The 57,293-nt window shown below is 53.1% G+C and carries 56 protein-coding genes (1 of these 56 cut by a window edge); 37 read left to right on the plus strand and 19 right to left on the minus strand.

All coding sequences use genetic code 11. From position 1 onward, the window contains the following. From FHW71_RS21525 to FHW71_RS21545, 5 genes are all read left to right on the plus strand, one after another. On the plus strand, positions 1-274 hold the 3' end of the coding sequence (locus FHW71_RS21525; protein ID WP_154157037.1) for a SulP family inorganic anion transporter. It extends 1,214 nt beyond the left edge of the window; only the last 274 of its 1,488 coding nucleotides appear in the window; its start codon lies beyond the left edge, outside the window; it ends in the stop codon at positions 272-274. Between the two features lie 398 nt (positions 275-672). After that, the gene (locus FHW71_RS21530; RefSeq protein WP_179453004.1) at positions 673-2,190 is read left to right on the plus strand and encodes a transcription antiterminator; all 1,518 of its coding nucleotides are present in this window, start codon (positions 673-675) and stop codon (positions 2,188-2,190) included. Next, the gene (locus FHW71_RS21535; protein WP_061719231.1) at positions 2,180-2,653 is read left to right on the plus strand and encodes a PTS sugar transporter subunit IIA; all 474 of its coding nucleotides are present in this window, start codon (positions 2,180-2,182) and stop codon (positions 2,651-2,653) included. The genes FHW71_RS21530 and FHW71_RS21535 overlap by 11 nt, the downstream gene beginning before the upstream one ends. Positions 2,654-2,674: 21 nt before the next feature. Continuing rightward, positions 2,675-4,126 (plus strand): fructose-specific PTS transporter subunit EIIC, encoded by a 1,452-nt coding sequence (locus FHW71_RS21540; RefSeq protein WP_179453005.1) that lies wholly within the window; start codon positions 2,675-2,677, stop codon positions 4,124-4,126. Beyond that, a complete protein-coding gene (locus FHW71_RS21545; protein WP_061719233.1) occupies positions 4,089-4,949 on the plus strand; it encodes a ketose-bisphosphate aldolase in 861 nt (286 codons plus the stop codon). Before FHW71_RS21540 ends, FHW71_RS21545 begins: the two co-directional genes overlap by 38 nt. A 45-nt stretch (positions 4,950-4,994) precedes the next feature. Here the strand turns inward: FHW71_RS21545 and FHW71_RS21550 are convergent, their stop codons facing one another. After that, a complete protein-coding gene (locus tag FHW71_RS21550) occupies positions 4,995-5,384 on the minus strand; it encodes a thioesterase family protein (RefSeq protein ID WP_179453006.1) in 390 nt (129 codons plus the stop codon). Positions 5,385-5,615: 231 nt separating this feature from the next. On the opposite strand from FHW71_RS21550, the gene FHW71_RS21555 reads away from it, so the two are divergent. From FHW71_RS21555 to FHW71_RS21590, 8 genes are all read left to right on the plus strand, one after another. Continuing rightward, the gene (locus FHW71_RS21555; protein ID WP_008106850.1) at positions 5,616-6,041 is read left to right on the plus strand and encodes a RidA family protein; all 426 of its coding nucleotides are present in this window, start codon (positions 5,616-5,618) and stop codon (positions 6,039-6,041) included. A gap of 13 nt (positions 6,042-6,054) precedes the next feature. Next, on the plus strand, positions 6,055-6,729 hold the full coding sequence (locus tag FHW71_RS21560; protein ID WP_179453007.1) for a DUF1028 domain-containing protein: 675 nt from the start codon (positions 6,055-6,057) through the stop codon (positions 6,727-6,729). 8 nt (positions 6,730-6,737) lie between these two features. Further along, complete coding sequence (gene argE / locus FHW71_RS21565) at positions 6,738-7,880, plus strand: acetylornithine deacetylase (protein WP_179453008.1); 1,143 nt, start codon at positions 6,738-6,740, stop codon at positions 7,878-7,880. 43 nt (positions 7,881-7,923) lie between these two features. Then, on the plus strand, positions 7,924-9,072 hold the full coding sequence (locus FHW71_RS21570; RefSeq protein WP_179453009.1) for an ABC transporter ATP-binding protein: 1,149 nt from the start codon (positions 7,924-7,926) through the stop codon (positions 9,070-9,072). 6 nt (positions 9,073-9,078) lie between these two features. Then, the gene (locus tag FHW71_RS21575) at positions 9,079-10,089 is read left to right on the plus strand and encodes an NAD(P)H-quinone oxidoreductase (protein WP_179453010.1); all 1,011 of its coding nucleotides are present in this window, start codon (positions 9,079-9,081) and stop codon (positions 10,087-10,089) included. Further along, entirely contained in the window at positions 10,086-10,697 is a 612-nt protein-coding gene (locus tag FHW71_RS21580) for a glutathione S-transferase N-terminal domain-containing protein (RefSeq protein ID WP_179453011.1), read from the plus strand. The genes FHW71_RS21575 and FHW71_RS21580 overlap by 4 nt, the downstream gene beginning before the upstream one ends. Positions 10,698-10,806: 109 nt before the next feature. Beyond that, positions 10,807-11,256 (plus strand): type II 3-dehydroquinate dehydratase, encoded by a 450-nt coding sequence (locus FHW71_RS21585; protein ID WP_179453012.1) that lies wholly within the window; start codon positions 10,807-10,809, stop codon positions 11,254-11,256. Continuing rightward, a complete protein-coding gene (locus tag FHW71_RS21590; protein WP_179453013.1) occupies positions 11,253-12,182 on the plus strand; it encodes a glyoxylate/hydroxypyruvate reductase A in 930 nt (309 codons plus the stop codon). The genes FHW71_RS21585 and FHW71_RS21590 overlap by 4 nt, the downstream gene beginning before the upstream one ends. Before the next feature lie 32 nt (positions 12,183-12,214). Here the strand turns inward: FHW71_RS21590 and FHW71_RS21595 are convergent, their stop codons facing one another. After that, positions 12,215-13,177 (minus strand): LysR family transcriptional regulator, encoded by a 963-nt coding sequence (locus tag FHW71_RS21595; RefSeq protein ID WP_008106834.1) that lies wholly within the window; start codon positions 13,175-13,177, stop codon positions 12,215-12,217. A 79-nt stretch (positions 13,178-13,256) separates the two neighbouring features. Between FHW71_RS21595 and FHW71_RS21600 the strand changes: the two genes are divergently transcribed. The 6 genes from FHW71_RS21600 (at position 13,257) to FHW71_RS24100 (ending at position 18,049) form a co-directional block, all read left to right on the plus strand. Beyond that, on the plus strand, positions 13,257-13,556 hold the full coding sequence (locus FHW71_RS21600) for a hypothetical protein (protein ID WP_179453014.1): 300 nt from the start codon (positions 13,257-13,259) through the stop codon (positions 13,554-13,556). Then, positions 13,546-14,577: a polyamine ABC transporter substrate-binding protein gene (locus FHW71_RS21605; RefSeq protein WP_008106832.1), complete on the plus strand. Its 1,032-nt coding sequence runs from the start codon at positions 13,546-13,548 to the stop codon at positions 14,575-14,577. The genes FHW71_RS21600 and FHW71_RS21605 overlap by 11 nt, the downstream gene beginning before the upstream one ends. Positions 14,578-14,640: 63 nt before the next feature. After that, positions 14,641-15,495, plus strand: a complete 855-nt coding sequence (locus FHW71_RS21610; protein WP_179453015.1) for an ABC transporter permease — start codon at positions 14,641-14,643, stop codon at positions 15,493-15,495. Position 15,496: 1 nt separating this feature from the next. Then, a complete protein-coding gene (locus FHW71_RS21615) occupies positions 15,497-16,315 on the plus strand; it encodes an ABC transporter permease (RefSeq protein WP_179453016.1) in 819 nt (272 codons plus the stop codon). A 125-nt stretch (positions 16,316-16,440) separates the two neighbouring features. After that, positions 16,441-17,691: an NAD(P)/FAD-dependent oxidoreductase gene (locus FHW71_RS21620; protein WP_179453017.1), complete on the plus strand. Its 1,251-nt coding sequence runs from the start codon at positions 16,441-16,443 to the stop codon at positions 17,689-17,691. Between the two features lie 58 nt (positions 17,692-17,749). Next, positions 17,750-18,049 carry a hypothetical protein gene (locus FHW71_RS24100; protein ID WP_286176394.1) on the plus strand — a complete coding sequence of 100 codons (300 nt, stop codon included), beginning with the start codon at positions 17,750-17,752 and terminating at the stop codon, positions 18,047-18,049. Between the two features lie 42 nt (positions 18,050-18,091). Here FHW71_RS24100 and mqo read toward each other — a convergent pair whose 3' ends face one another. Then, positions 18,092-19,738 (minus strand): malate dehydrogenase (quinone), encoded by a 1,647-nt coding sequence (mqo, locus tag FHW71_RS21630; RefSeq protein WP_008106821.1) that lies wholly within the window; start codon positions 19,736-19,738, stop codon positions 18,092-18,094. 361 nt (positions 19,739-20,099) lie between these two features. Here mqo and leuC point away from each other — a divergent pair, with 361 nt between their 5' ends. From leuC to FHW71_RS21650, 4 genes are read left to right on the plus strand one after another with little or no spacing between them, the layout of a single operon-like run. Continuing rightward, positions 20,100-21,521 (plus strand): 3-isopropylmalate dehydratase large subunit, encoded by a 1,422-nt coding sequence (gene leuC / locus FHW71_RS21635; protein WP_179453018.1) that lies wholly within the window; start codon positions 20,100-20,102, stop codon positions 21,519-21,521. 1 nt (position 21,522) lies between these two features. After that, positions 21,523-22,158 (plus strand): 3-isopropylmalate dehydratase small subunit, encoded by a 636-nt coding sequence (gene leuD, locus FHW71_RS21640; protein WP_179453019.1) that lies wholly within the window; start codon positions 21,523-21,525, stop codon positions 22,156-22,158. Further along, complete coding sequence (locus tag FHW71_RS21645; RefSeq protein WP_179453020.1) at positions 22,155-23,069, plus strand: alpha/beta hydrolase; 915 nt, start codon at positions 22,155-22,157, stop codon at positions 23,067-23,069. The genes leuD and FHW71_RS21645 overlap by 4 nt, the downstream gene beginning before the upstream one ends. Positions 23,070-23,100: 31 nt before the next feature. Then, a complete protein-coding gene (locus FHW71_RS21650) occupies positions 23,101-24,063 on the plus strand; it encodes a LysR family transcriptional regulator (protein WP_179453021.1) in 963 nt (320 codons plus the stop codon). A 24-nt stretch (positions 24,064-24,087) separates the two neighbouring features. Here the strand turns inward: FHW71_RS21650 and FHW71_RS21655 are convergent, their stop codons facing one another. From FHW71_RS21655 to FHW71_RS21675, 5 genes are all read right to left on the minus strand, one after another. Then, a complete protein-coding gene (locus FHW71_RS21655; protein ID WP_154157056.1) occupies positions 24,088-24,393 on the minus strand; it encodes a DUF1471 domain-containing protein in 306 nt (101 codons plus the stop codon). A 315-nt stretch (positions 24,394-24,708) separates the two neighbouring features. Next, positions 24,709-26,577, minus strand: a complete 1,869-nt coding sequence (kup, locus tag FHW71_RS21660; protein ID WP_008106811.1) for a low affinity potassium transporter Kup — start codon at positions 26,575-26,577, stop codon at positions 24,709-24,711. 297 nt (positions 26,578-26,874) lie between these two features. Then, the gene (locus tag FHW71_RS21665; RefSeq protein ID WP_179453022.1) at positions 26,875-27,675 is read right to left on the minus strand and encodes a MetQ/NlpA family lipoprotein; all 801 of its coding nucleotides are present in this window, start codon (positions 27,673-27,675) and stop codon (positions 26,875-26,877) included. A gap of 91 nt (positions 27,676-27,766) precedes the next feature. After that, entirely contained in the window at positions 27,767-28,561 is a 795-nt protein-coding gene (locus FHW71_RS21670; RefSeq protein WP_179453023.1) for an MBL fold metallo-hydrolase, read from the minus strand. 190 nt (positions 28,562-28,751) lie between these two features. Further along, positions 28,752-29,081, minus strand: a complete 330-nt coding sequence (locus FHW71_RS21675; protein ID WP_179453024.1) for a gamma-glutamylcyclotransferase family protein — start codon at positions 29,079-29,081, stop codon at positions 28,752-28,754. A gap of 242 nt (positions 29,082-29,323) precedes the next feature. Here FHW71_RS21675 and FHW71_RS21680 point away from each other — a divergent pair, with 242 nt between their 5' ends. Next, the gene (locus FHW71_RS21680; protein ID WP_286176395.1) at positions 29,324-30,235 is read left to right on the plus strand and encodes an MBL fold metallo-hydrolase; all 912 of its coding nucleotides are present in this window, start codon (positions 29,324-29,326) and stop codon (positions 30,233-30,235) included. A gap of 28 nt (positions 30,236-30,263) precedes the next feature. Here the strand turns inward: FHW71_RS21680 and FHW71_RS21685 are convergent, their stop codons facing one another. From FHW71_RS21685 to FHW71_RS21705, 5 genes are all read right to left on the minus strand, one after another. Then, complete coding sequence (locus FHW71_RS21685) at positions 30,264-30,809, minus strand: RNA polymerase sigma factor (RefSeq protein WP_179453026.1); 546 nt, start codon at positions 30,807-30,809, stop codon at positions 30,264-30,266. A 5-nt stretch (positions 30,810-30,814) separates the two neighbouring features. Beyond that, positions 30,815-31,258 (minus strand): hypothetical protein, encoded by a 444-nt coding sequence (locus FHW71_RS21690; RefSeq protein WP_061719254.1) that lies wholly within the window; start codon positions 31,256-31,258, stop codon positions 30,815-30,817. A 140-nt stretch (positions 31,259-31,398) separates the two neighbouring features. Further along, positions 31,399-32,109 carry an SDR family oxidoreductase gene (locus FHW71_RS21695; RefSeq protein ID WP_179453027.1) on the minus strand — a complete coding sequence of 237 codons (711 nt, stop codon included), beginning with the start codon at positions 32,107-32,109 and terminating at the stop codon, positions 31,399-31,401. Positions 32,110-32,275: 166 nt separating this feature from the next. Then, positions 32,276-33,646, minus strand: coding sequence for an amidohydrolase (locus FHW71_RS21700; RefSeq protein ID WP_179453028.1), 1,371 nt, complete (start codon positions 33,644-33,646; stop codon positions 32,276-32,278). Between the two features lie 106 nt (positions 33,647-33,752). Next, a complete protein-coding gene (locus FHW71_RS21705; protein ID WP_179453029.1) occupies positions 33,753-42,350 on the minus strand; it encodes a glucoamylase family protein in 8,598 nt (2,865 codons plus the stop codon). Between the two features lie 270 nt (positions 42,351-42,620). Here FHW71_RS21705 and FHW71_RS23950 point away from each other — a divergent pair, with 270 nt between their 5' ends. Further along, entirely contained in the window at positions 42,621-42,782 is a 162-nt protein-coding gene (locus FHW71_RS23950; protein WP_218889497.1) for a YnfU family zinc-binding protein, read from the plus strand. A 4-nt stretch (positions 42,783-42,786) separates the two neighbouring features. Then, positions 42,787-43,032: a hypothetical protein gene (locus tag FHW71_RS21710; RefSeq protein ID WP_008102024.1), complete on the plus strand. Its 246-nt coding sequence runs from the start codon at positions 42,787-42,789 to the stop codon at positions 43,030-43,032. Positions 43,033-43,048: 16 nt separating this feature from the next. On the opposite strand, the gene FHW71_RS21715 is transcribed toward FHW71_RS21710, so the two are convergent. Beyond that, a complete protein-coding gene (locus tag FHW71_RS21715; protein ID WP_154182848.1) occupies positions 43,049-43,321 on the minus strand; it encodes a hypothetical protein in 273 nt (90 codons plus the stop codon). A gap of 195 nt (positions 43,322-43,516) precedes the next feature. On the opposite strand from FHW71_RS21715, the gene FHW71_RS21720 reads away from it, so the two are divergent. Both FHW71_RS21720 and clcA read left to right on the plus strand, forming a co-directional pair. Then, complete coding sequence (locus FHW71_RS21720) at positions 43,517-43,993, plus strand: ferritin-like domain-containing protein (RefSeq protein WP_154157075.1); 477 nt, start codon at positions 43,517-43,519, stop codon at positions 43,991-43,993. 152 nt (positions 43,994-44,145) lie between these two features. After that, positions 44,146-45,534 carry a H(+)/Cl(-) exchange transporter ClcA gene (gene clcA, locus FHW71_RS21725; protein WP_179453030.1) on the plus strand — a complete coding sequence of 463 codons (1,389 nt, stop codon included), beginning with the start codon at positions 44,146-44,148 and terminating at the stop codon, positions 45,532-45,534. Between the two features lie 194 nt (positions 45,535-45,728). On the opposite strand, the gene ampR is transcribed toward clcA, so the two are convergent. Then, the gene (gene ampR, locus FHW71_RS21730; protein WP_179453031.1) at positions 45,729-46,601 is read right to left on the minus strand and encodes a LysR family transcriptional regulator AmpR; all 873 of its coding nucleotides are present in this window, start codon (positions 46,599-46,601) and stop codon (positions 45,729-45,731) included. Positions 46,602-46,717: 116 nt separating this feature from the next. On the opposite strand from ampR, the gene blaPSZ reads away from it, so the two are divergent. After that, positions 46,718-47,851: a PSZ family class C beta-lactamase gene (gene blaPSZ, locus FHW71_RS21735; RefSeq protein ID WP_179453066.1), complete on the plus strand. Its 1,134-nt coding sequence runs from the start codon at positions 46,718-46,720 to the stop codon at positions 47,849-47,851. Positions 47,852-47,922: 71 nt separating this feature from the next. Next, positions 47,923-48,063, plus strand: coding sequence for a hypothetical protein (locus tag FHW71_RS21740; RefSeq protein WP_179453032.1), 141 nt, complete (start codon positions 47,923-47,925; stop codon positions 48,061-48,063). Here FHW71_RS21740 and FHW71_RS21745 read toward each other — a convergent pair. From FHW71_RS21745 to FHW71_RS21755, 4 genes are read right to left on the minus strand one after another with little or no spacing between them, the layout of a single operon-like run. Continuing rightward, positions 48,050-49,162, minus strand: coding sequence for an MFS transporter (locus FHW71_RS21745; protein WP_179453033.1), 1,113 nt, complete (start codon positions 49,160-49,162; stop codon positions 48,050-48,052). The two genes, FHW71_RS21740 and FHW71_RS21745, sit on opposite strands and share 14 nt — an antisense overlap. After that, entirely contained in the window at positions 49,159-49,344 is a 186-nt protein-coding gene (locus FHW71_RS24180) for a hypothetical protein (protein WP_353621010.1), read from the minus strand. Before FHW71_RS24180 ends, FHW71_RS21745 begins: the two co-directional genes overlap by 4 nt. Positions 49,345-49,368: 24 nt before the next feature. Beyond that, entirely contained in the window at positions 49,369-49,701 is a 333-nt protein-coding gene (locus FHW71_RS24185) for a helix-turn-helix domain-containing protein (RefSeq protein ID WP_353621011.1), read from the minus strand. Between the two features lie 58 nt (positions 49,702-49,759). Then, positions 49,760-50,707, minus strand: coding sequence for a MurR/RpiR family transcriptional regulator (locus FHW71_RS21755; RefSeq protein WP_179453034.1), 948 nt, complete (start codon positions 50,705-50,707; stop codon positions 49,760-49,762). A gap of 288 nt (positions 50,708-50,995) precedes the next feature. On the opposite strand from FHW71_RS21755, the gene FHW71_RS21760 reads away from it, so the two are divergent. From FHW71_RS21760 to FHW71_RS21790, 7 genes are all read left to right on the plus strand, one after another. Then, positions 50,996-51,304: a PTS sugar transporter subunit IIB gene (locus tag FHW71_RS21760; RefSeq protein ID WP_179453067.1), complete on the plus strand. Its 309-nt coding sequence runs from the start codon at positions 50,996-50,998 to the stop codon at positions 51,302-51,304. Positions 51,305-51,363: 59 nt separating this feature from the next. Beyond that, positions 51,364-51,705 (plus strand): PTS lactose/cellobiose transporter subunit IIA, encoded by a 342-nt coding sequence (locus FHW71_RS21765; RefSeq protein WP_179453035.1) that lies wholly within the window; start codon positions 51,364-51,366, stop codon positions 51,703-51,705. Continuing rightward, a complete protein-coding gene (locus FHW71_RS21770) occupies positions 51,698-53,011 on the plus strand; it encodes a 6-phospho-beta-glucosidase (protein WP_179453036.1) in 1,314 nt (437 codons plus the stop codon). The genes FHW71_RS21765 and FHW71_RS21770 overlap by 8 nt, the downstream gene beginning before the upstream one ends. A gap of 31 nt (positions 53,012-53,042) precedes the next feature. Further along, a complete protein-coding gene (gene celB / locus FHW71_RS21775; RefSeq protein ID WP_179453037.1) occupies positions 53,043-54,392 on the plus strand; it encodes a PTS cellobiose transporter subunit IIC in 1,350 nt (449 codons plus the stop codon). Between the two features lie 440 nt (positions 54,393-54,832). Continuing rightward, positions 54,833-55,093, plus strand: a complete 261-nt coding sequence (locus FHW71_RS21780) for a biofilm/acid-resistance regulator YmgB/AriR (protein ID WP_179453038.1) — start codon at positions 54,833-54,835, stop codon at positions 55,091-55,093. Between the two features lie 160 nt (positions 55,094-55,253). Beyond that, entirely contained in the window at positions 55,254-55,586 is a 333-nt protein-coding gene (locus FHW71_RS21785; protein WP_179453039.1) for a hypothetical protein, read from the plus strand. 126 nt (positions 55,587-55,712) lie between these two features. Next, positions 55,713-57,140 (plus strand): L-fucose/L-arabinose isomerase family protein, encoded by a 1,428-nt coding sequence (locus FHW71_RS21790; protein ID WP_179453040.1) that lies wholly within the window; start codon positions 55,713-55,715, stop codon positions 57,138-57,140. Positions 57,141-57,293 lie beyond the last annotated feature (153 nt).

Here is a 57,293-nt window from a genome sequence, read left to right on the forward strand (position 1 = left end):
GCTATTAATTAGCGTCATGAAAGCCGAGAAAAATACTTTAACGCTCACACAGCACGGCAGCATTCATTTGCTGCGTATTCACCAGAACATTACCTTCATCAGCAAACCTGAACTCTGCCGCTTATTAGACAGTATCCCCAATGAAAGTACCGTCTATATTGAGGTGGCTGATGGCATTACGCTGGCACCCGATCTCCGTGAAGCGATACAAGCATTTGCATCGCAGGCAGAACAACGCAAGCTCACGCTGTTTTTGCCAACTATGATGCAGTGATTTTATCTTCAGACAACGCCTTGCAAGGTAGCTTGCAAGGCGTTGTCTATTATTTCTTTTGCAAAGCATTAAACTCATTAAACCCAGAATAAATTGGCAGCCGAAAATAGTCGCCATTGGCGATTAGCATGATGATGCCCATCACACTTTTCACATTCTCTGGCTCTTTTAATCGCGCTCATGTTGAAAATTGATAGCTGCGTCAAAATAACTCTACCTATAATAATAACGAATTAACCTCCTGTAGAGTTTAAATCCATGTTTCTGTATCAGTTGAATTTAAGTGTTCAACGATATGTCCATCTTCTGCCCATCATTTAGTATTTTCCTCGTTGCTTATCTCTCGTATAAACGTATCCATAGTGGGTAACGGTGAAAAACAACCAAGGGCGTCAAGAATGACAGCACTGAACCAACGACAAAACGGAATTATTGATTTTCTGATCGCAGAGAATGATTGGGTTCCGGCGAATCGGGTTGCCGAATCTCTCGACATTTCTGTCAGTACGCTGCGAAGAGATATTGAAGTTATCAATGAATTTTGTTCTGACAATCAACGTCGCATCATCAGCAAGCCGGGATTGGGTTTGCGCTTTGATGGCGGATCGGTTTTCTTGCGCGGCACATCTGCTGTCTCTGAACAGCACCATGAAATATTGAGTACTAAACGTTTAGTGGGTATTACCACTGATTTATTGACGCAATCACCCGCGCCATTATCGCTCAGCGCGCTGTCTGAGAAATTTTTTGTCAGCCGATCTTCAATTGTGGAAGATTTAAAAAAGGTCGAGACCTGGCTGGCTACATTCGGTTTAACGTTGATTCGCGACCAAACAGGCACGTATATCCAGGGTAACGATCTCGATATTCGCATGGCGCTAAAAGAAATCATCACCGTAAGCGTATTGAGTCAGTATCAAACGGCGGATAGCCGAATTGACCGTTTCTCCAGAACCAAATTAGTCGATCAATTTGGCAAGGTGAACGTGGATAATTGCATCTCGCTCATTGGTTTAATTGAAGATGAATTAACCTGTGCAATCAGTGAGCCTTATTACACCAATCTCTTTTCACATCTACTGGTGACGATTCGACGCGCGGCGGGTCTTACGGCGCAATCGGACGTACAAACCTATACGCGACATGAGGGCAAAGAGTGGACGATTGCCGAGAAAGCCGTTAGCTGGTTGCAGGATGAGTACCGAATTACCTTACCGGCGATTGAAGTGAGTTATATATATCAATATCTGATTTCATCGGGCCGCCATACGCTGACGCCAGGCGATAGCATTCCGTTACCACTCAACAGCGAAGCCGATCGCTACGCCGATGGGCTGATTCGTGAATCATCAGAAGATTTAGGCCTCGACCTTAGCCTGGATAAGAAACTGCGTCACGATTTAGCTCAGCATATTAAGCCAATGCTCAACCGACTTGCCTATGGCATCGCTATTCATAATCCATTGCTGGATGAAATTAAAAGTGAGCTGAGTAGCGCCTTTAATGCAGTGAAAAAGGCGGCTGAGCGTATTAATCAAAAATATGGCTATGCGGATATCTCTGATGATGAAGTGGCTTATCTGACGATTTATCTACAAACTGCGCTGGATAAATTCCGTGCCGCTAAGAAGATCATTATCGTTTGTTCCAGTGGCGTAGGAACATCGCAGCTGCTATCCAGTCGTATCAATCGTGCGTTTCCAGAATGGGAAATTATTGCCATCGTTCCCGGCAGTCAGCTCTCAAACACACTGGAAATGAAAGCGTGCGATTTAATTATCTCAACCATCAAGTTAGAGGATGTTGAGTTACCGGTTGCCTATGTCTCAGCAATTTTCTCTAAGAAAGATATTGCGAGAGTTTCAGAAAGACTTTTTTCTGATGAAAATATGAAGGAGAAACATCATGCTGGATAAAGTCATAGTGTCAGATATTTTAACCCGCTCATGCGTGGTTACTGATTTAGTGGCGAGTAATAAATTTGAGGTGATAGAGGCATTATCTTCGCTACTCTATGCCGAGAATATTATTAACGATAAAGCCTTATTTATTGAGGATGTGATTGCGCGAGAAGCGCTGGGGCCAACCGGTTTTGATAATCAGGTGGCGATACCACATGGTAAATCGGTGGCAGTGAATGAAACCCGTATGGCGGTAGCTAATTTACGCACGCCGGTTGACTGGGAAACCGAAGAGGACGTAGCGGTAAAGTTGGTGATTTTATTTGCGGTACGCAATGCCGATAGCGGCATTGGTCATATTAAAGTATTAGCCCGTGTGTCTGTGGCATTGGGTGATGATGAAATTGTTGAGCGATTAATTAATGCGAAAACTAACGAAGAGTTGTATCGGTTAATCGTCAATAATACCGGAGTATAAACTTTTTACCTGGAGTTTATAATGAAACTGATCGCTATTACCGCCTGTCCGACAGGCGTCGCCCACACTTACATTGCAGAAGCCAATCTGAAAAAAAGTGCAGCGAAGATGGGCATCGACATTGTAGTTGAAACCCACGGCGCGGTGGAGAGTGAATATCACTTCACTCAGGATGATATTAGCCAGGCGGATGCGGTATTGATCGCTGCCGATAAAGTCATCGACCTACGCCGATTTAAAGGAAAGCGCATCTTTAAAGTGCCGGTGGCGCGCGCTGCGAAAGATGCCAGCGGATTATTAAGCAATATCATGAGTGGCGCGCTAAAGCCGGAGATGAACAGCAATAGCGAAGCGCTAAACAGCGATGATAGCGAGACGCAGAGCGGAAAATCCACCTTGTCGCAGCTCTATATTCATCTCATTACCGGCGTGAATCTGATGATTCCATTTGTGATAGCCGGAGGCATATTAATTGCCCTCAGCTTTTCCTTTGGTATTACTGCAGCAACGCCGGGCGATGCGAATTTCAGTCCGATTGCGAAAATGCTGTCTGATATCGGTGGCGGTGCGGCCTTTGCGCTGATGTTACCGATTCTGTCGCTCGGCATCAGTAAATCAATCAGCGGCAACCTGGGTATTGTGTCTGGCGCGGTCGGCGGCATGCTCGCGGTGCACACCGGTGCGGGTTTTCTTGGGGCGTTATTTGCTGGCTTCCTCGCCGGATATATCACATTACTGGTGGTGAAATATATCCATCTGCCCAAGGCGATTGCGGGTTTAAAACCGATTCTGATTGTGCCACTGCTGACGGTGTTATTAACCGGCGCATTAATGATTTTAGTTATCGGTCAGCCAATCAGAATGTTGCTTGAAGCGCTGACCTCTTTCCTGCAAAGCATGGGCAATATGAATGCCGCCATTATGGGGTTGATGATTGGCGTAATGGTCGCATTTGATATGGGCGGCCCGTTAAATAAAACCGTGTGCATGTTTGCCATCGGATTAATGTCCACCGGCATTTATGAACCTATCGCCGCTTGTATGGCGGCAGGCATGGTTCCGCCATTAGGTATTGCGCTGGCTACCACGCTGTTTGGTCGCAAATTCACGGCACAAGAGCGTGAAACCGGCAAAGTCACCTATGTCTTAGGGCTGTCATTTATCACTGAAGGCGCAATTCCCTATGCGGTTTCCGATCCGCTACGCGTTATTCCCGCAATTTGTGCCGGTTCAGGTTTGGCGGGTGCGCTCTCCATGGCGTTAGGTTGCGCTTCTCGCGCACCGCACGGCGGCGTGTTCGTCCTGTTTATACCCAATGTGATTACGCATGTATTGGCCTATATGTTTGCCATCTCAGCGGGTGCGCTATTCACTGCGGTGATCCTGCGATTTATTAAGAAAGACGTAAATGAAACCCTTACCGAAGGAGTGAATGATGTTAATCAACATGAAGAATCTTTTGAGCGTGGCTAAGAATAATAAGTTTGGTGTCGGTGCTTTTAATATCGCCTCCGCTGAGTTTGCTCGTCTGGTAATTGAAGTGGCGGAAGAACTTAAATCACCGGTTATTCTGGAAGTACACCCGGTAGAACATGATTTCGTTGGTGATGCTTTTATTGTTTATCTGCGTGAGTTAGGCGCTAAAGCCAGCGTGCCGGTGGTGATTCATCAGGATCACGGTCAATCGCTGGAGCACAATATTAAAGCCATTCAAACCGGCTACACCTCAGTGATGATTGATGCGTCATTACTGCCGTTTGAAGAGAATATTGCGCTGACGCGTAAAATGACAGAAATCGCCCACGCTGCAGATGTGTCAGTGGAAGCGGAATTGGGCACCATTGGCGTTGCTGAAGGCAGTGCGGAAGGCGGGCACAGCGAAATCCTCTTTACCGATCCCGATCAGGCGGAACGATTTGTCAAAGAGACCGGCGTCGATACCTTAGCCGTTGCTATTGGCACATCGCACGGGCTTTATCCAGCTGGCAAACAACCGAAGCTGGATATTCCTCGTTTGAAAGAAATTGCCGCACGCGTGGATATTCCGCTGGTACTGCATGGCGGTTCCGGTAATAAAGACAGCGAAGTTGCCGAAGCCATTCAACATGGTGTCAGTAAAATCAATATATCCAGCGATATGAAGAAAGCCTTTTTTGTCATGCTGGAAGATGAGATTAAACGCGGTGGGCATGAGCCGAGTGAATTGTTCCTGAAACCGATTGCCGCCGCTAAAGAGGTGGTCGCGCACAAGATGCGGTTGTTCTCTTCAGTGGGTAAAGCCGAGCTCTATGCCTAAATGTACGTAGGGTCGCCATTCATGGCGACCCTTACCAAAACCGCATCACGCACCCGCTAACGCATTCATCACCGCATCAGGCATGGAAGGGCGTCCATTCTGCAGGCAGGTGGCAACAAAAGTCGCATCGGCATACACCACGCCATTGACCAGAATCTGTTGCACAAAATTGACGCGATTGCGTTTCTCATTCTTCGCCAGCACACAGGTCACTTCAACCTTGTCACCTTTCACCAGGCTCTTACGAAAGCGCAGGGAGTACTCCAGCACCATGTAAATTTTGCCCTGCTTAAACTCTTCTTCCATATCGATACCCAAGGCTTCACGCATGTAAGCATGGCGCGTCCACTCCATATAAAACGGATAATAGAGGCCATCGACCACGCCCTGAAAATCGATATGTTTTTCATCAACCTCATACTGCTTTGTAAACATTTTTTATCCTTATCTGAGAGTTAGGTGAAGAAGGAGGGTGGTATACCTCAGAACGCGCGTCCGGTAAACGCCGGTTAGGCGACGGGTGATGATGGTCACAATTTAATGCTAAAAAATCATCACCGTGAGCTCCTTCGGATTTTTTAAAGCAACACCTCGGTTAATGCTGTTTTCGCTGCCACGCGTGGGAAGGTATACCTTGCGCAAATCCTTTTCGCATAGCAGGCAAGCATGACCACACATACTCGCATCCGTAAATTCAACACCAAAGAAACCTACCCCAATCAGGCGCTGGATAACGATCTCTGTCAGGCGGTGCGCGCGGGCAACACCGTGTATGTCCGTGGGCAGATTGGCACCGACTTTGCGGGTAATTTGGTGGGTTTAGGCGATCCCGCCGCGCAAGCCGAGCAGGCGATGAAGAACGTTAAACAGCTACTGGAAGAGGCGGGCAGCGACTTGTCGCACATCGTCAAAACCACCACTTACATCATTGACCCACGTTATCGCGAGCCGGTGTATCAGGTGGTCGGCAAATGGCTGAAAGGCGTGTTTCCCATCTCCACCGGTTTGGTGATTTCCGGTTTAGGTCAGCCGCAATGGTTGATGGAAATCGATGTGATCGCGGTTATTCCAGACGACTGGCAAGCGGAATAAGAGGCAGGAGACGATGACGTTATCCATTGTGGGACGCTGCGATCAAACCGGACAAATCGGCATTGCCATTAGCTCATCCAGCATTGCGGTGGGCGCACGTTGCCCATGGCTACGCTCAGCGGTGGGTGCAGTATCAACCCAAAACATCACTTTACCGGCGTTAGGTCCGCGCATTCTTGATCGCCTGCAACAAGGCGACAGCGCAGAAGCCGCGCTCAAAGCCGGTTTGGCCAGCGACGAGTATGCCGATTATCGCCAGGTGACGGTGCTAGCCGCTAATGGCCAAACGGCCTGCTTTAGCGGCGATAAAACCCTCGGCATTAATAACGCGCAAACCGGTCATCACTGTGTTGCGGCGGGCAATCTGCTGGCTAGCCCTGAGGTGATTCCGGCGATGGTAAGCGCCTTCGATCAGCATTCCGGGCATTTAGCCGAGCGCTTAATCGCGGCGATGCAAGCGGGCATGCAAGCTGGCGGCGAAGCGGGGCCGGTGCACTCCTCGGCATTGTCGATCGTTGATGATCAGGTGTGGCCGATTGTCGATCTGCGCGTTGACTGGACGGACGGCGATCCGATTGGCGAACTCGAGCAGCTGTGGCTGGCCTATCAGCCACAAATGAACGATTACGTGACGCGCGCCATCGATCCAACGCAGGCACCTCGTTACGGCGTGCCGGGCGACGAGTAGGAGTTTCCATGTTTACCAGCCGACAACTGCTTGAAAAGCTAGTGGCGTTTGACACCACCAGCCGTGAATCCAACCTGGCATTGATCGATTTCGTCTGGCGCTACCTGAGTGATTTGGGTGTGAGCAGTGAGCTAATCCACAACGCGGAACGCAGTAAGGCCAATTTGTATGCCCGTCTTGGGCCCGCTGGCGATGGCGGTGTGATGCTCTCCGGCCATAGCGATGTGGTGCCGGTGGATGGACAAAACTGGAGCGTGCCGCCGTTTGCTCTCACCGAATGTGACGGCAAGTTATACGGGCGCGGCACCGCCGATATGAAAGGCTACATCGCCTGCATGCTGGCGGCCGTGCCCCATTTTCTGGCGCAACCGCTGACACAGCCGCTGCATCTGGCGATCTCCTACGACGAAGAAGTCGGCTGCCTTGGCGTGCGCACCTTGCTGGATGCGCTGGCGCAGCGCCCGGAAAAACCGGCTATCTGCCTGATTGGTGAACCTACCGAATTGCAACCGGTGCTGGGTCATAAGGGCAAATTGGGCATGCGCTGTGAAGTGAAGGGTGCGGCTTGCCATTCGGCCTATGCGCCGCAGGGCGTTAATGCCATCGAATATGCCGCGAGATTGATTCAGCAGTTAACGGCGATTGGCGAGCGGATGGCACAACATCCGGATGCTCGTTTTGATCCGCCGTTTACCACCGTACAAACTGGCATCATCAGCGGCGGCCGCGCATTGAACATTGTGCCCGCCGAATGCGCCTTTGATTTTGAAGTGCGTACCTTGCCGCAGGATGATGCGCAAGCCATCGCCGCTGAGCTGGATGCGTTCGCCCAAGCAGAACTGTTGCCGCGCATGCAGGCCATCGCAGCGGACAGCGCGATCCGTTTTTATCCGATTAGCGGCTATCCAGGATTATTGACCGATGCCAAAAGTGAGGCCGCGCGACTGATCGCCTATTTAACTCAATCCAGCGACTTCAGCACCGTGGCATTTGGCACCGAAGGCGGATTGTTCCATCAGGCCGGTATTCCCAGCGTAATTTGTGGGCCAGGCAGCATGGCGCAAGGTCACAAACCCGACGAATTCATCAGCATCGCGCAGTTGGAAGCCTGTGACGCCATGTTGCAGCGCTTAGCCGCATGGATGAGTTAATAATTTCTGTGACATTGTCACGCAAAACAGTTTTGGAGAGTCCATGGTCAGTGCAGAAGTTACCCGATTCCCGCAGCCCGACATGCCGCATCTGGCAGTGAAAGCCAGTAACGTCGCCGTGCAGTTAGATGGCGTGCTGAAAAAATTTGGCGACGCTATCGCGCTGCATAAAATTTCCCTGACCATTGAAGAAGGGGAATTTATTACGCTACTCGGCCCGTCGGGCTGCGGCAAAACCACGCTGCTAAACCTGATGGCCGGTTTTGCCGAGGCTGATGGCGGCGAGATTTTTATCGATGGCGATCTGGTGACCGAGATTCCACCTTACCAGCGTGAAATCGGCATCGTATTCCAAAACTACGCGCTGTTCCCGCACATGACGGTAGAGAAAAACGTCGGTTACGGCCTGCGTATGCGCGGCGTGTCAAAGGCCGAAATCGCCGAGCGCGTTGAGCAAGCATTAGCCTTGGTCAAATTGGCGGGTTACGGCCATCGCAAACCACGTGAACTCTCCGGTGGACAACAGCAGCGTGTGGCGCTGGCGCGTGCGCTGGTGATCCGGCCTAAAGTGTTGCTGCTGGATGAACCGTTTTCGGCGCTGGATAAAAATCTGCGTTTATCGATGCAGGTCGAACTGAAAGCGATCCAGCGCAAATTGGGCGTCACCACGGTGTTTGTCACCCACGATCAAGGTGAAGCGCTGAGCATGAGCGATCGCGTGGTGGTGATGTCAGCGGGACACGTGCGCCAAATCGGTACGCCGGATGAGATCTATCGCCAGCCGCGCGATCCGTTTGTGGCGGGCTTTGTCGGCGACGTCAATATTCTTCCGGGACGCTATGCCGGGCGCGATCACGCGGCGGTGCTTGAGCTGGGTGGCAACGCGCTGCGTCTGCCAGCAGAACGTGTGCAGGCGAGCGTTGGTGAGCGTCTGGAAGTGTATGTTCGCCCGGAAAACATTCAGTTGGGGCCGCTGTCTTCGCACTCCTTCCTGAGCGCCACGGTGATCACCCATGTGTTTCAGGGCGATCACGTGGATGTACATCTTGATGTGCCGGCGCTCGGCAGCGCATCGCTGTTTGCGCGCCAGTCTGGTCTCGATTCGCTGACGCGCTGGCCGGTTGGTAGCGTGGTGGGCATCACCTTTGATGATGAAGGCGTGTGCGCTTTTACCACCGCTAAGCAGGGATAAGATCTGATGTTGCCTGAAATGATGAAAGCGGTAATCGCCAGCCAACCGGGCGGCGCAGAGGTTTTAACGGTTGTTGAACGAGCCGTGCCGCAGCCCGCTGCGGGTGAAGTGCTGATTCGCGTCGCCAGCGCGGGCGTTAATCGTCCGGATATTATGCAGCGCAACGGCATGCCCATCCCGCCGGGCTGCTCAGATGTGTTAGGTCTGGAAGTGGCAGGTGAAGTGGTGGCGTTGGGTGCAGACGTTATTGGCTTCGCCATCGGTGATGCGGTGATGGCGCTGCTCAACGGTGGCGGTTATGCCGAGTATTGCGTGGCGCGCGCTGAGTTGTGTTTGCCGCTGCCCGGTAATCTGCCGTTGGCGCATGCCGCAGGCGTGCCCGAAGCGGCGTTTACCGTGTGGCACAACCTGTTTGAGCTGGGGCGCTTAGCACCCGGCGAAACCGTGCTGATTCACGGTGCCGCTAGCGGCGTTGGCACTTTTGCCATCCAATGCGCACAAGCCTGTGGTGCGCGGGTGATTGTCACCGCAGGCGGTGGCGACAAGATTGCGGCATTGCAACAGCTTGGCGTCTGGCGCGCCATTGATCGTCATAGAGAGGATTTTGTCGCGGTGATTGCAGCGGAAACCGCAGGTCGAGGCGTGGATGTGGTGCTGGATAACGTCGGCGGTGATTACGTGGCGCGTAATCTAAGCGTGTTAGCGCTGGGCGGACGTCATGTGAGTTTGTCATTTATGCAGGGCGCGAAGATCGAACTCGATCTGCAGTTGGTGATGCGTAAAGGGTTGAGTTTGACCTCTTCCACGCTGCGTCCCAAAAGCGCTGCTGAAAAGGCGCGCCTGGCTGAGTGCATCCGCAAGCATCTGCTGCCGCTCATCGCTGCAGGAAAAATCGTCCCCACGCTGCATCAAGTTTTGCCGCTGGCGCAGGCGGCGGATGCGCATCGCATCCTCGAAGCCAATGCCAACATTGGCAAAGTTCTGCTCAGCGTGGATCAGCCGGGAGCGCTGGCATGATGCAACTGTTTTACGCCACTACGTCCGCCTATGTGCGCAAAGTGATGGTCACCGCACATTGTCTTGGGCTGACGAATGAGATCGCGCTGTTAGATTCGGCGGCGCATCCGATTGAACGTGATGAGCGCATTGCCATCGTTAATCCGTTAGCCAAAGTGCCGGCGCTGCGCACCGAAGAAGGGTTATGCCTGTATGACAGTCGCGTGATTTGCGAATACCTGATTGCTCGCGCGCAGGGCGATTTGTTGCCATCGCACGGCGACGCGCGCTGGTTGAGTTTGTCGCGCCAGGCGTTGGGCGATGGATTGATCGATGCCGCCTTGCTGGCGCGCTACGAATTTAGCGCGCGGCCGGTGGAAAAACAGTGGCAAGGTTGGGCCGATGGACAACTGACGAAAGTCAGCGCCGCGTTGCGGGAAATTGAACGTCAGGTCGCCAGTTTTAGCTCGCAGCCGAATGACCTGGGTTTGATCGCCATTGGGTGCGCGCTGGGTTATCTCGATTTCCGCTTCGAAGTCCTTAACTGGCGTGCAGATCATCCGCAAACCGCTGCCTGGTTTGCCGTGTTCGATGCCCATCCAGCAATGGCCAGTACGCGCCCGCATTGATTGCCGTTAATCGTAATTCGGTCGCCATTTATGGTGACCAGAAAATCGCCCAGAACATTTGTAGGGTCGCCATTTATGGTGACCACCGCATAGCGACTCAGGAACTCACATGAATCAGCAAATCTATTTCCTCAACGGCCCGAACGCCAACCTGTATGGCATGGACAAAAGCGGCACCTACGGCTCAGAAAGCTTTGCCAGCATCGGTGAACGCTGCCAGCGCCGGGCGGCCTCGCACAACGTCACGCTGCAATTTCTTCAAAGCAATCACGAAGGCGTGTTGGTTGATTGGATTCAGGAAGCGCGTCAGCAGGCCGCCGGATTGATCATCAACGCCGCCGGTTTAACCTACAGTTCGGTGCCGATTCTCGATGCGTTGCTGATGTTTGATGGCCCGATCATCGAAGCGCACATGAGCAACATCTGGAAGCGCGAGCCGTTCCGCCATCACTCAATGGTATCGAAAGCCGCCACCGGCGTGATCGCCGGTTTGGGCGTGATCGGTTACGAACTGGCGATTGATGCGGTAGTCGAGTTGATCAAGGCGAATGCGGCATGAGTACCCTGGTGTTTTACAGCGAGTTCGACAGCTTTGAACAGTGGTCAGTGTTGCTCGCGCCGCATCTGCCAGGCGTGAATATCTGTCGCGCGGAAGAGGTGCAAAACGTCGACGAAGTACATTTCGCGTTGGTGTGGAAACCGCCGCACGGCTTTTTCGCTGCATACCGCAACCTGAAATTGTTGGTGAATCTGGGGGCGGGCGTTGACTCGCTGGTCGGACGCGATGATTTGCCGGATATCCCGATTGTTCGTTTGTCTGACCCGCATATGGCGCGCATGATGGCCGGATTCGTGCTGTTTGCCGTGCTGCGTTATGTGCGCGACATTCCGGCGTTTGAGCGGGCACAACGTGAACGGCGCTGGCATTACCTGCATCCACGTTCGCCGGAAACCGTACGCGTTGGCGTGCTGGGATTGGGTGAACTGGGCGCGCACGCCGCGCAGGAGTTGGCGCGTCAGGGCTTGGATGTGCGTGGCTGGTCGCGATCGCAGAAAACCATCGACGGCATTACCTGTAGCAGCGGAATAGACGCGCTGGATGATTTCCTCTCCAGCAGCGATATTTTGGTGGTGATGCTGCCACTCACGCCGCAAACCCAGGGATTGCTGAGTGCTGAACGTCTGGCCCGCTTACCGCACGGCAGCGCGTTTATCAATGTGTCGCGTGGGGCGATTGTCGATCAGGTGGCGTTAACACAGGCATTGCAGCGTGGGGATATTGGTCAAGCCACCCTGGATGTATTCGACCGCGAACCGTTGCCGCCGGAAGATGCATTGTGGGCGATGGATAATGTGGTGATTACGCCGCATCTGGCGTCGGTCGCCATTCCCGCCAGCGCCGCACCGCAGGTCGCCGATAATATCCAACGCGCCGCGCGCGGCGAACCTGTTTTAAATCAGGTATTCCCGCAGCAGGGATATTAATCGGTGGTCGCCATTGACGGCGACCAACATCCTCACGCTACCCGCACCACTTGTGGATCGAAATAACTCGGTGCCGCCATGCCGGGAATATATTGGTCGGAAATAAACATGCGGCAACGCTCGGCGAAGGCGCTCACCACCATGGATTGCTGCACATGCGCCATGGTGGCATAACCCAACTGCATCGCCTTGTTAACGCCCGCCAAACGCACGCGAATCAGGCGTTTACCATCTTGCGACAAGTGCGCTTTGGGTCGCACGTTGGCGATACCAAAGCCGACACCGTTTGCCACCATCGCGCGTACCGTTTCCATACTGCTGGATCGCATCACCACATTCGGTGTGACACCGGCTTCGCTGAACAGCCCAAGAAAATATTCCCGGCTCCACGGCATATCCAGCAGCACCATCGGCACTTCAGCCAGATCCTGAATCGATACCGCAGATTGTGTGGCGAACGGATGATGCTCGCCCACCATCACGTAAGGCGGCAGTTGCGCCAGCGACTGGAAAGTGACGTCGCTGGCGGGCACCAAATCATAGGTGAGGGCGATATCGATATCGGCTGAGCGCAGCTGTTTTAACAGCAACTCATGATTGCCTTCCACCAGCGAGATGCGCACGCCGGGAAAGGCGCGGCCAAAGCCAAACACCAATTCCGGCGTCAACATCGGCGCCAGCGTATCAAGGCAACCGACGCGCAGCGGGCCGCGTACGTTGTTCATCGATTCCGATGCAATGGTGTAAAGGTTCGACATCTGTTCGAGGATCAGTTTGGCCTCTTTTAATACCTGGTGGCCGATGGCGGTGAGTGAAACGCCCTGGGCATGGTGTCGCACAAACAGCTGCACGCCAAGCTCAGACTCAATATGGGTGATGGCTGCGGAAATCGACGGTGAGGAGACGTGAATACGCTCCGAGGCGCCAATAATGCTGCCCGCTTCACCGGAAGCGACAAAATATTCCAGCTGACGCTGGGTGATGCGACTGAGCATGCAGGTTCTCCTGAGATCGCTGACACGCTCATGTCGCGTCAGTCATTCTAATAGTGTCGATTTAGCTCAAGCATTTCTCATGCCAAATTCCGACTCACAGCATAATCACCTGTCCATGCGCCAGCGCCCATTCGCTTCTGCCTCACCACTGCTTAAGAAAATCCTTGCTAAGCAGGCCGCTTTTTTAGCCTCAGAAATCCTGATGCAACAGCGAGGGAAATGCTGTTTTACCCAATCTCACCGCAACGGCATTATCGCTTCAACACCCGAGAGCCGCCTTCGCACTGTTTTAGTGCATTGCGACGCGATAGACCAGACGGTGGTGCAAAGCAGCTACAACAGCCATTTCATTCATTGGGGACGAAAATATGTTGCGTAAGATTGGTGCCTTAACGTTATTGACCACGTGTGTATTGAGCGCAGGCAATGCGATGGCCGCAGATAAGCTGATTGTCAGCACCTGGGGCGGCAGCTTTAAAGATCTGATTGATCAAACCATCGCCAAAGAGTTCACCAAAGAGACCGGCGTAGAAGTGCAGTTCGTCACCGGCGGCACCATCGATCGCCTGAACAAAGCCAAGCTGGCGGGCGGCTCGCCGGAAACTGACGTCACCTTTACCACCGCGCATGTCGGTTATCTGTATGCCAATAGCGGCCTGTTTGAAAAGCTCGACATGAGCAAAATCCCTAACGCGGTGAATCTGGTGCAGCAGGCCAAAGTCAGCCCGTATCACCTTGGCGTGTGGGGCTACGTTTACACCATCGGCTATCGTCCAGATTTAGTACCGAAGGGCGAAGAATTCACCAGCTGGAACGATCTGTGGCGTCCGGAGCTGAAAAGCTCGATTGCGCTGCCAGATTGGGATCCGAGCCATATCATCGCGGTCTCCGCCAAACTCTCTGGCACTGATGCAGCGCATTGGGAACAAGGTCAGGCCAAGCTGAAAGCGTTGATCCCGAACATCAAATCCTTCTATACCGATGATGCCAACAGCCAGCAGCTGATCTCCACGGGCGAAACGCCGGTGCAGGTGATGCTGTCGATGAACGCCTACAGCATGATTGCCGAAGGCGTCAACATCAAGCTGGCGATTCCAAAAGAGGGCGCGATTTTGGGTGTTGATACCGTTGGTATCAATAAAGGCACCAAACACGCGGAGCTGGCCTACAAGTTCATGAATATCGCGCTGAAACCGGAAATCCAGCAGGAAGTGGCGAAGATTTATCGCGGCAGCCCAACGGTGACCAATGCGCATATCGATCCGGAACTGGCGAAGCTGCCTGGCATGCTGACTACGCCAGAACAGTGGAATGCCACCATCAACACCGATCCACAACTGCGCGCGGAAAAAACCGCCGAGTGGCGTCAGTGGTTCTCTGAAAACATCATGTCACATTAATAAATAGGGGCGGCCTTATCGCCGCCCGGTTCGTCGCACCATTTTATTCAGGCAGCAACGTCTATGACGAAAAAACCGACATTCTTACCCTGGTTCATTATCCCCGCTACGTTCACGGCGCTTGGGCTGGTGGTAGCCATGTTTGCCGTGATGCAGTTTAGCGTGCGGGCTTATATTCCCGGATCGCTCGATGTGGGTGGATTCACGCTGGCGAACTTTAACGGCCTGTTCAAGAAAATCTATGCCGATGCGTTTATTAACACCGTGATGCTCAGCGCCAAAACCGCGATCTTTGGCCTGCTGATGAGTTATCCGCTGGCGTATGCGATGGTGAGAACGCGCACCACCTGGATCAAATCCACCATTCTGATTATCGCCATTACGCCGCTGTTTCTTGGCGAAGTGGTACGCACTTATTCGTGGATTATCGTGCTGGGCAATAGCGGCTTCCTCAATAGCTTGCTGCTGGCAATGGGTCTGATTAACAAGCCGATCCAGTTTATGTTTACCCAAACCGGCGTGGTGGTCGCGCTGGTGCACGTGACCATGCCAATCATGGTGATGATGCTGGCGACTGCGCTGTCGCACATCAATCCCGATTATGAAAAAGCCGCCACCAGCCTGGGCGCTGGGCCGATTCGGACCTTGTTGACGGTGACGATTCCGCTTTCGATTCCCGGTATCGTTTCCAGCCTGACCACCGCGTTTGCCTGGACGTTCAGCGCCTTCGCAACGCCGCAGCTGATTGGCGGTGGACGCGTCAGCACCGTGGCAACCATGGTGTATCAGCTGGGCTTCTCTTCGATGAATTTTCCGTTTGCCGCCGCGCTCAGCATTGCCGGTTTGATTCTGACCATTTTGCTGCTGATGGCGCTGAAACGTATGAGCCGCTTTATCCATGCGATGGGAGAGCACTGATATGACCCGATCCCTCAACGATAAAATGATTACTCTGGCGGGACGCGCGCTGGTTGTTGCGATTTTACTGTTCGTCTTGCTGCCAACGATTGTGGTGTTCATCTCTTCGTTCAGCAGTACCTCAGTGTTGTTCTTCCCGCCAAAAGGCTGGTCGCTGCGCTGGTTTGAACGTGCGGTAAATTACGATGACTTCCGCCACGGCTTCTATTCCGGGTTGATTGTGACGGCGTGGGCGTCCACGCTGGCGGTGATTATCGGCGCCACGCTGGCGATCGCCATTGAGCGTTACAGTTTCCCGTGTAAACAGGTGCTGGAAGGTGTGCTGCTGTCGCCACTGTTTATTCCGCATTTCACCATTGGTCTCGGCTTACTGATGCTGGTTTCCCAGTTGGGCATTGGGCGCGGTTTTCCGCTGGTGATCTTCTGCCACATCGTGCTGGTGCTGCCGTTTGTGCTACGCAGCGTGTATGTGTCGCTGAAAAACCTCGAACAGCGTATTGAACTGGCTGCCGCAAGCCTTGGTGCTTCGCCGCTGCGCGTAGTGTGGACCATTACCGTACCGCTGATTTTGCCGGGCTTGTTTGGCGGTTGGTTATTTGCCGCCATTCTGTCCTTCAACGAATTTACCGCTTCGCTGTTTATTACCACGCAAGCGACGCAAACCTTGCCGGTGGCGATGTACAACTATGTGCGTGAATTTGCCGACCCAACGCTGGCTGCACTGTCAGTTATTTATATTGCGGTGACGGCTACGATGTTAATTATCGCGAATAAGTTTTTAGGCTTAGGGAAAATATTGAACGTCGAAGCAGGACATTAATGTATTAACACGAATGCTGTGCTTATTTAATGGCGCAGCATTTATTAACCTGAATATCATTCATACGGCACCTGATTACTCTTTTCCATGAAAAGATCGGGGTCGATCATCTTTAGGGATCTCACATGTCAGTAGAAAAAATTAATACCGTGGTGGTCGGAGCGGGTCAGGCAGGTATTGCGATGAGTGAACATCTGTCATTAATGGGCGTGCCACATGTGGTATTCGAGCGTAGCCGTATTGCTGAGCGTTGGCGTTCAGAGCGTTGGGATTCATTGGTTGCTAATGGCCCAGCCTGGCACGATCGTTTTCCTTCAATGAAATTCGATAATATTTCCCAGGAAGCGTTTCCACCAAAAGAGCGCATGGCGCAATATTTCGAAGACTACGTAAAAATGCTCGATGCGCCGGTGCGTACTGGCGTGGAAGTGTATTCGGTTGAGCGTCTGCCGGAACGTAGCGGTTTTAAAGTACTGACCTCGGCCGGTGAATTTGAAGCTAACAATGTGGTGGCGGCAACCGGTCCCTTCCAGAAACCCGCTTTTCCGCAGATCGTGCCAGAAAGCGCTGCACTGCATCAAATCCACTCATCGGCGTATAAAAATCCGCAGCAGCTGCCGCAAGGCGGCGTGTTGGTGGTGGGTGCAGGCGCTTCAGGCTCACAAATTGCGGAAGAGCTGCGTAAATCTGGCCGTGAAGTGACACTCTCCATCGGCGAACATTACCGTCCACCACGTTCGTATCGCGACCGCGATTATTGCTGGTGGTTGGGCGCGCTGGGCTTGTGGGATGAAGTCAAAATCAAGCCGAAGAAACAGCACGTTGCTTTTGCTGTGAGTGGTTATGAAGGGGGAAAAACGGTCGATTTTCGCCGACTGGCGCACATGGGCATTACGCTGGTTGGTATCACCAAAAGCTGGGATAACGGCGTGCTGAGTTTTGCCGATGGCTTAGTGGAGAATATTGCCGAGGGCGACAAAGCCTATTTCGACGTACTGCGCGATGCTGATGCTTATATTGAACGTAATGGCCTGGATTTACCGCCCGAACCGCAAGCATGGGAATTACTGCCGGATCCAGAATGTTTAATTAATCCATTATCAGAATTGGATCTGCAGGCCGCGGGTATTACCAGTATTATCTGGGCCACCGGTTTTAAATTTGATTTCAGCTGGCTGAAAGTGGATGCCTTTGACGCTAATGGTGTACCGTTCCATAAGCGCGGTATTTCAGCGGAGCGTGGTATTTACTTCCTTGGCTTACCTAATCTGGTGAATCGTGCTTCATCGTTTATTTACGGCGTATGGCACGATGCCAAATATATTGCCGATCATGTGGCATTACAAAACGCCTACACCGATTATAAAAAGTCGTAAAAATCCGTAGGGTCGCCATTAATGGCGACCTCTTCCAAATATTATTGGAATATCCTCTATGGTCATCACCTGCATCGAAGAATTACGCCAATTAGCCCGTAAACGCGTACCAAAAATGTTTTATGACTACGTTGATGCAGGTTCATGGACGGAAAGCAGCTATCGTGCCAAAGCCGCCAACTGCAGCGCTTTGGTGGCAAAACGAATGTGGGGTCGATTGACGCAGATATTCTTCGTTTGTGAGTCGGTCGCCATAAATGGCGACCCTACAAAAACGCGCCAATCCTTTGTAGGGGCGCCATTTATGGTGACCGAAAGACGCTTTACTGACGATTATTGCCCCTACAAAAGACAATAAAAAAGCCGGACATTGTCCGGCTTGGTTCACTTCTGACGAGGATTACAGCGCCATATCCTGCTTGCCTGATTCCGCACGCGGCTTAGCCTGCGTCGGTGCAACAGCTTGATCACCCATGTTGATAACCGGCGGCTTGGTCAACAGCAGCGTCGCTGCGGTGTTGTCCCAAACTTGCTGGGTCAGCGCGGTGTTGCCGTTCAGCTTCTGGCCGAAGCTTGGCACGATAGCGCGGATTTTCTGCTGCCACTCTGGCGAAGCGAACTGCTCTGGGAACAGCTTCTTCATCACGTCGAGTGTGATTGGCGCAGCAGTAGAAGCACCCGGAGATGCGCCCAGCAGGGCAGCCAGGGTTTTCTGCTGATCGGTCACGATTTCGGTACCCAGTTTCAGCAAGCCACCTTTTTCCGCATCTTTCTTGATGATCTGTACGCGTTGACCAGCCTGAATCAGTTTCCAGTCTTCTTTACGCGCGTTCGGATAGTACTCTTTCAGCGCAGCAAAGCGGTCGTCATCATTCAGCATCACCTGACCAATCAGGTATTTCACCAGATCGAAGTTGTCGATGCCCACATGCGTCATCGGCATGATGTTGCTGGTGGTGGTCGCGCTCAGCAGGTCAAACAGCGAACCATTTTTCAGGTACTTGGTAGAGAAGGTGGCGAACGGTCCAAACAGCACCACTTTCTTACCGTCAAGAGTACGTGAATCGATGTGCGGAACCGACATCGGTGGTGCACCCACAGAAGCCTGACCGTACACTTTTTCCAGGTGACGGTTAGCGATTTCTGGGTTCTCGGTCATCAGGAACGAACCGCCGACCGGGAAGCCGCCGTAGTTGTCTGCTTCCGGAATACCGGTTTTCTGCAGCAGCTTAATCGCGCCGCCGCCCGCACCGATAAACACGTATTTCGCATCAACCGAACGCTTATCGCCGCTCTTCACATCTTTGATAGTGACGTGCCAGGAATTGTCGCCGTTACGTTTGAAATCAGTGACTTCAGATGAGGTTTCCAGCTTGAAGTTCTGATCTTTTTTCAGGCTACCGATCAGCTGACGGGTAATTTCACCGTAGTTAACATCGGTGCCGACCGGTGTCCAGGTTGCCGCGACCTTCTGGTTCGGGTCACGACCTTCCATCACCAGCGGTGCCCATTGCTGGATCTGCTGATGATCGGTGGAGAACTTCATGCCCTGGAACAGGGTGGTTTTCTGCAGCGCATCGTAACGCTTGGTCAGGTACTCGACGTTTTTGTCGCCCCAAACGAAGCTCATGTGCGGCGTAGAGTTAATGAAGGAGTGCGGATCGTGCAACACACCGCGCTGCACTTGCGACGTCCAGAACTGACGAGAAATCATGAAGGATTCGTTGATTTCCAGCGCTTTGCTAACGTCGATTGAACCGTCTGCACGCTCAGGCGTGTAGTTCAGCTCCATGTTAGCAGAGTGACCAGTACCGGCGTTGTTCCAGCCGTTAGACGATTCCAGCGCGACGCCGTCCAGCTTCTCAACCATCAGCTGTTTCCAGCCCGGTTGCAGCTCTTGCAGCCAGGTGCCGAGCGAGGCGCTCATGATGCCGCCGCCAATCAGCAGAACGTCAGTTTTTTCTGGTGCGTCATCAGCGCGTACCGCTGAAGAGACAAGCAGCGCTGCCAGCGATAGGGCAGACACGATCTTTTTGGTGTGAGTCATTCCAGTCCTACTTATTATGCAATGCAGGTGAACGTTAAAAATTCGGTTTGCACATTAAGAGATTGTTACGAAATGATTAACTTGTTTTTAGTTAATAAAGTATTGGTGTTAATTAATTAACTTACAAAAAAGAAAATAGCGTGAAATATAAGCAGAAGGGGGAATTAATCGGGGATAAACCGCTTAAGCAGCGCGGTTATTCTTTATATCGGGAGACGCGACTTAGGTCAAATGAAACTCACGTATCCTTCGCTGCACATTCCATAAAACATCACTTCACGAAGCGTGTTCATTGCCCGCACACAAACTGTATTACCCTAACGTCTCTAATGACTTGTTTTACTTTCGCGTGGGCAACGACATGGCTAACAAAACACTGTATGAAAAACTGATCGACCAGCATGTGGTTCGTAAGTTAGACGATGAAGGGCATGTGCTGCTCTACATCGATCGCTCGATTCTGAATGAATACACCAGCCCGCAGGCGTTTAGCGGCCTGCGCGATCACCAGCGTCCGGTGCGCAATCCGGGCACCATTCTGCTGAATGTCGATCACGTCAACCCGACGCGACCCGAGCGCGATGAGGCGATGACCGACGCGGGCGGGCAGCTACAAGTCGATTACTTCCGCCAAAATGCCGCGCATTTCGGCATCGAACTGTTTGATGTGCTGGATCCGCGCCAGGGCATTGAACACGTGGTGGCGCACGAGCAAGGTTTGGTAATGCCCGGCATGGTAATTGCGGCAGGTGACAGTCATACCACCACTTATGGCGCGTTTGGCGCGCTCGGTTTTGGTATCGGCACCTCGGAAATTGAACATCTGCTGGCGACACAAACCCTGATTTATCGCACGCTGAAAACCATGCTGGTGACGGTGAGCGGCGAACTGCCGTTTGGTTGCTCGGCGAAGGACATCATCATGGCGCTGATCGAACAGATTGGCGCATCGGGCGCGACCGGGTTTGCCATTGAGTTTGCAGGCGTTGCCATCGAAGCGCTGAGCATGGAAGGGCGCATGACACTGTGCAACATGGCGGTGGAAGCCGGTGCGCGCGGTGCGATTATCGCGCCGGATGAAAAAGTATTTGCTTATATCGCGGGTAAACCGCAAATGCCGACCGGCGAGCTATGGCAGCAGGCTGTTGCCGAGTGGCGCGATTTGTGTAGCGATGCGGACGCGTGCTTTGACAGCCGCATCGCCATCGATTGCAGCGATCTCGCACCGAAAGTGACCTGGGGAATCAGCCCGGATCAGGCCAGCGCCATCACCGGCCGGGTGCCCGATCCGGCGCAGGAAAAAGATGCGGTAAAACAGCTGACGCTGCGCACCGCGCTGAAATATATGGGACTTGAGCCCGGCACGCCGTTAGCGGAAATCGCCATCACGCATGCATTTATTGGTTCCTGCACCAACGGCCGCATTGAGGATCTGCGCGCCGCCGCCGCGATTATCGACGGACACAAAATCGCGCCGCACGTACGCGGCATTATCGTGCCGGGATCGACGCAGGTGCGTCAGCAAGCAGAAGCGGAAGGTTTAGCTGCGATTTTCGTTAATGCCGGTTTCGAATGGCGTCAATCGGGCTGCTCGATGTGCCTGGCGATGAACGAAGATGTGTTAGCGCCCGGCGATCGCTGTGCGTCTGGCACCAACCGCAACTTCCCTGGCCGCCAGGGTGCAGGTGCGCGCACGCACTTAATGAGCCCGGCGATGGTCGCCGCCGCCGCGATTGCCGGTCATCTGGTTGATGTCCGTAAATTCATGACTGCAGAGGTTTAATATGGAAGCATTTAACAACATTACTGGCACGCTCGCGCCATTACCGGCTGCCAATATTGATACTGATGTGATCATGCCCAAGCAGTTTCTCAAAGGCATCGATCGCCAGGATTTGGATCGCGGCGTGTTCTTCGACCTGCGCTTTCTGCCTGACGGCAGCCCGAATCCCGATTTCATTCTGAATCAGCCCGGCTGGGAAAACGCTGCTTTCTTACTGGTCGGCGCCAATTTCGGCTGTGGTTCCAGCCGCGAGCATGCGGTTTGGGGACTCAATCAGCTCGGCATCCGCGCCATAATCGGCACCAGCTTTGCCGGCATCTTCGACGATAACTGCCAGCGTAATGGTGTGTTGACGCTGACGTTAAGCGAAGAGGATTATCAGCGCCTGTGTGCAGTGGCGAACGATGCCGCAAACAACCGCATTACCGTGTCGCTGGAACAACAGGCGATCCTCTTCAATAATCAACGCATTGCCTTTTCGGTCAGTGCCTTGAAGCGCGAGATGTTATTGGGCGGCGGCAGCGCGGTGGACTGGACGTTGCAGTACGAATCCGATATCACCCAGTTTGAAGCACAGCATTTTGCCCAGCGTCCGTGGCTGAAACGCGGCCCAATAGTACAGGATGCCCAAGCATGAGTGAGATAACGCCACGCGGCGATTCACCCTTTATCGACGGCTTTACGCTGAGTGATGTGCGATTGGCGAACGGCGTGACGTTGCGCGTCGCCATCGGCGGAGAAGGCCCGCCGTTACTGATGTTGCACGGACATCCACAAAATCATCTGGCGTGGCGCAAGATTGCGCCGCAGCTGGCGCAGAAATATCGCGTGATCCTGCCGGATCTGCGCGGTTACGGCGACAGCGACAAGCCGGTAAGTGATGAGACGCATCGTGCTTATTCGAAACGCGTGATGGCAGACGATATTAGCCTGCTGATCGACGCATTAGGCCTGGAGCGCGTGGCGTTTGTCGGTCACGATCGCGGCGCACGCGTGGGCCATCGGCTGGCGCTCGATCATCCGGAAAAACTCTCCTGCTGCGTGTTTGTCGATATTGCGCCAACCGCCACCATGTATGCGTTAACCAATAAAGAATTTGCGACGCGTTATTTCTGGTGGTTCTTCCTGATTCAACCTTATCCCTTGCCGGAAACCATGATCGGCCACGATCCGGCGTTATTCCTGCGCAAACACATTGATGGGCAATTAAAAACGCCGGGCGCCACCGAAGAGGTAATATTCTACGATTACCTGCGCTGTTATCAAAAGAAAGAGATGATTCACGCGGTGTGCGAGGATTATCGTGCCGCAGCGACAATTGATTTAGACGATGATGCGCAGGACAGCGATAAACGCATAGAAGCGCCGCTGCTGCTGTTATGGGGAGAAAAGGGCACGGTCGGCCAGTTATATAACGTGGTGGAAACCTGGCAGGATAAAGCGCGCCATATTCAAGGCCACGCATTACCTTGCGGTCATTCACCGCATGAGGAAGTGCCCGAACTGTTTTTAAGCCAGCTTCAGCCCTTCCTGGATTCTGTGTTATAACCGGCTAAATTTCTCTAACGCTGTGATGGTTATGAAGATACTGCTTGCCGGGAAAAGTTATCAGAAGCCGCTTGAGGGCTGGCCGTCGGTTGAAGATCTGTATGTATTTATCAGCGTGGCGCGCTACGAAGGTTTTGGCCGCGCCGCCATTGAACTCGGCCAGTCGCCATCCTATATCAGCAAGCGTATTGCCATCCTTGAAAAGCAGCTGGAAACCCGGCTGTTTTTCCGCACCAACCGTGTGATGCGCCTGACGCCAGAAGGTGAAAAGGCGCTGGAAGGCGCGCTGCAAGTGGTTCACGAGATGGATTCCTTTCTCAATAACTTCCAGCAGTGGCGCGGCGAATTGACCGGCGATCTTACCGTGGCCTGTTCATTTGGTTTTGGTCAGGATTATTTGTCCGATGCGATTGCAGAATTTATGACGCGCCATCCGTCACTGAATATCAAACTGATGCTCAGCGATCGCGATATTGATTTATTGCAATCAGGAACCGATGTGGATATTCGCGTTGGCGATGATGTTAACCATTCTTACATTGCCCGAAAATTAGCCGCCAATCGGCGTATTCTTTGCGCCTCCGCAGATTATTTAGCCCGATCGTGCCCACTCAATACGCTGGATGATTTAATCGATCACAGCTGTCTTATTATTAATGAAAATAACAACACTTTTGGACACTGGACGTTAACCGATGGCGAAAATAAAATCGTTTGTCGTCTGAATAGCCATTACTCATCGAATAGTGGGAAAGTGATTTTGAACTGGGCCTTAAAATCACACGGCATTGCGTTGCGATCGGCCTGGGATGTCGCACCTTATTTAAGTGAAAACCAATTGGTGCACGTTTTACCGCAGTGGTATCAGGAAGCGAATGTTTGGGCGGTTTACACGCAACGCGCTTCTGAATCGCCGCGCATTAAAGTGTTTATTGATTTTCTCGCTGAATATTTTGCAGAAAAAAGCCTGCCGATGATGAAGGGCAGGCTGTAAATTCAAGCAGAACGAAGGTAGACATTAGCCATAAGCCACTTTGCTATTAATGTGATACAACGTTGCTGTGGCGGCCATGATATGTTGACCATCGTGCGCTGGTTCGTGGGATTCCACTTCGGTGATGTGATAACCCACCGCACCGGCGGCAACGGCTTTCTGCACAAAGGCGTCATTCAGCTCTTCCATTGAGGTCGCCCAGCTCACCGAAGTAAATCCTACCGGATGAATTGATGAAAGTTCGCGATGGGTTAAATCAGCGCGAATTAAAACCGGTTTAACGGATTGCGGTGTGAAAATAGATATTACGTCATTAATTAATTGTTTCATGGCGATACTCCTCGCAAATAGTAGCTGAACCAATGGCCGCAGCTACGAATCTTTCAATTGTTGATAATGCGCTTAAACCCTAAATGTTCACGACAGGTGATCATTGCCGGTGAAGTTAATAAACACCTTTTCAGGTTAAGCGTTTTAGCTTTAATTGCTAATTAGATGTTAAGAAAGATTCAGCCACAACTCATTCAAACTTACGCGACTATTTTTGCATCTGGTTACATTTGGCGGAAAAAATAAGGTCGCCATGAATGGCGACCCTACGGTTATTTCGCGGGATTTTGTAGGGTCGCCATTCATGGCGACCGACTAAAACTCGCGCTGCCCGCCCAGCTCGATGACCCGATTCGGCGGGATATTAAATTGCTCATGCGCGCGCTGTGCGTTGCGCTGGCAGAAATGGAAAATACCGCCTTTAACCCGCATCAAACCTTTTCTCTTCTTCATCACCAGCGTGTCGTGCGAGGTGAAGAACGAGGCTTCATTGACGGTACAACCAAATCCTTCCAGCCCGCACAAATGCAGGATCTCCGCCATCGAAGGCGTTTCTCGCCAGCCGTAAGCGGCGGTTACTTGCCAGAACGACGGCGACAACTGAGTGATGCTGAGGCGCTTCTGGTTGTAGACGCGCGGGATATCGGTGGTGCGGATATGCAGCAGCACCACACGTTTATGCAGCACGCGGTTGTGCTTGAGGTTGTGCAGCAGCGCCTGCGGAATCTCATGCTCTTTACGTGAGAGGAAGATGGCAGTGCCAGCTACGCGACTCGGTGGATTGGTTTCCAGCGAACGAATCAATGCCAGCAGGCTTTCGGGATCGTTATTCAATTTGCGAATCAGGCGATTACGCTCGCTGCTCCAAATCAGCATCAATCCCATCATACTCAGCGCCAGCAGCACCGGCACCCAACCGCCAGATAGCAGCTTCATCAGGTTGGCGCTGAACAGCGGCACATCAATGCTTAACATACACAGCAGGAAAACCAGCGCCACCGGCAGCGGCCACTTCCAGTTACGCAGTGCCACCACACCCGCCAGACAAGCGGTAATCACCATGGTGCCGGTCACCACAATGCCGTACGCGGAAGAGAGTGCAGAAGATTGACGGAACGCCAGCACAATCACCGTTACTGCGACAAACAGCAGCCAGTTCACCACCGGAATATAGATCTGACCGGATTCGGTATGCGAAGTGAAAATGACGCGCATCGGCGGCAGGAATCCCTGACGAATCGCCTGATGCGTCAGCGTATACACGCCGCTAATCACCGACTGCGCCGCAATCACCGTCGCCAGCGTTGACAGCACAATCAGCGGAATCTGTCCCCAGCCCGGCGCGAGATTAAAGAATGGATTATTGATGGCCTGCGCATCGGCAATTACCAGCGCGCCCTGACCAAAGTAGTTGAGCACTAGCGCGGGCATTGCGATCACCAGCCAGGCCATGCGAATCGGCGCTTTGCCCAGATGTCCCATATCGGCGTACAGCGCTTCCGCACCGGTCACCGCCAGCACCACCATGCCAAGCGCGGCAAACGACAACGCTTTATGGCTAAGCAGGAACGTCAACGCATAGGAAGGATTGAGTGCATACAGCACCTCAGGATTGAGCAGGATGCCGCGAATACCCAGCAGAGCAATCGATACAAACCAGACAAACATCACCGGGCCGAACACTTTACTGACCTTTTCGGTGCCGTGTTTTTGAATGATGAACAGCAGCGTGAGGATCGCTACCGCCAGCGGCACTACATATTTATCCAGCTCAGGCGACACCACTTCGATACCTTCAATTGCCGAAAGCACCGAAATGGCCGGAGTGATTACGCCATCGCCGTAAAAGAACGCGCCACCAATTAAGCCCGCTAACACAATGATATGCGACGCTTTCGGTCCGACATGCTGGCGTGCCAGTGACATTAACGTCAACACGCCGCCTTCGCCGTCATGATCGGCGCGCATCACGAAGCAGACATATTTCAGCGTCACGATCAGTGTCAGAGCCCAGAAAATCAGCGACAAAAATCCCATCACTGCCGTGGTGGAGATCGCGCCGTTAGGCAAAATGGAGAGACACTCTTTGAGGGTATACAGCGGACTGGTGCCGATATCCCCAAACACGATCCCTGCGGCCGCCAGCATGCCAGCAGGCAAGGACTGTTTTTCACTCTGACTCATAGATTTCCTGTTGTTTATCAGGGTTGAGGCTAATGAGGGCGAACATACCTGTTTGCGACCGATGCGAACAGTGGCAGGCGAATTTACGTACAGCATTTTTACGCCAATGACCGATATTTTTACACCATTTTTATATGGCGCTTATTTTATGAACTGAGCTTAGCTGATTAACGCGGGAAGCAGTGGAAGGATAGATGAAGTTATGCTTTTCACGGTCGCCATGAATGGCGACCCTACGGTGGTTTGCCGGTGTGCATTGATGCGCACCGGCTTACATAGGCTTAATTAAACCGTAAATTACCAGCCTTTAATAATATCGCCTTTGTAGATCTCATTAGCCTTATCCAGCACTTCCTGCGACTGGAAAGCCTGTTTCAGCTTCTGCACGTTGGCGCTGTCTTTATTATCTTCTCGCGCCACAATCGCATTCACGTAAGGCGAGGCTTTGCCTTCCATAAACATGCCGTCACGCGAAGCGGAGAGATTAACCAGCGCGGCGAAGTTGTTGTTGATGATCGAAATATACACTTGCGGATCGTCCAGCGTACGCGCCAGCTGCGGCGTATCGACTTCAACAATTTTCAGCTTCTTCGGATTGTCGGTGATATCCAGCGAGGTTGGCAGCAGACCCGCTTCCGGTTTCACTTTGATTAAACCTTGCGCCTGCAATAGCAGCAGACTGCGGCCGAGCGTGGTGGCTTCGTTGGAGATGGTCACGGTCGCGCCATCCGGCAACTCTTTCAGCGATTTAATCTTGCGCGAGTAACCCGCAATCGGGAACACGAAGGTGTTGGTGACCACTGCAAAGTGGTAGCCGCGCTCTTTGGATTGCATCTCCAGATAAGGCAGGCTCTGGAAGGCGTTGGCATCGACATCTTTGTTGAACAGCGCTTCATTCGGCTGCACGTAATCATTAAAGGCCACCACATCGACATCCAACTGATATTTGTCATGCGCAACTTGCTTCACGGTATCCCACAGCGCCTGATCAGGTCCGGTGTTAATGGCCACTTTGATTTGATTTTCATCGTTTTTATTACAACCACTCAGCAGCGCCACGGAAGCAGCCAACAGAGTCGTTAGTATAATTTTCTTCATTGCGCAGATCCCCTCTTAACGTAGGGAACGAAATATAATGGATGTTTAGACGTCTGTACATCCATCTGCGGCGTGTTTGCTTACTATTCGTTCAGGCGTTCAAGCAGGCAATATATTTCTCGCCCGACTGCATCACGACCTGCTGCGCATCAGCGAGGATTTCCCGCTGTTCAAATGCGCCATAAAGCCGCGCAAATTTCAGCGCCGCCAGACGATGTGTAATATCACTCACCGTAGTGGCTGATAACGGCAGCATATTCGGATAGCTCCACATAAATGACACCGCATTAGCGCCCGGCGTGACTTGCACAATATCGCCGCTCAGCAACACGCCACCATCCTGCGCCCAATGCAATACACATCCGCCGGCAAAATGTCCGCCGAGACGAATCAGCTTCACATTCGGCACAATTTCCAGCTCATCATGTTGCCAAAGCCTAATATGCAGGCTTTCGCGCATAATCCATTCACTATCGTCGGCGTGCAGATAAATTGGCGCATCGAATGCCGCCGCCCAATCTTGCATGGTGCTGTAGTAGTGCGGATGCGAAATAGCGATGGCGTGAACACCGCCGAGCGCGGTGACAATCGCTTTAGTGGCTTCATCGAAATTAGCGATGCAATCCCACAGAATATTGCCGTGCGGCGTTTGCAGCAGAAACGCGCGTTGATTAATGGCGAAGTTGGGTACGGTTTGCAGGCTAAATAAGTTGGCAGCATGCTGCTGCCATTTATTGCAGTGCGTGGATTGCAGGCTATTCAGTGAAATCCATTTTTGCCCGCTGGCCGGCACAAATTGCCGCTCGTCTTCACATATTTTGCAGTGTTCGATTTTTCTCTGCTGCTCATCGTACGATGTGCCGCATGCCGTGCAGATTTTAATCATCATGAATTCCTCTCGTCTATTTGAGATTCATTCTAGAAGGCGAAATCAGGACGTGCGCAGATCACCATCGATTGTATTAAGGGCGTTGCACCGCATTTGGGTGTAAGAGGAAAGTGGGAATTCCGTAGGGTCGCCATTTATGGTGACCAGGTGCGCATGAATGCGCACCCTACGAAATCGGGCTGTGAAGTTAAAGTTGCGGCTGCAACTGATAAATCCACGCCGTGACCAGCTCGCCATTGCTGGTAGTGACATCAACTTCCACCCGATCGTAGCCATCTTCAAACTCATCGAGCATCGGCCAATGGGGTTCAAGCATGTCAGACATAAACAGATAACCCGGTACGCGCGGGCCGTTGTCCTGCAATACAATGCCGGGGAAATCCGCCGCTGCGCCCCAGCCGCGTGCATAGAAGGTGCCGCGAACCGATCCCGCCAGCCATTCACCGCCGATGTTTTCCAGAATATGTGCATTTGAATGGCCGGGCTGCAGCGTACCGTAGACAAATAGACGTTTCATTTTCCCTCATAAAATCAAGCAAAAGGGTGACTTTACCTATCGGCGATGACGATGTCATCAATCGCCCAATATGCGATGTGCGATGCCTTAAAAGTGGCTATTCTGAAGGACCCGCGATGAGAGGTAAAAGATCAATGTTGAATAGTTCAAGCATTTCTCGCTGCAATATAAAAAGCTACCCGCAATCCGCTCAGTTCGATGGCAAAAGGTTTAACAATAAGATCCCACGCCAGCAGTTAGGATTGACTGAATTCGCCAAACTATTCTGGGATTTTGCCTTTAATAAACCGAAAAACACCGCTCCTGAAGCTGCGCTGCCGTTAATACAACTCGACGCGCAGCAGCTTGCAGCGGCGGCGGATAACAGCGTATTTCGCCTAGGTCACTCTTCATTGCTGTTTAAAATGCAGGGGAAATATTGGCTGACCGATCCGGTATTTACCCAGCGCGCGTCGCCGTTTAAGTGGTTTGGTCCCAAACGCTTTCAGCCCGCGCCAATAGCGTTAGAAGATTTGCCGCCCATCGAAGGGATCATTCTTTCGCATGATCATTACGATCATCTGGATTATCACACCATTTTGCAGCTCAAAGATCGTGTGCGCTATTTCCTCACACCGCTTGGTGTGGGCGATTTGCTGATGTCGTGGGGCGTTGCGCAGGAAAAAATTACTCAGCTGGATTGGTGGGAATCAGAGAATATCGGCGGTATTCATTTTGTTGCGACGCCATCGCAGCACTTTTCTGGCCGTGGGATCTTCGACAGCAATAAACGGTTGTGGTGCTCGTGGAGCATTATCAGCGATGAATTCCGCCTGTTCTTTGGCGGGGATTCCGGTTATTTCGATGGTTTCAAACAGATCGGCAATAAATTTGGCCCATTCGACATGGCCTTTTTGGAAAACGGCGCGTATGACCGCCGCTGGGCCGATATTCATATGTTGCCGCAAGACACCATCAAAGCCTTTATCGATCTCAACGCGAAATGGTTGTTCCCGATTCACAATGCCGCTTTCGATTTAGCATTCCATCAATGGAACGATCCGCTTAATCAAATCGTGGCGCTGGCGCAGGAACAGCAAATTAACGTGTCGATGCCGCAAATCGGGCAGGGCGTGCAATTTTTGCAGCCGCAGCAAGAGAAACCGTGGTGGTAAAAAGAGGCCCGATTGCCAGGCAATCGGGCTATCCGGTTATTTCGTCATACAGGTTGCGCAGTCGCGTGCGCAGAAATAAAACCGCTTTGTGCTTGCGCGATAATAACGTCTGCACGCTGCTGCCGCTCTCTTCAGCCAGTTCGTTATAGCTGTAGCCGAGCAGTTCGGTTTTCTCGAACACCTCACGCTGCGCGTCCGGTAATTCGGCTAACGCTGCCTCCAGTTCTTCCCACAGCAGCGTTTTGAGATATTCATCCTCCGGCGTTTGTGGCACGCCAAATAAGGTTTCAGCCAGCTCATCTTCCGGAAAATCATTCTCTTCACTGCCGCCGAAAAAATCGGCCAGCGGCAGCTCACGCTTTTTCCGTGCCCGATCGGTCATTTCATTGCGTGCCGCCCGGAACAGCCAGGCGGCGACATTCTCCACCGGCTGCTCCACCTGCATCAGCTTATATGTGACTTCCTGCAAGATGTCGTCGGCATCTTCACGCACTGCGGTTCGTCCGCGAATAAATGCATTTAGCTTGGTGCGACAGGCGGTGATCGCCGACATCAGCAGTGAATTCTGCGCCATCGCGCTTACTCGGCGTCGCTGGATTTAGGCGGGTTATTCTCCGGCTGTGGGCGCGCTTCGCCTCGCTCATCACGACGACCATGCCAGTCGCAACGATCGTGGTGGCCGCGATGACCAAAGCGATTGCGGCGATGCTGCATAAACTCTTCGCGCTGTTCTGGCGTCATCTGCATCCAGCGTTCGTGCATGCGGCGACGCGCCATACCAAACATCCCCGGACGGAATCCCAAACCGCCAAACAAGATGCGGCACAATGCCAGCAAACCCAGCGCCTGCCAGAAGCCGATGCTTTTAACGCCGATAATGCCGGGCAGCAACGCATTCCACAGCGACATCACCAGTAAGCCCAGAGCGGCGATGATGACCGCACCCATCAGCAGCGGCTTCGCCAGGCGATGGCCGCCAAAATGATCACGATGACCGTGTCTGTGCATATCAAAATCTCTCATTGTTTTATTCCTCATTAGATTAACGGATAACTGCTGGTGATGAGGTAGACGAATGAGCGGTGAGAATATTGCTAAAAAATTTAAAAAAAGAAAAAGGCTGCCGGATGGCAGCCTCGAATTGCAGACTATTTGTCGTAGAATCAGCGCTTTGCTTTATCCCTTCGAGGCCTAATCACAATATCTGCAATTTGCGTATCTTCCGGACTATCCACGATAAAGCGTACGGCGCGCGCCACTGAAGCCGCGTCGAGATATTCCAGCGGATTGATCGGCGCATGGTTGCCCGCGCGGGCACGCGAGGCTTGGTTCATCGGCGTATCGGTTGGGCCTGGCGCGACTGTCGCGACCCGCACGCCATGTTCGCTCTCTTCGCTACGCAGCGCATGCGCCAGCGCGGTGAGAGCAAATTTCGAGGCGGAGTAAATAACGTGTCCTGCTAACGCCAGCGTTCCCGAACCGGAGTTGATAAACACCACTTTGCCCTGCGAAGCGCGCAGGGCTGGCAAGGTTAAACGCGTGAGTTCAGCAGGCGCGATGACGTTAATATTCAGGTGCTGTTGCCACAGTTCTGGCGTGGCGGAGAAGGTGGTGCTGAGTATCGAGATCGCTGCCGAATGCACCAGCACGTCAATCCGATCTAGCGTGGCGGTGAACGCGGCCACAGCGGCAAAATCCGTGATATCCAGCGCCAGCGGAATGACGTTGGTGACCTGTTCTAAAGCCTGCAATGTTTGCTGATTGCGACCGATGGCGTAAACCTGATGATCGGCCGCCAGTAACTTCACGGTTTCCAGACCAATACCGCTGTTGCCGCCGGTGACAATCGCCACCGGTAATGCTGATGCTGTCATAAGTTCCTCTCCTGTTGATGATTTCAAGCTAAGGAAAAGGACTGCCGCAGGCAAATGCATAAATTGACTATGTTTACCTGGTGCGCATGAATGCGCACCCTACGAAAACCTTGTTCAATTGTAGGGTCGCCATTCATGGCGACCATCATCGGTATTTGCGTGGCGTCTACATCTTCGCCAATCCACCAAACGTCTGTTTACCGTTATAGAACGTCGCCATCACCGGCGCGATGTGCGCAACGGCTTCCGCAGAACAGCTGGCGTTAACCAGCATCATGGTGGCGTGATCCTGCGCTTTCGGCCATTGCTGCTCGCCGTGGCTATTCAGCGGCAACACTTCGTTAGTGGCGATACCTAACGCGCGGCTGAGCGAAAACTCATCCGGCCCACGATAGAGCTGCGAATAGACGTTGGCTTTTTCCAGCATGCTGCCGCTGCCAAACGGCTGCCAGTGATCGGCGATGGTGTCGGTGCCCGACCACACTGGCACGCCAGCGGCGCGCAGCTGTGGCAGCGGCATGATCACCCGGCCAATCGGCACGGTAGTAGCGATGCTGAACTGCTGCTCTTTCAGTTCCTCAATCATCGCCGCCAACTCGTTACCCTGTAACGTGCCCAGCGCGAAAGCGTGACTGATGGTCACTTTGCCTTTCAGCTGCGGATTATCGCGCACTGTTTTCAGCATGTAGCGAATCGCCGCCACGCCGTGCGGTTCGGTTTCGTGCAGATGAATATCGATGGGAGCGGCGAAATCGAGCGCGATGCTAAACATGGTATCCAGCGACTTCTCCATCGCGCCGTCTACGTTGGTTGGATCCAGTCCGCCAACATAGTTCGCGCCCATCTTCATCGCTTCGCGCATCATGCCTTCGACGTTTGAGCGTAGTAATCCGTGCTGCGGGAAGGCGACAATTTCCGCATGAAAATCGTCGCGATGGTTAGCAATCGCCTGCTGCAGATGCTCCAGACCTTGTAACTTGCTGACCGGATCGATGTTGCAATGGCTGCGTGCGGAACTGCTGCCTTTGGATTGCAGCAGGCCAATCAGTTTCTCGGCACGGATTTCAGAAGTCGGCACCAGTTCGGGTAGGATCTGCTCTTCCTGGTGAATCATATCGATCACGCTATGACGCGGCAGCGGGGCACGCCAGCCTTCGCCGTAGAAGGTTTTATCGAGATGGATGTGCATATCGCGCGTGGCGGGCAGCAGCAGATAACCGGCGGCGTCCCATGAGGGCAGATTAAGGCTAACGCCCGCTGGATGCACTGCGGCAATATTGCCGGCATTCACCTCGACATCATACAAACCGGTGCGCGTGGCGGTAATCACATCCTGTTTGCGGATAAAAGCTTCTTCCAGCCGCACATTGCGCAGCAGATAGTGTGTGGCATCAACGCGGCTGGCATTGGCGGGTTGGCAGGTTGCCGCCGCCTCAACGCTGCGACTCATGCCCGCGCTGAGTAAGGTGCCTGCGGCGGTGAGTTTCATGCCAGCAGAAAGAAAATCCCGGCGATTGCCGGGTGATAAGAGGCTCATTAGTCATTCTCCTTGTAGGGGAGAATTACCCTAGAATAGCCGCTGGCAGGGCGCTGCGATATTTTCCACTGCTGGCTATGGTGAAAACTAATGACCGCAGTGATTGCTACTCAGCGAGATGAATTCGTACCTGATGAATCCCAGCTTCACCGCTGAGCGTAATGGCATCATCGGCACTTAGCTCATCATCTAGCCACAGCTGATAAGCGCCTGGCGTACGCAGCATCTCAATCTCATAGCGCGCGTCACCTTCATGATAAATCACCTTCGCGCCCGGCCACGCCTTAGGCAGACGTGGACGCAGCCGCAACTTATCGCCGTGGCGCGTGATGCCGAGCAGGCTTTCGATGATCAGCTGATACGTCCAGCCCGCCGAACCGGTGTACCACGTCCAGCCGCCGCGACCTTGGTGGTTGTCGGCGCTGTAGACATCCGCCGCCATCACGTAAGGTTCGACTTTGTAGGTTGCAACAGCATGCGCATCAAGGCTGTGATTGATCGGATTGATCAGCGCCAGCAATTCCCATGCGCGATCGACCTGGCCCATTTCCGCGAACGCCATAATCGCCCACAGCGCGCCGTGCGTGTATTGCCCGCCGTTTTCGCGAATGCCGGGCAGATAACCACGAATGTATCCCGGATTGGGACCGACGCCATTAAACGGCGGCGTCAGCAGCTTAATCAGGCCGTTATCGCTATCAACTAACTGCTGATCGAGCGCCTGCATCGCGGAGATGCATCTATCGTGATCGCCTGCAGCGGAAAGCACCGACCAGCTTTGTGCGATAGCATCAATGCGGCATTCGGCGTTGCGCTGTGAACCCAGGGTTTCGCCGTTATCGAAGTAGCCGCGCAGGAACCATTCACCATCCCAGGCGCGCTGATTCAGTGCCGTTTTCAGCTTTGCAGCCTGCTGTTCGCACAACGTAGCGGCTTCCGCTTGCCCGATACGTGTCGAGAGCGTGGCAAAGCGTGTGAGCACGCTGTAGAGGAAAAAGCCCAGCCAGACGCTCTCGCCTTTGCCAGCAATCCCGACTTCACTCATGCCGTCGTTCCAGTCGCCAGAACCCATCAGCGGCAAACCATGCTCGCCAAATCTCAGACCATGCTGGATGGCGCGCAAGCCATGCTGCCACAGGTTTTCCTGCAGCTGACTGACGTTAGGTAGGCTATAAACCGACTCTTCTTCGGCCGCGAGCAGCGGCGCTTCAATATAGGCAATCGGCTGTTCTAACAGTGCAAGATCCTCAGTGGCGGTGATGTAGTGGCAAAGTGCAAAGGGCAGCCAGAGATAATCATCCGAGCAGCGGGTGCGCACGCCGCGTCCGGCTGGCGGATGCCACCAATGCTGTACATCGCCCTCGAGGAACTGGCGGGACGCGCATAGCACCAGCTGATCGCGCAACAAGTGCGGCGCGGCGTGGGTCAGCGATAGCGTGTCCTGCAACTGATCGCGGAAGCCAAACGCGCCGCCCGATTGATAATAACCGCTGCGTGCCAGCAAACGGCTGGCCAGTGTTTGGTACAGCAGCCAGTTATTCGCCAGCAGGTTCACCGCTGCATCGGGCGTTTGCACCTCGACTTTGTTTAACAGACCGCGCCATTGCTGCTGCACTTTTGCCAGCTCTGCTTCCGCCTGTTCGCTGGGAAGAAATTGCTGCATTAGCGTCAGCGCCGATGTTGTATCTTCCGCCGCGCCTAACACAAACACCAAGGTGCGCGTGTCGCCATCAATTAAGCTGGTCAGCGTTTGCAAGGTGGCGCAGGGATCGAGCCCCGCGCCGGTGTTGCCCGATAAGCCACGCGCTTGCATCATCGCGGGCTTACGCGTTGAACCATTGCGGCCCAGACACTCAAGGCGATTACCGCTGAAAGCAATCTGATTGCCTGATGCGGCGAAGAATGCGGTGCGCGTCGATCCGGCGCTGGTATACGGATTCATCGCCAGAATGGCGCTGCCATCGGCCACTATCGCCGATGAGGTTTGCACGTGACGAGCAGATTGGCTCATCAGCTCACCCAGCACCCATTCGACGTAGCCGGTGATCGACAGATGTCGCGTTTTGCCCGACAGATTGCTCAGTTGGATCAGCGTGATTTTTGCTGCCTGTTCGCTCGAGACGAAGGTGGTGAGCGTGCTGCGGATGCCTTGCTCCTGATGCACAAAGCGGCTGTAGCCCATGCCGTGCTGCGTTAGATAATCACCGTTGCCACGCATCGGCAGCGGCATCGGCGACCAGACATCGCCGCTCTCCTCATCGCGCAGATAAAAGGCTTCGCCCGACGTATCGCTAACCGGATCGTTGTGCCACGGCGTCAGGCGGTATTCGTGCGCATTTTCATACCATGTGTAGGCCTGACCACTTTCCGATATCACGCTGCCAAACTGTTTATTCGCCAGCACGTTGCACCAGGGCGCGGGCGTCTGAAGATGTGGGGACAGCAGAATATGATATTCACTGCCATCGACGCTGTAGCCGCCGGTGCCATTGAACAGCTGTAAGGTGTCCGCTGCGGCGAGGCGAGCGGGCGCAGGAAAAGCCTGTTTATGCGGCAGGAAGCGGGAAGGTGGCGCAACCGGCTGCGGTTTTAACAGCACCGTCAGCTGATCGGCCAAACTGCCATTGCGTCCTTCCAGCACCACGGCTGCCACGCTGAGTAACAGCGTGACGTCCTCGGCGGCAAAGTGATCGCTTTGACGCAGGAAGATGCCGCCCGGTTTGTCGGCCAGCAACTGCACCTCGCCGGATGAAATCATCTTGATCAGCTGATTCTGCAACAGCTGCTGATAGCCGCCTTGCTCGCCGTTAAGGATCACCAAATCCGCCGTTAATCCTTTCTGGCGCCAGTATTGATGCGCCTTAATCAGATTGCTCACCAGGCTAAGCTGCGTACCGTTTTCGATGCGCACCAGCACGATAGGCAGATCGCCCGAAATGGAGTAGCGCCATAGCGAGGTTTGCCCCAGACGATTCTGCTGCATACGCTGGCTGTCGCCGCGCATTTCAGGGCTGGCAAAGATCACCGCGCTGGCGAGTTGGTTATACAAACTGGCATCTTCGGCAAGGATATTCAGCTGTCGCAGCGCCACCTGACTGTGCGAAGCCGCCATTTCAAATACCCGATTGGCATAGACATTGTTGCGATACTTCTCAATCAACCCAAGGCAGGCGTCACGCTGCGTAGTGACGCCGTACACCAGATCGAGGGTGATGGATTTACCCGGTTTGAGCGCGATTTTTTGCCGAATCGACATCACTGGATCGAGCACCGCACCGGCGCTACCGCTGAGTACGCCTTCCGCTGAAATAGCCTGCGGATTGGCGGTGGTTCTGCCACGACCAATAAACTGTGCGCGGTCGGTTTCATAGTGCGTATCGCGCTCGCTGGTGCCGTGAATCAGTAAAGCGTGGAACATCCATACCGGCTCGGTTTTTTCATCACACGGGCGGCGATGCGCCAGAATGGCTTCCAGCTCGGTAATAATCTCGGTTTGCACAAACAGATTACTGAACGCCGGATGCGCCATATCGCTGGCGGCGGAGGCGAGCACCACTTCGGCATAGCTGGTGATATCAATCTCACGCAGCTGGCGTGAATGGTTGGTGAGGACGATGCGGCGAATCTCCACATCATCTTCTGGCGACACCACCACCTGCGTATGGGTGCTGAGGGTTTCAGCGCGCGACTCAAACTCCGCGCCAGCATCGGTGAAGCGCGCAATGTGTTGCGGTCGCGCATCGCCGCTCGGCTGGAACGTCGGGCTGATTAGCTCGCCGGATTGGCGATCGCGAATATAGCAGAAGATGCCATGTTGATTGCTGGTGCCATCGGCGCGCCAGCGGGTTAACGCCAATCCTTTCCACTGGCTGTAACCGGTGCCGGATTGCGTCACCATCACATGATAATTGGCGTTCGACAGCAGCTGCAGCTGCGGCAAGTGCGCAGCCGAACCGCTAAATTCGCGCAGTTCAGGCGTGTCCGAACGCGGCTTGATCTCGCTGGTGTCAACAAACTGACGACGCGGCGTATAGAGCTCAATGTCATCCGGCACGCGCTCCTGCAGCAGTAAATAAGAAGACTGAAAGCGCGCGCTGGACATAAACCGCGCCACCATCGGCGCTTCATGCAGCAGATGCGAGATCGCCAGAAAACCCATTCCCTGGTGATGCGCCATGTAGGTTTTTACCGCGACAAATTGCTGACCGCGCGCCAGCCGATGTGCGGTGAAATCAAGCGCTTCGTAGAAACCGTATTTGCCGCAGGCACCCATTTTTTTTAGCCGCATCAGGTTGTCGCTGGCCTGATGCGGCAGCACCATTAACGCTAACAGCGAGGCGTAGGGCGCCACCACATGGTCATTGTTGAGGCCACGTTTTAGCCCCAACTCGGGGGTACCAAAGGCTTTGTATTGATAGTTCTGGTTGTCATCAAAAGCGGCATAGGCTGATTCGGAAACGCCCCACGGAATCTGTGCGGCGTCGCCAGAGGCGATCTGCTGTTTCACCGCCGAGAGCGCCATTTTCTCCAGCAGCGTATCCGGGTAAACCGGCATCACCAGATGCGGCATCAGATACTCAAACATTGAGCCGCTCCACGACATCACCGCAGGTTTGTTATCCAGCTGGGTAAACAAGCGGCCCAGTACGAACCAACTTTTTACCGGCAGCTGATTGGCGGAGATGGCGTAATAGTGCGTCAGGCGCACTTCGGAGGGGAAGAGATCGTAATGTCCTTTGTCGAGCAGCCCGCTATCGAGATTGTAACCGACGCTGAGCAGCGCGTTTTTTTCGACATAGAGAAAACGGAAGTCCATTTTAGCGTGATCTTCCAGACGTCCTTCCAGCTCCAGCAAGGTCGCCATGCGTTCTCGCGCGGCCCACATTACGGAAGCGGCGAGCTGGGCATTAAGGCCGGGGCGATGAAGCTTTAATTCACTCAGCCACAGTAACGAGGGCAAAGCGTCAGGCAGCACATCATCCGGCCCGATCCAGCTGAAATAGCGCATCCACTCTTGCTGGAAATCACTGAGCTGATGGATGAAGCGTTCAAACCATTTCACCTGCGACGGCGGCAGCTTGAGCTGTGCCAGCAGAATCTCACTCAGCGCGATCAAAGATGAAAGATGATTGGCAATCGCGGCGGGTGCGACTTGTTGCAGCGCAACAAACTGCTCGGCTAGCTCATCCCAGCGATCGTGACGCTCTGTGCCCATTTGCGCTTTGGCCAGCATCAAGGTGTCATTCAGACCAGCCATGATCACCGGTAAAGCAATTACTGGCAGATGCTTCCACTGCGCAAGGCCCGCTTGCAAAGTGGCGAGGTGCGCAGCGAGGTTGCCGCTATCGACAGTAGAAACGTAGCGTGGATTTAACGGTTTTAGCGTGTAAGTGTCGTACCAGTTATAGAGATGACCACGAAAATGCTCCATGCGATCGAGGCTATCCAGCGTGGCGAGCGAACGGCTAATTACCTGCTTCTGCGTGATGTAGCCGAAATCCCACGCGGTTAAATTAGCCAGCAGCGACAGGCCGATATTGGTCGGCGAAGTGCGGTGCGCCACCACCGGCTGCAACACTTCCTGGAAGTTATCCGGTGGCAAGTGGTTATGTTCGGCGATGACGAAATCTTCAAACCATGCCCAGGTATGGCGCGCGGTTTGGCGCAAAAACTGCTGCTGCTCGGCGGAGAGTTTTTTCTGCCGCGATTGCGCCGGTTTACTCAACTGCCATAACAGCCACGGCGTAAACAGCCACAGCAAGGAAAGCGGCAGCGCTAACGCGATCAGTTGTGGATTAATCAGCGCGGTTAAAAGTGACAGTGCAACGCCTGCCGCCGGATTAAACCACATCGCCTGATAAAAATGGCGCAGTGACGGCGTGGGCGATGAACTGCCCGCCGACGCGCTTTTCCATTCATGGAGAAACTGCCCGCTAACGTTCAATCGCCACAGCGTGACGATGATCGCTTTCAGCGACCAGTAGCTTTCATGTGGCAATGCCGCCAGCGTCAGTCCTGCGCGGCTCAGGCGCATTAACGCGTCTGAGGACAAGATAGAGAGATGATGTTGCCAGGCGCGCTTCTTGCTTTTGCGCATGCCTTCCATGCTCAGCGCAAAAGCGCTTGGCAGCAGCAGGAACAGCGCAATACAGCCGAGCCAAAACGGCGGATTCGCTACCCAAGTGAAGGCCAGAAACATCAGCAGTAGCAAGGCAGGAGCCACCAGACTGCGACGCAGATTATCGAACAATTTCCAGCGCGAAAGCGCGCTCAGCGGATTGGCCTGATAGCCGCCATCCTCGAGACGTACGCGCAGTTTTAACCAGTTCAGCAGCTGCCAGTCACCGCGCACCCAGCGGAAACGCCGCGCAACATCGCTGAGATAGTTGTCGGGATAGTGTTCATACAGCACCACATTGCTGACCACGCCGGAACGTGCGTAACAGCCTTCCAGCAGATCGTGACTCAGCACCAGATTTTCCGGGCAGGTGTTGCGCGTGGCGCGAGTGAAGGCCGCCACATCGTAAATGCCTTTGCCGACAAACGAACCTTCACCAAACAGATCCTGATAGATATCGGAAGACATCGATGAATAGGCGTCGTTGCCCGGTACGCTGCTGGAAAGCCGCGCGTAGCGACCTTGCCCAAAGGGCGGGATCTCTTCCGCCAGACGCGGCTGCAGAATGGCATAACCTTCCACCACGCGGTTCAGGCGATCGTCAAACACCGGCGCATTGAGTGGGTGCGCCATGATGCCAATCAGCTTGTGAGCGGTTTCGCGCGGCAGAATGGTGTCGGCATCAAGGGTGATGACGTATTTCACCGTGCGCATCTGCGCCTGGCTGGCCCCGACGATAACGTTAAACATCTCCGCTTCGCCTTGCAGCCAGCGATTGAGCGCATGCAGTTTGCCGCGCTTGCGTTCATAACCCATCCAAACGCCCTGCGAAGGATTATGAACCCGGTTGCGATGCAGCAGCGAAAACAGCACGTCGTGGTGCGATTTGCTGCTGTAACGGCGGTTAAGCGCCTGAATTTTTAGCACCGCATATCCGATGATTTCATCATCATCAACCTGATGTTCGTCCACGCTGTCGGTGAAGTCGGCCAGCAGCGCAAAGGTGATGTTGTCGAGCGCATTGCCGAGATAGCTGGTTTCCAGCGAGCGCAGCAGCGTATCGGTGCCGTGTTTGCTGCTGATCAAGCAAGGGATCACCACCAAGGTGCGATCGCCATCCGGCACCGCCAGCTCGTAATCGAGTCGCGGAAGGGGAACCGGATGGCGAGTGCGAGTTGTCACTTCGCTGAGCAGCTGTAAGGCAAGCTGGCTGCTGATGAGGATCACCGCCGGTACCAGCAACAGCCACAGCACCACCGACATACCGGCCTGATGGGTGAAAAACAGCGCTTCGGCGCTGAAGGCGGTGGTCAATAAGGTGAGGCTGCCAAGCCAGGAGAGCAGCGGCGTTTGGCTGAGATGATGACGCGCCTGATTGAGCCAGGAACGGCGCGGCTTTAACTGTTGCTCAAGCTGCGCGCGTCCTTTATCCAGCAGAAAGTAGCCGATATGCTGCTGGCGCGGCGGTAATTCGGGCTGACGACTCAGCGCCAGCACCTGATTAGCCACGCTAAGCTCGTCGAATTCGCTCTGACGCGCCAGCTCTTCCACCACGTGTCGGTACTGATCGCGGCTGTCAAAATGCATCTGCGGATAGATGCCAGCCGGATCCTGCACCAGCAACTGCTCAACCAGACTGAGTGATTCGACTAAATCCTGCCAGTTGATTTCGCCAAGCTGACGCAATCCGGCAATGCTGTTGCTGACCGAAAGCTGGCTCAATGCCAGCTGACGGTTAAATTGTTCAATCACATCCGCAGTATTGCGCCCGGTATTCAGCAGATGTTGCTCCACCCACGTCAGCGCCAGCGAGTGATTCTGACCATTCAGCTTGCGCGCCAGCTCGGCGACGAACGCGCCAGAAAGCTGGTCATTTTTGTGAGCCATCTCGGCAATTACCTGAATCACCCGCGTGGCGTCTTTAGCGGAGTGATGAACGATCTCATTAATCCACGCTTCGGCCTGGCTGCGCTCCTGATGGATCTCGGCAACGCCTTGCGCAATGCGCGCGAGGTTATCGAGCAGCGCAAAACGCAGCATGGCGGGAAGCGCCCACAGTTCTCCCATCAGCAGCGGCGTAATCCTCTGATAAGCATGAATAAAAGTCGCCAGCACCGTCGATTCTAAGCGGCCGTCGCTGTGACTGATCATCTCATCAGCAATCGCCTGTATACGTAAAGCGTGGGCGGGCTCTTCAAGCGCGGGTAAACCTTGACCAAATTTGGTGGGCAACAGATGGCGTACCATGCGAATTTGCTCTTCGATGATATAAAAATTATCTAAAAGCCACTCGCCAGCCGGTGTCAAATTACGCTTATCACCGGTACTTAATATTTCCGCACTTTTTATCAGCGCCTGTTGGTTTTCAGTCAGCCGCTGCAATAATTTATAACTTTTTTTGGCGTCAGAAAGATGATGCGTCTTTGCCAGTCGCTCGCCATATATTGCCATTTGCTGTTCGGAAAAAACGTCTGGCCGGTTCGCCTGATAGATGCCGCTGTCAGGCAATAATTCAAGACTAGTGCGTGCCGTTGCTGGAAGCGCACTACTGCCGATGATTGATCCGGTGGGAATTTTATTTTTCATAATGGCGTCGCTAAAAATCCAATGGATTATAAAAGTCAGCACTATCAACAGGAAGATTGACGGTATAAGAGAGGGCGAGGGAAATATCTATCTTTTATGAGTATAGCCTTAAAGTGATTTAACGTTTGGCTTTATAAGATAAAAGTTAATTTAAAATATTTAACTGAGCATAATGATGGGGTTGAAGATCAGTAACAATGTTGTCAAGTGTTAGATGCAGTGAAAAAAATAGGGTGTGTTAGAATGAGTTAACTGAAAAAGGAAAAAATCATGAGCTGGTTAAATCAATTTTTAGAAGGCTTATCTCGCCGGGAAATAAAAATTCAGTGTCCAGTGTGTAAAAAATTCTGCCCGCAATCATCCTTAAAACAAGCGCGCGGACAGGCTATGTTGTGCCCGCACTGTAAATCACTGTTTATTGCTGAGGTATAGACGCATGCGCCATATTCTTGAATGGATTGATCTAAATGAACAAGCGCCGGGCTACAAGCAGGAGTGCATTGTGCAATTTGATAATGGCGAGGTGCAGGGCGGCTGGCTTTACGGCGGGCAATCGCGCAGCGGTGAGCATATTTTCCTTGAGTCACACGCAGAATATGAGACCAGCATGGGGGTTAATTTCTGGATGTCATTGCCACCCGCGCAACCGAACCAGCTTGCCACTGTTCACTCTATAATATGAAAACAGCAATATAATATTATCGCTCATATTCGATAAATGACCGCTGCGCTTCAGCCCGATCGACAAACTGAAATCCCAGTGGATGTATTAATTTTTCATCACAATACCAGCGGTCATTTATTCGTTTAAAAACGTCACCCTGATGAAATGGTTGATCTTTATCCAGGCGCATAACGGCATATTTGCCGTTATTGAAGATGACTTCGTAAAGAGAAATTAAACCGAGCGGGAGTAAAGCACGTTCGTGAATAATTTCACCGCTGAGTTCGGGTTGTCTTGGCTTTTTCATGATTATGTCTCCGCTTGACCTCCTTTAATTCTGGCAATGAATTAAACAATGCGTGGTGTTTATTTTTAAGGCTTCGCTTGTTAATTGTGTAATGTCCGCCAGAATTAAGTCAGTCTTATGTGTCGGCGCAATCTATTATTCCTTCTCGCCCACGTTTTACCTACCTGACATCCTACTTTATCAAAAGGCAATATTATGACGATTAAAACACTGCACGATCTGTTTGTGCATGATCTCTCGGATATTTACAGCGCAGAAAAGCAGATCACTAAAGCGTTACCAAAAATGATTCGTGCAGCCACCGATCCTAATCTGGTTGCGGCCTTTAAACAGCACCTGGAAGAGACGCGCGGACAAATTGAACGTATCGATCAACTGGTTGAGCTCACTGAAGGTGTGCAGATCAAAAGGATGAAATGTCATGCGCTGGAAGGTTTGGCTGAAGAAGCGCAGGAGATCATCGATGAAGTGGAGAAAGGGCCGGTTTGCGATGCCGGATTGATCGGTGCTGCGCAGAAGGTTGAACATTATGAGATCGCCACCTACGGTACTTTGCGCGCGTTAGCCCTGAAACTGGATTATCAGGAAGCCGCGAAGTTATTGGGTGAAACGCTGGAAGAAGAAAAAGCCACCGACGAAAAACTGACGCTGATTGCTGAAGAGCAGGATTAATTCCCTGTGGAGGAGGCTAATGCAGCCAGCCTCTTCCAAACTGAAAAATCCGCTTGCGAATTCCTGGGTTAAAAATCACTTCATTCTCAGTATGCTAATGCCTCTTTTCTCAAACTTACGTTTGAACACTGTTACGAAAACAGAGGATTTGCATGCCTGCCAACGGTCACTCCGCAGAGCCCAACACGACATTACGTGCTGGGCGCTTCTTATTGATGCAGAAACTACTACGCCGCGACAAAACGCCCGTCGCGCTGTTGCTGCTGGCCGCGCTGGTCGGTGTGTTAACCGGCCTGGTTGGCGTGGCCTTTGATAAAGCCGTCAATTTTGTGGTGCATACGCGCTTAAGCTGGCTCGATGATGCGGGTGACAATCTGCTGGTGAAAATCGCCGGCGCGTTTCTGCTCTCGGCGCTATTAGGCGCTCTAGGCTACTTGCTGGTGCGACGCTTCGCGCCGGAAGCGGGCGGATCGGGTATTCCCGAAATTGAAGGCGCGCTGGAGGAACTCCGTCCGGTGCGCTGGTGGCGAGTGCTGCCGGTGAAATTTATCGGCGGCATGGGCGCGTTAGGATCAGGTATGGTGCTGGGGCGCGAAGGGCCGACCGTGCAGCTGGGCGGCAATATCGGCGGCATGTGTGTTGATCTGTTCCGCGTAAAATCTTCTGAGTCTCGCCACACGTTGCTGGCAACCGGCGCTGCCGCGGGTTTGTCAGCCGCCTTCAACGCGCCGCTGGCGGGCATCCTGTTTATTATCGAAGAGATGCGTCCGCAGTTTCGCTACAGCCTGATTTCCATCAAAGCGGTGTTTGTTGGCGTCATCGTTTCCAGCATTGTTTTCCGCGTGTGTAATGGCAATGCAGCGATCATTAATATTGGTCTGCTGCAGGATGCGCCAACCAATACGCTGTGGCTTTATTTAGTGTTGGGCGTGTTATTTGGTGGCTGCGGCGTGGCGTTTAACCGCTTCATTTTCCTCGCGCAGGATCAGTTTCAGCGTTTGCATAAAGGCCGCGTGACACCGTGGGTGATGTGGGGAAGTTTGCTGGCTGGGATGTGTGGCGTGATTGGTTTGTTTCTGCCACAAGCCATTAACGGCGGGATTGCCTTGATACCTGATTTCTCCAGCGGAGCTTACAGCGCGCTGGCGCTCTTTGCCATTTTCGTACTGCGCACGTTGATAACTATTTGCTGTTTTTCCTCCGGCGCGCCGGGCGGTATTTTTGCCCCGATGCTGACGTTGGGTACGCTGTTAGGTACCTGCTTCGGTCAACTTTGCATGCAGTGGTTGCCGGGTTTGCATCTGGAGCCGGCAACCTTTGCTGTAGCTGGTATGGGCGCGCTGTTTGCGGCCTCGGTGCGTGCGCCGCTGACCGGCATTGTGCTGGTGCTGGAGATGACCAACAATTATCAGCTAATTTTGCCGATGATCATTACCTGTCTCGGCGCGACGCTGGCCGCGCAATTCTTCGGCGGCAAACCGTTGTACTCCTCAATTCTTGCGCGCACGCTGGCGAAAGCGAAACAGATAAATGTGCAGTAGGTGAATTGGTCGCCATTCATGGCGTAATGCCGCTCAGTTAAGCATTAATTTGCATATGTATGCAGGTGCGCATGAATGCGCACCCTACGAAAAACGCGCCAGTTCTTAGTAGGGTCGCCATTTATGGTGACCGAAAGACGCTTAACTGACGAGCATTACGCCATAAATGGCGACCTTACGACGTTGGCTGTACATCAATGCATCGCATTCATTAACCAACCAGAAAACGCCATCATCGCGGCGCTTTCTGGCCGCGACTGCAAACGCGTTAACCAGTAGCCACCGAGATCAATTTCTGCGGCGAAAGGGCGCACCAGTTTCTCGCTTTGCAGCAGGTGATTGAAAATTTTCACCGGAGCCAGCGCAATCCCTGCGCCCAGCAATGCCGCTTCGATCATCGTTAGGGATGAGTCAAAAATCATCACCGGATGCGCAGGTGATGGCGCATGTTCATTAATGCTGTGCAGCCATTGGCTCCACTCATCACGGCGAAACGATCGCAACAGGGTGAATTTGTGCACGTCTGCAGGCTGCTGCAACTGCCGGGCAATGGCGGGATTACACAGCGGCGATAGCGGGGCCGAGCAAATAAACTGCGCCTCGGTGCCGTGCCAGGCGCCACTGCCAAAGCGAATGGTGTAATCGTGGCCCTCGGCGGCTGGATCAACGCGATTATTGTGGGTGGAGAGTTGCAGTTCTATGTGCGGAAAGCGGCGGTTAAAATCCTCTAAACGCGGCAACAGCAAACCGGTGGCAAAGCTTCCCACCACGCCGACCTTTAATTTCTCGCGCATTTGGCCCGATGAGAAGCGATCCAGCGTATCGGCAATACGATCGAATGAATCGTTTAATACCGGCAATAAGCTTTCGCCTTCGGTGGTCAACATCAATCCGCGCGATACCCGCACAAACAGCTGGCAGCCGAGCTGTTGCTCCAGCGATTTCACCTGCTGGCTCACGGCTGCATGGGTTACATGCAGCTCAATAGCAGCGTTAGTAAAACTTAGATGACGTGCGGCGGCTTCAAAGGCTCTGAGCGCGTTAAGTGGGATGTAAGGGCGAGTCATGCGGCGACCTGTAAGAATTTCTATTGTCTGACGCTAAAATTAACAGTTTGTTGCTGCCTGTCAAATTGGGCAAACTGCCCGCGGAACAACAACCCGGAAGGTTAATAACAGTGAAATTGATTTCTCAAACTTTGATAGCAACAGCACTGACATCGGTGTGCTCAATGACGTTCGCCGCGACGCCTGATGTGGACGCCATCGTTGATCAGGCCATCAAACCGCTGATGCAGCAGCAAACCATTCCCGGTATGGCTGTGGCGGTGGTGGTTAAAGGCCAGCCGCACTACTTCACCTGGGGTATGGCGGATGAAAAACAGCAGCGTCCGGTCACGCAAGATACGCTGTTTGAACTGGGTTCGGTGAGTAAAACCTTCACCGGCGTGTTGAGTGGCGTCGCGGTGAACAAAGGCGAGATCGCACTGAGCGATCGCGCAAGCAAATACTGGCCAGCGCTGAATACGCCGCAGTGGCGCAACATCACGCTGCTGCAATTGGCGACGTACACCGCCGGCGGCTTGCCGCTGCAGGTTCCCGATGTGGTGACCGATGAAAAGGCGCTAACGAACTTCTATCAACAGTGGCAACCGCAATGGGCACCGGGCAACACGCGTCAGTATGCAAACAGCAGCATAGGCTTGTTTGGCTGGCTGGCGGCTAAACCCAGCGGGCTGACATTTGAGCAGGCGATGCAGCAACGCGTGTTTACGCCATTGCAGCTTAAGCACACCTTTATCACCGTGCCCGATACTGCAAAAGACGCATACGCTTGGGGCTATCGCGAAGGCAAGCCGGTGCGCGTGTCGCCGGGTATGTTGGATGCCGAAGCCTATGGCGTGAAGTCGTCAATTAAAGATATGGCGCGCTGGATGCAGGCCAATATGGATCCGCAGCAGGTTAAAGACAAAACGCTGCAGCAGGCGCTGAATTTCGCGCAAACGCGTTTCTATCGTACCGACGCGTTATATCAAGGTTTGGGTTGGGAGATGCTCGATTGGCCCGCTCAGGCAGAGATGGCGGTGAAGGGCGCGGATAACAAGGTAGCACTCGGTCCGCAGCCGGTACGGGATGCAAAAGCACATCCGCGTGTAACAGCGTCGTGGGTGCATAAAACCGGCGCAACGGGCGGATTCGGTGCTTATGTTGCTTTCATCCCAGAGAAGCAGGTCGGCATTGTGATCCTGGCGAACAAAAATTATCCCAACACCGAGCGGGTTAAAGCGGCAATGCAAATCCTGAAAGCGTTGCAGTAAGCGTGTGGGGCGAACTTATCGCCCCATCCAGATCAACTACACTTTATGGGTGATAAACAAAGGAGCTGCAGATGACCCATCACCCTAAAGATAAACGTGACGTGAATGACGAAAAACATCCCGCTAAGGACAATCCCAGTGAACACGGTGAGATCCCGAGAACGCGAGATGACAGTGAAGATGACAAAAAAGATCCGTTTAACGACGAATAACCAACATCATCAGCAAGGGTAGCGCGGCAAACAGCATTAATGCGGTCGACGCGCTAGCCTGCGCATAGAGTTGTCCGAACAGCAGCGATCCAATGACCTGACCCGTAGCCAACATGAAGAACAGAATGCCTACGCCGATAGCCGGGGCATTTTTTGTTGCTGCTGCTCCCCACACCAGCAACACGCCCGAGAGCGTAACGTACGCGCCACCACCCAGTGCCACGGCGGGAAATAGCCAGATTGAATAGTGATGGCTGATCGCCAGAAGCAGTAAGGGAACGGCGAGGCAGCACTGCGACAGCCAATAAACCCACTTCATCCCTATCCATTTCGCCATCGGGCCTGTGAAGGCACCGATGATGCCTGCTGCGCCACCCATGAGCCACAGCAGGCTCACTATGCGATCGCTGACGTCAATGTGATGCAGCAAATCCGGACCGAAGCTCCACCAGGCTGCACTGGCGATGCCGCTGATCAACGCAATGATAATGAGTTTCTGCAGAGAACGCTGTCGCAGATGGCTTAACCAGGATTCATGCCCGCTGTTTTCACTTTGATGGGGCAGCTGGCGCCAAATCGGCATCAGGCAGATCAACGCCAGCATGGCGAAAACGCCACAGGCGACGCGCCAGCCGCCGGGCAGCCAGTACAAAATTGGCACAGACAGCATAATCCCCATGCTGGTCCCGGCATTAATCACGGTATTCATCTGCGGCTGCTGTTCAGCCTCAATGCGCTGGCTGACGGCGCTCGCTAACGCAGGCGAGGCGAGACCGGCGCTCATGCCGGCGATAAACAATCCCACGCCCAGCATCCACGCTGAAACCGCGATCGAGATAATCAGCAAACCCAATGCGGCACACAGCGCGGCAACGGCAGCAGGAAAACGCGGTCCCGCGCGGGCGGTCATCATCGGCGCGATCAGCACCGCCACGCAGTAAGCGGCAAAGCTGCAGGCTGACAGCACGCCGGAAACGCGCGGCGTGAACGGGATGTCGTGCATCACGTCCGGCATCATCAGGCCCCAGGCGAAACGCGCCATGCCGTAAGTGACGGCGATAAGAGAGAATCCGGTGATGCCGAGCGTCGTGCCCTTCATGACTTTTCACTGAGAGCGATAAGCTGCATAGCTGCATTTTTACCGATTTCGCACGCCTGCGACGCACCAATTATCAGCGCTGAAGTGAGAACACCTTCAAACAGCAGCCACACCGCATCCGCTAACGCCAGATGCTGCTTGCCGATCGCCTGCTTAATGGCGCGCGCAATGTAATCCCGCATCTTGTGACGGTAAGCCAGCGCCTGTTAGGCTAAAGCGGCATCTTCTCCGGCATATTCGCCCCACGCTTTAAGAAATAAGCATCCGTTATTGCCGTATTGCTGCATCCAGTCGGCCATCGCATCAAACATCTGGCTGACCGCTTGCGCATGTTCCGGCGGCGGTAATGCGGCAAAGAAACGATCCTGACGCGTCTCCAGCACCGCAGCCGTTAGCGCTTCACGTGAGGGAAAATAGCGGTACAGCGTGCGCGTCGAGACGTTCGCCTCGCTGCAAATGCGATCGGTGCTGATGGCATGAAAGCCGTTGAGATAGAACAGCCGCTCAGCGGCATTAATGATATCCAGTTTCTTTTTCATACTTAAAAAGTAAACCGATCGTTTTACTTTTGCAAATTTGAGGATGTTATAGATTTAATTAAGGAGTAGTTAATGCTGACTCCAACCGATCCAGCGCAAACAAAATGCCGTAATGCCGTGCGTTTTTTGCCTCTGGCAGCGGCAGCCAGATATCGGCCTGATTCGCCAGGTCTAACGTCTGCGCACAGAGCGCGATCACCGGCGTTTTTTGAATATGAGCATGATGTACTGCGCTGAGCACGTGGCTGTTAACTTTGTCAGGCGCGAGAATCAGCAACAGATCATCCGGCTGTAAACGGCTCAGCGTCATGCTCAGCAGGTTGTCATCCTGAATCCATGCGATGGGCAATCCAGCGCTTTGCAGACGCTGATGGACTTCCGCGACCAGCGGAGTTTGCAGCCCCGACGCGCCAATCAGCAGCACGCTTCTGGCATTGCGCAACATCTCTGCGGCACGTTGCCAGGTTGCGGTTTCCGCTTGCGCGTATTGCTGACTTAATGCCTGAGTAATCGTCTCAATGGGTGCAATCGAGTTGGCTGTTCGCACCTGTGGCGCACGCGCCAGCCGCATGCGCAAATCGCGGATATCTTCGCAACCCAGCGAACGGGCAAAGCGGGTGATGGTGGCGGCGCTGACTTCGGCACGTCCGGCAAGTTGTTCGATGGTGGCGGAGGCGGCAAAAGCGGTGTCGCTGAGAATCGCCTCGGCAACGCGTTTCTCCTGCTGGCTTAGTGAAGATTGCCGCTGGCGAATGACATCAATAAATTCTACGTCCCGCTGTTGACCGGCTTTACGCACCTGATGCAGAAAATCATCGAGATCCTGACAGCCAGCCGACGTGGCAAAGCGTCGCAGCACATCCGGACTCACGCCCGCCTGCGTGGCGAGACTTTCCATGGTGGCCTGCTCAGTCGCACCCAATTTAGCCAGAAAAAACCGCGCCAGCCTCGATTCCTGCGCATCCGCGCGCTCCGATTGCTGCCGTAATTGCCAGACAATATCCATCAACTCATCACATCCTCAGTAGCGAGCGTCCATCATGCATGAAATTATTTTTCATGTTGAGCTTTTTTTCATCTGATTATCAGGTTTTATCGGCTTTTGTTGGGATTATGACTGTTAAATTACGGTTAAGATCACACTCGTGAAAAAAATTTTCATGATGTATTTTGTTCTATCTGTATGATTTATATTAGTAAATTATCAAACCATCAGAAAATCCTCTGCCCGCAGCCACTTTACAGCTTCTCTGAGACAGGTCTTAAATGGCCGGGACAAATCACAGGAGAAGAAATTATGCGCATCGTACTTTGCTGTGCTGCAGGCATGTCAACCAGCATGCTGGTGAGCAAAATGCAGCACGCCGCTTTAGGTCGCGGCCTGGAGATCGACATCAAAGCCGTACCGGTGGCGGAATTCGAACGTATTCTGCCAGATGCCGATGTCGTTCTGCTTGGCCCGCAGGTGCAGTTCGAAGCTGCCCGTCTTACCGCGATTGCCGCGCCGCAGGGCAAATCTGTCGCCGTCATCGACATGATGGATTACGGCATGATGCGTGGCGAACAGGTGCTCGATAAAGCACTGGCGTTACACACCTCCTAACCGTCTGTTTTAACCCATCCGACTGACATTACACGGCTTTGTGCTGTGGGGGATTCTGCATGTCTGAAATCGTGGCTATCGAGTTTGAAGAGGAAATTATGCTGCTGCTGGTGCAAGCCGGCGCAGCCCGTAGCGCGGCAATTAGCGCGCTGCGGCTGGCACGAGAAGGGCGCTTCAGCGAGGCGCAGCAGCAGTTAGCGGCGGCGAGCGAAAGCATTAGCGCGGCGCACCAGCAGCAAACCGCGCTGATTGGTCTGGATGAAGGCAGCGGCAAGTTGCCGGTCACGCTGATTTTGGTCCATGCCCAGGACCATCTGATGAACGCCATGCTGATTCAGGATTTGGCAAGCGAAATCATTGAACTTTACCGCCGCACTGCGGCAGGAGGCACGAATGCTTAAGATGGCGATTATTGGTGGTGGCAGTAGCTACTCACCGGAGCTGGTAGAAGGCATCATCAATCGCTATGCACAGCTGCCGGTGACGGAACTGGCGCTGGTGGATGTGGAGCAGGGACGTGAAAAGGTGCATGTCATCGCCGATCTCACTCGCCGCATGCTACAGCAAAATGGGCTGGAGCAGGTGAAAGTCAGCGTGCATTTTGAACTCGATGAAGCGATTCGCGGCGCCCGATTTGTTCTGACGCAGCTGCGTGTGGGTCAGCTTGCCGCGCGTGCCGCAGATGAGCGCCTCGGACTGAAATATGGACGGCTCGGCCAGGAAACCACTGGCGTGGGCGGTTTTGCCAAAGCGCTGCGCACCATTCCGGTGATGCTTAACGTGGCGCGCAAAGTGGAAGAGCTGGCGCCGGATGCCTTTATCATCAACTTCACCAATCCGGCGGGCATTGTGACGGAAGCGGTTTCGCGCTACAGCAAGGCGAAAATCATTGGGCTGTGTAATGTGCCAGTGAATATGCACCACATGATTGCCGGTATGCTCGACGCGCCCTGGGATGAGGTGCAACTGCGCTTCGCCGGGCTCAATCATCTGGTGTGGGTGCATCAGGTGACCTGTCGCGGCGAGGATGTCACTTCGCAGGTGATTGAACAACTGTGCGATGGCCAATCGCTCACCATGAATAACATCAAAGATATGCCGTGGTCGCCGCAGTTCCTGCGCGCGCTCAAGGCGATTCCGTGCCCGTATCATCGCTATTACTGGCAAACGCCGCAGATGCTGGCTGAAGAGCAGGAGAAAGCGCAAAACGGTCACGAAGGCACGCGCGCGGAGCAGGTAATGAAAGTGGAAGCCGAGCTTTTCGAGCTATATGCCGATCCGCATCTGGCGCACAAACCTGAGCAACTGAGCTTCCGTGGTGGCGCGTATTACTCCGAAGTGGCGGTGGAACTGATCAGCGCGATTCACAATAACAGTGGCAAAAATCTGGTGGTGAACTGTCGCAACAACGGCGCGATTCATGGCCTGCCGGATGATGCGGTGGTGGAAGTGAACTGCCTGGTTGATGCGCAAGGCGCGCATCCGCTGGTGTTTGGCGAGTTGCCGCCGCTGATGAATGGCCTGACGCAGCAGATCAAAGCGTTTGAACGTCTGACCATCGAAGCGGCTGTGCATGGCGATCGTCAGCAGGCGCTGCTGGCGCTGCTCGGCAATCCGCTAGTCGGTGATGTCGCGACCGCCGAAGCGTTGCTGGAAGAAGTGCTGACCCTAAATAAGCCGTGGCTGCCGCAGTTCGCCACGCCATAATCCGTTGCGCCACCGAGCCAGAGGAACACTTATGTCTAATCGTACTTTTATAGACCGTTATGTCTTGCCCGTCGCACTGAAAATCGCCGGTCAGAAGCATGTGCTCTCCGTGCGTGACGGCATCATTCTCAACATGCCTTTTATGCTGATTGGCAGCTTCTTCCTGATCTTTGCCTATCTGCCGATTCCGGCGTGGGGCCATTTGATGGCGGATCTGTTTGGCGACACGTGGCGCAACAAACTGCTTTATCCGGTGCGCGCCACCTACGACATCATGGCGCTGATCTCCAGCTTCGGCATCGCCTACCGTTTGGCGGAGAAGTATCGCACGCTCGATCCGCTCACCAGCGGCGCGATGGCGTTAGTGGCATTTGTTATGACCATTCCACAACAGACGCTGTTTGCCCCGGTGGAAGGCGCGCCGACGCAGTTGGTCACCGGCGTGTTGCCGATTTCGCTGATTGGCAGCCAGGGCTTGTTCGTGGCTATCGTAATTGCACTGCTTTCCACTGAGATTTATCGCTTTGTACACAACCGTAATCTGGTGATCAAGATGCCAGAAGGCGTGCCACCAGCGGTAGCGAAATCCTTCCTCGCGCTGGTACCCGGTTTCTGCGTGCTAGCGGTGGTGTTGATGCTTCGTCTGGCGGTGGAAGCTTCCCCGTTCGGCGATATCAATAACCTGATTGCTACCGTCATTGGTCTGCCGATGCATCATGTTGGCGGCACGCTGCCCGGCATGATTTTCTCGGTGCTGCTGATTGGCATTCTCTGGACGCTTGGGCTGCACGGCGATGCAATAGTGCTGGTGTTTATTCAGCCGGTTTGGTTGTCGAACATGAGTGAAAACCTCGAGGCGTTCCAGCACAACCAACCGATCCCGCACATCTTTACTCAGCAATTTTACGATTTGTGGATTGCGCCGGGCGGTACTGGCGCGCTGCTGGGATTGGTAATCTTTATGCTGATCCGTTCACGCAGTCGTCAGATGAAACAGCTCGGTAAAATTGCCGCTCCAGCGGCGCTGTTTAATATCAGCGAGCCATTGGTGTTCGGCATTCCACTGGTGATGAATCCGTATCTGTTCCTGCCTTTCATCCTGACGCCGGTGGTGTTGGTGATTGTGTCGTGGGCGGCGATGAGTACCGGTTTAGTGGCGCCGCCAGCAGGGATTGCGCTGCCATTTACCACACCCATTTTCGTTAGCGGGTATCTGGCAACCGGCGGGCACATTTCTGGCACCGTATTGCAGGTCGTGAATCTGACGATTTCTCTGGTGATTTACTATCCGTTCTTCCGCGTCTGGGATCGACTTAAGTTCCGCGAGGAAGAGGCCAGCCTGCAGCAAGCAAAAGTGGTGAGCGAAGCGGTAACGCCTTGAAAATATGGGCAGAAGCGCATGAATGTGTGCTTCTGCATCTCAGAAAGCGGTTGCCCGAAATGCAAATTAATCACGGGAAAGGACTAATTTACAATTCTCTTTGAGTTCTAACTATCACCCAACTGACTGTTATCACTGATTTTATTTTAACTGCTTAAAATAACAGCGCTTTTAGCAAAAGAAAATTCTGTACTCTGATTGTGGCTTTGTATATTTTTGTCGGCAAGCGGTGATGAGACAACTAGCCACTTAAACCTACGCATTCAATCATTGACTCCAGCAGGCACTCTTGATAGATATTTTTTCTAAATTTAAAACTTTTCCTCTCTTATCAAATTTAATCAGCTTAGTGAGATCTTTAGTGGTCTTACTTTTCAGACTATTCCATTAATTTTTATCACTAAATAAAATGCTGGCACTTACGTTGCCAGGGGAAATGCATGCAAAAAATGAATATTAGTACCGATTTTATCACCTATTTCAACTGTGGTTCTGCAAAGTTGAAATCTGAAGCCGAAATATTGGGTTCAGTCATTACGGCGATCATAAAAGACAAAAAAACGGTTACCAATAAAAGCATTATCGCCTATCTGCTGGCAGAACTTGAGAGCACCAATGACGTGGTTTTCCAGGATTGCTTACGTAATACTCTGCAAGTCGTGCTCGGAAAGACGCCAGACGATGATGGATTTTCAGGTTAAGATATTATCCCATTAATAGGATTATCAGTATTAAACTGATTTTCAATTTTAAAAGTTCAGGAATTATCTGACAGTATTAAACCCTGCGAAAGGCGTTATAATGACTGGACCGACCAGAATAATCTGGCACACAGATAAATCCATTAATAAGTGATATTTTATGAATTACAGCAATTTTTCAGCAAAAGTGAGTTTCTGGCCAAATATGCATTTCACCGCGATTGAAATTCAACAGTGCGGCGATCTCTATGAGTTATATGCTACGGATATTTCCCGTCTCGCTAAAAGTAAGCTTTTCGTGGGGCGCACCCATGATCAACATTTGGCGGATTCCTACGCTAAACAGTTCGAAGAGTGGCTGCCAAAAGTAAACCGTGAAATGAAGCTGCGGGAAATCGCGCCTTTAGCCAGAAACACAGCTTCTTCGCGGATAAATCACCAAACAGAACTTGAAATCCTGCCGGGCTATTTGCACAACCAACGTGGGATGTAAAAATCTGCGAGCCATTACAGGCTGATTATTGGTCTCCTGCCATGAATGGCTTTTGGTTGTCAGAATGACACAGGTTTCCCAACGATAAATTCGCACAATGGAAAGCTTCTTTTTCCAGTGCGAGAAATGGTTGTGGACAACATTAAAGTCGGACTTTTTGGTATCGGGCTAGAAACCTACTGGCCACAGTTTGCCGGGCTTAAGGAGCAACTTGAGCGCTATCTTGCTGTGGTATCCGGGCGGCTGCAACGTTACAACGCTGAGGTCGTGGATGCCGGCCTGATTGATAACAGTGAGAAAACCGAGCAGGCGACGCAATTGTTCTCTAAGGAGAATGTTGACGTTGTAGTTTTATACATCACCACCTATGCGCTCAGTTCTACCGTGCTTCCGCTGGTGCAAAGCCTGAACAAGCCAGTTCTGATATTGGCTTTGCAGCCGGAAATGTCTGTACCTTGTCAGCAAATTAATCTACTTACCAAGCGTGAAGACCGCACCGGCCAATGGCTGGCACACTGTCAGGCCTGTACGGCGCCAGAATTAGTTAATGTATTCCAGCGAACCGGCATTCAGCATCAGCTGGTTGTGGGTTATCTGGATGAGGATGTGGCATGGCAACAGATCGCAAACTGGCTCAGCGCTGCGTACGTGGTGCGTTCACTTAAGCGCACGCAAATTGGTATCGCCGGTCACTATTACAACGGCATGTACGATGTCTATTCAGATATCACCAATCTCTCCGGACGCTTTGGCCTGCGTTTCAAAATCGTTGAGTTCTGTGAGTTAGTCACGCTTGCCAGCCAGTTGGAAGAGAGCGAAGCCAGCGCTAAAAGGGATGAGCTTTTCAGCGTGTTGGATGTTGATCCAGCCTGCGAAGAGACTGAAATCCAACGCGCATTAAGTACAGCGGTGGCGCTCGATAAGTTGGTCGATCAACATCAGCTTGGCGCGCTGGCTTATTACTATGAAGGCGCTCCCGGTTCAGCGCATGAAAATATCGTCACGTCGGTGATTGCCGGTAACACCTTGCTGACCAACCGAGGCGTTCCTGTTGCCGGTGAGTGTGAAGTCAAAAACGTGATTGCGATGAAGATCCTTAGCCTTCTCAAGGCTGGCGGATCTTTTTCCGAGCCTTATGGCATCAACTTCCGCGATGACAGCGTGCAGTGGGGCCATGATGGGCCTGCGCATCCGGCCATGTCGGCGGCGAAAGTCCGGCTGGTCCCTTTGCCGGTCTATCACGGAAAACCAGGAAAAGGGGTTTCGATTCAGATGAACGTGGCCCACGGGCCGGTAACCTTTTTATCGGTGGTGGAGCACCGCGATGGCAACGTCACGCTGCAATACGCGGAAGGCGAAGCTGTGGCAGGTGAAACGCTCGATATCGGCAACACCAACAGTAATTACCGCTTTGCGCTCAGTGCGCGGGATTTCACCCGATTATGGTGTGAAGGCGGAGCCGCACATCACTGCGCAATTGGCCGCGGACATCTCGGCGAGGTAATTGAAAATATCGCGACGTTGTTAAATATTCAGGCAGCCCGAATCACGTAGGGTCGCCATTAATGGCGACCTGACAATTCTCACGGTGCGCATTTATGCGCACCTGGTCACCATAAATGGCGACCCAACGGGATATTCAGCAACGCCGCCATCTGAAATAAAATCTTACTCACTCAACGATTAAATCGTATACGTTCAACCTGA

The organism is Enterobacter sp. Sphag1F (assembly GCF_014193275.1).
Lineage (GTDB): Bacteria > Pseudomonadota > Gammaproteobacteria > Enterobacterales > Enterobacteriaceae > Pantoea > Pantoea symbiotica.

Coding starts and splice junctions, on each gene's coding strand:
- FHW71_RS21740 (WP_179453032.1), top strand. CDS start 47,923: ATGACCCATCACCCTAAAGATAAACGTGACGTGAATGACGAAAAACAT.
- FHW71_RS21675 (WP_179453024.1), bottom strand. CDS start 29,081: ATGAAACGTCTATTTGTCTACGGTACGCTGCAGCCCGGCCATTCAAAT.
- argE (WP_179453008.1), top strand. CDS start 6,738: ATGTTTACCAGCCGACAACTGCTTGAAAAGCTAGTGGCGTTTGACACC.
- FHW71_RS21650 (WP_179453021.1), top strand. CDS start 23,101: ATGAAGATACTGCTTGCCGGGAAAAGTTATCAGAAGCCGCTTGAGGGC.
- FHW71_RS24180 (WP_353621010.1), bottom strand. CDS start 49,344: ATGCGGGATTACATTGCGCGCGCCATTAAGCAGGCGATCGGCAAGCAG.
- FHW71_RS21590 (WP_179453013.1), top strand. CDS start 11,253: ATGAGTACCCTGGTGTTTTACAGCGAGTTCGACAGCTTTGAACAGTGG.
- FHW71_RS21645 (WP_179453020.1), top strand. CDS start 22,155: ATGAGTGAGATAACGCCACGCGGCGATTCACCCTTTATCGACGGCTTT.
- clcA (WP_179453030.1), top strand. CDS start 44,146: ATGCCTGCCAACGGTCACTCCGCAGAGCCCAACACGACATTACGTGCT.
- ampR (WP_179453031.1), bottom strand. CDS start 46,601: ATGACTCGCCCTTACATCCCACTTAACGCGCTCAGAGCCTTTGAAGCC.
- FHW71_RS21785 (WP_179453039.1), top strand. CDS start 55,254: ATGAATTACAGCAATTTTTCAGCAAAAGTGAGTTTCTGGCCAAATATG.
- FHW71_RS23950 (WP_218889497.1), top strand. CDS start 42,621: ATGAGCTGGTTAAATCAATTTTTAGAAGGCTTATCTCGCCGGGAAATA.
- FHW71_RS21555 (WP_008106850.1), top strand. CDS start 5,616: ATGACCACACATACTCGCATCCGTAAATTCAACACCAAAGAAACCTAC.
- FHW71_RS21585 (WP_179453012.1), top strand. CDS start 10,807: ATGAATCAGCAAATCTATTTCCTCAACGGCCCGAACGCCAACCTGTAT.
- FHW71_RS21610 (WP_179453015.1), top strand. CDS start 14,641: ATGACGAAAAAACCGACATTCTTACCCTGGTTCATTATCCCCGCTACG.
- FHW71_RS21685 (WP_179453026.1), bottom strand. CDS start 30,809: ATGGCGCAGAATTCACTGCTGATGTCGGCGATCACCGCCTGTCGCACC.
- leuD (WP_179453019.1), top strand. CDS start 21,523: ATGGAAGCATTTAACAACATTACTGGCACGCTCGCGCCATTACCGGCT.
- mqo (WP_008106821.1), bottom strand. CDS start 19,738: ATGACTCACACCAAAAAGATCGTGTCTGCCCTATCGCTGGCAGCGCTG.
- FHW71_RS21670 (WP_179453023.1), bottom strand. CDS start 28,561: ATGATTAAAATCTGCACGGCATGCGGCACATCGTACGATGAGCAGCAG.
- FHW71_RS21605 (WP_008106832.1), top strand. CDS start 13,546: ATGTTGCGTAAGATTGGTGCCTTAACGTTATTGACCACGTGTGTATTG.
- FHW71_RS21665 (WP_179453022.1), bottom strand. CDS start 27,675: ATGAAGAAAATTATACTAACGACTCTGTTGGCTGCTTCCGTGGCGCTG.
- FHW71_RS21600 (WP_179453014.1), top strand. CDS start 13,257: ATGCCAAATTCCGACTCACAGCATAATCACCTGTCCATGCGCCAGCGC.
- FHW71_RS21765 (WP_179453035.1), top strand. CDS start 51,364: ATGTCTGAAATCGTGGCTATCGAGTTTGAAGAGGAAATTATGCTGCTG.
- leuC (WP_179453018.1), top strand. CDS start 20,100: ATGGCTAACAAAACACTGTATGAAAAACTGATCGACCAGCATGTGGTT.
- FHW71_RS21695 (WP_179453027.1), bottom strand. CDS start 32,109: ATGACAGCATCAGCATTACCGGTGGCGATTGTCACCGGCGGCAACAGC.
- FHW71_RS21720 (WP_154157075.1), top strand. CDS start 43,517: ATGACGATTAAAACACTGCACGATCTGTTTGTGCATGATCTCTCGGAT.
- FHW71_RS21550 (WP_179453006.1), bottom strand. CDS start 5,384: ATGTTTACAAAGCAGTATGAGGTTGATGAAAAACATATCGATTTTCAG.
- FHW71_RS21540 (WP_179453005.1), top strand. CDS start 2,675: ATGAAACTGATCGCTATTACCGCCTGTCCGACAGGCGTCGCCCACACT.
- FHW71_RS21755 (WP_179453034.1), bottom strand. CDS start 50,707: ATGGATATTGTCTGGCAATTACGGCAGCAATCGGAGCGCGCGGATGCG.
- FHW71_RS21790 (WP_179453040.1), top strand. CDS start 55,713: ATGGTTGTGGACAACATTAAAGTCGGACTTTTTGGTATCGGGCTAGAA.
- FHW71_RS21570 (WP_179453009.1), top strand. CDS start 7,924: ATGGTCAGTGCAGAAGTTACCCGATTCCCGCAGCCCGACATGCCGCAT.
- FHW71_RS21545 (WP_061719233.1), top strand. CDS start 4,089: ATGTTAATCAACATGAAGAATCTTTTGAGCGTGGCTAAGAATAATAAG.
- FHW71_RS21595 (WP_008106834.1), bottom strand. CDS start 13,177: ATGCTCAGTCGCATCACCCAGCGTCAGCTGGAATATTTTGTCGCTTCC.
- celB (WP_179453037.1), top strand. CDS start 53,043: ATGTCTAATCGTACTTTTATAGACCGTTATGTCTTGCCCGTCGCACTG.
- FHW71_RS21700 (WP_179453028.1), bottom strand. CDS start 33,646: ATGAGCCTCTTATCACCCGGCAATCGCCGGGATTTTCTTTCTGCTGGC.
- FHW71_RS21745 (WP_179453033.1), bottom strand. CDS start 49,162: ATGAAGGGCACGACGCTCGGCATCACCGGATTCTCTCTTATCGCCGTC.
- FHW71_RS21620 (WP_179453017.1), top strand. CDS start 16,441: ATGTCAGTAGAAAAAATTAATACCGTGGTGGTCGGAGCGGGTCAGGCA.
- FHW71_RS21690 (WP_061719254.1), bottom strand. CDS start 31,258: ATGAGAGATTTTGATATGCACAGACACGGTCATCGTGATCATTTTGGC.
- FHW71_RS21530 (WP_179453004.1), top strand. CDS start 673: ATGACAGCACTGAACCAACGACAAAACGGAATTATTGATTTTCTGATC.
- FHW71_RS21575 (WP_179453010.1), top strand. CDS start 9,079: ATGTTGCCTGAAATGATGAAAGCGGTAATCGCCAGCCAACCGGGCGGC.
- FHW71_RS21655 (WP_154157056.1), bottom strand. CDS start 24,393: ATGAAACAATTAATTAATGACGTAATATCTATTTTCACACCGCAATCC.
- FHW71_RS21705 (WP_179453029.1), bottom strand. CDS start 42,350: ATGAAAAATAAAATTCCCACCGGATCAATCATCGGCAGTAGTGCGCTT.
- FHW71_RS21710 (WP_008102024.1), top strand. CDS start 42,787: ATGCGCCATATTCTTGAATGGATTGATCTAAATGAACAAGCGCCGGGC.
- FHW71_RS21535 (WP_061719231.1), top strand. CDS start 2,180: ATGCTGGATAAAGTCATAGTGTCAGATATTTTAACCCGCTCATGCGTG.
- FHW71_RS21715 (WP_154182848.1), bottom strand. CDS start 43,321: ATGAAAAAGCCAAGACAACCCGAACTCAGCGGTGAAATTATTCACGAA.
- FHW71_RS21580 (WP_179453011.1), top strand. CDS start 10,086: ATGATGCAACTGTTTTACGCCACTACGTCCGCCTATGTGCGCAAAGTG.
- kup (WP_008106811.1), bottom strand. CDS start 26,577: ATGAGTCAGAGTGAAAAACAGTCCTTGCCTGCTGGCATGCTGGCGGCC.
- FHW71_RS24100 (WP_286176394.1), top strand. CDS start 17,750: ATGGTCATCACCTGCATCGAAGAATTACGCCAATTAGCCCGTAAACGC.
- FHW71_RS21615 (WP_179453016.1), top strand. CDS start 15,497: ATGACCCGATCCCTCAACGATAAAATGATTACTCTGGCGGGACGCGCG.
- FHW71_RS21780 (WP_179453038.1), top strand. CDS start 54,833: ATGCAAAAAATGAATATTAGTACCGATTTTATCACCTATTTCAACTGT.
- FHW71_RS24185 (WP_353621011.1), bottom strand. CDS start 49,701: ATGAAAAAGAAACTGGATATCATTAATGCCGCTGAGCGGCTGTTCTAT.
- FHW71_RS21770 (WP_179453036.1), top strand. CDS start 51,698: ATGCTTAAGATGGCGATTATTGGTGGTGGCAGTAGCTACTCACCGGAG.
- FHW71_RS21560 (WP_179453007.1), top strand. CDS start 6,055: ATGACGTTATCCATTGTGGGACGCTGCGATCAAACCGGACAAATCGGC.